Source organism: Pedobacter sp. BMA, assembly GCF_001027745.1.
Taxonomy (GTDB): Bacteria; Bacteroidota; Bacteroidia; order Sphingobacteriales; family Sphingobacteriaceae; genus Pedobacter.
In genome coordinates this window covers 230686-288356 of the sequence record NZ_LECU01000007.1, presented here as the reverse complement: position 1 = coordinate 288356, position 57671 = coordinate 230686, and the positions used below count along the sequence as shown (strand labels likewise).

At 42.8% G+C, this 57671-nt stretch carries 44 protein-coding genes and 2 tRNA genes (2 of these 46 only partly in view); 29 read left to right on the top strand and 17 right to left on the bottom strand.

The genetic code is table 11. The annotated features are described in order from the left end of the window. From kdpA to AB669_RS17635, 9 genes are all read left to right on the top strand, one after another. Positions 1-398, top strand: the 3' end of a protein-coding gene (gene kdpA, locus AB669_RS17675) for a potassium-transporting ATPase subunit KdpA (protein ID WP_047800663.1). It extends 1321 nt beyond the left edge of the window; the window shows 398 of its 1719 coding nt (coding positions 1322-1719); the start codon falls outside the window, past its left edge; it ends in the stop codon at positions 396-398. An 8-nt stretch (positions 399-406) separates the two neighbouring features. Beyond that, positions 407-2434, top strand: a complete 2028-nt coding sequence (gene kdpB / locus AB669_RS17670; protein ID WP_047800662.1) for a potassium-transporting ATPase subunit KdpB — start codon at positions 407-409, stop codon at positions 2432-2434. A gap of 20 nt (positions 2435-2454) precedes the next feature. Continuing rightward, positions 2455-3015 (top strand): potassium-transporting ATPase subunit KdpC, encoded by a 561-nt coding sequence (gene kdpC, locus AB669_RS17665; RefSeq protein WP_047800661.1) that lies wholly within the window; start codon positions 2455-2457, stop codon positions 3013-3015. A gap of 121 nt (positions 3016-3136) precedes the next feature. Then, positions 3137-4207, top strand: a complete 1071-nt coding sequence (locus AB669_RS17660; protein WP_047800660.1) for a porin — start codon at positions 3137-3139, stop codon at positions 4205-4207. A 66-nt stretch (positions 4208-4273) separates the two neighbouring features. Further along, positions 4274-5404, top strand: coding sequence for a sensor protein KdpD (locus AB669_RS17655; protein ID WP_047800772.1), 1131 nt, complete (start codon positions 4274-4276; stop codon positions 5402-5404). A 32-nt stretch (positions 5405-5436) separates the two neighbouring features. After that, on the top strand, positions 5437-7185 hold the full coding sequence (locus AB669_RS17650) for an ATP-binding protein (protein ID WP_047800659.1): 1749 nt from the start codon (positions 5437-5439) through the stop codon (positions 7183-7185). A gap of 241 nt (positions 7186-7426) precedes the next feature. Continuing rightward, positions 7427-7499: transfer RNA gene (locus tag AB669_RS17645), tRNA-Gly, on the top strand. Positions 7500-7566: 67 nt separating this feature from the next. Next, positions 7567-7651 (top strand) — tRNA-Leu (locus AB669_RS17640). 297 nt (positions 7652-7948) lie between these two features. Continuing rightward, positions 7949-9367, top strand: coding sequence for a hypothetical protein (locus AB669_RS17635; RefSeq protein ID WP_197082429.1), 1419 nt, complete (start codon positions 7949-7951; stop codon positions 9365-9367). 57 nt (positions 9368-9424) lie between these two features. Here AB669_RS17635 and AB669_RS17630 read toward each other — a convergent pair whose 3' ends face one another. The 4 genes from AB669_RS17630 to AB669_RS17615 all read right to left on the bottom strand — a co-directional run bounded on the left by AB669_RS17630 (position 9425) and on the right by AB669_RS17615 (position 13708). Beyond that, on the bottom strand, positions 9425-10879 hold the full coding sequence (locus AB669_RS17630) for a TolC family protein (RefSeq protein ID WP_053058461.1): 1455 nt from the start codon (positions 10877-10879) through the stop codon (positions 9425-9427). 15 nt (positions 10880-10894) lie between these two features. Beyond that, a complete protein-coding gene (locus AB669_RS17625) occupies positions 10895-12256 on the bottom strand; it encodes an HlyD family secretion protein (RefSeq protein WP_047800657.1) in 1362 nt (453 codons plus the stop codon). Further along, the gene (locus AB669_RS17620) at positions 12249-13253 is read right to left on the bottom strand and encodes an ABC transporter transmembrane domain-containing protein (protein ID WP_047800656.1); all 1005 of its coding nucleotides are present in this window, start codon (positions 13251-13253) and stop codon (positions 12249-12251) included. The genes AB669_RS17625 and AB669_RS17620 overlap by 8 nt, the downstream gene beginning before the upstream one ends. Positions 13254-13363: 110 nt before the next feature. Continuing rightward, positions 13364-13708 (bottom strand): hypothetical protein, encoded by a 345-nt coding sequence (locus AB669_RS17615; protein WP_156166775.1) that lies wholly within the window; start codon positions 13706-13708, stop codon positions 13364-13366. A 484-nt stretch (positions 13709-14192) separates the two neighbouring features. Between AB669_RS17615 and AB669_RS17610 the strand changes: the two genes are divergently transcribed. The 11 genes from AB669_RS17610 (at position 14193) to AB669_RS17560 (ending at position 31475) form a co-directional block, all read left to right on the top strand. Beyond that, on the top strand, positions 14193-14723 hold the full coding sequence (locus AB669_RS17610) for an RNA polymerase sigma factor (RefSeq protein WP_047800654.1): 531 nt from the start codon (positions 14193-14195) through the stop codon (positions 14721-14723). A 58-nt stretch (positions 14724-14781) separates the two neighbouring features. Then, a complete protein-coding gene (locus AB669_RS17605) occupies positions 14782-15798 on the top strand; it encodes a FecR family protein (RefSeq protein ID WP_047800653.1) in 1017 nt (338 codons plus the stop codon). Positions 15799-15822: 24 nt separating this feature from the next. After that, entirely contained in the window at positions 15823-18813 is a 2991-nt protein-coding gene (locus AB669_RS17600; protein WP_047800652.1) for a SusC/RagA family TonB-linked outer membrane protein, read from the top strand. 20 nt (positions 18814-18833) lie between these two features. Further along, positions 18834-20351, top strand: a complete 1518-nt coding sequence (locus AB669_RS17595; protein WP_047800651.1) for a RagB/SusD family nutrient uptake outer membrane protein — start codon at positions 18834-18836, stop codon at positions 20349-20351. Position 20352: 1 nt separating this feature from the next. After that, a complete protein-coding gene (locus AB669_RS17590; protein ID WP_053058460.1) occupies positions 20353-21357 on the top strand; it encodes a metallophosphoesterase in 1005 nt (334 codons plus the stop codon). A 137-nt stretch (positions 21358-21494) separates the two neighbouring features. Then, positions 21495-22850: an alkaline phosphatase family protein gene (locus tag AB669_RS17585; RefSeq protein ID WP_047800650.1), complete on the top strand. Its 1356-nt coding sequence runs from the start codon at positions 21495-21497 to the stop codon at positions 22848-22850. A gap of 110 nt (positions 22851-22960) precedes the next feature. Next, positions 22961-24565, top strand: a complete 1605-nt coding sequence (locus AB669_RS17580) for a tetratricopeptide repeat protein (RefSeq protein WP_047800649.1) — start codon at positions 22961-22963, stop codon at positions 24563-24565. A gap of 261 nt (positions 24566-24826) precedes the next feature. Next, the gene (locus AB669_RS17575; RefSeq protein WP_047800648.1) at positions 24827-27604 is read left to right on the top strand and encodes a TonB-dependent receptor; all 2778 of its coding nucleotides are present in this window, start codon (positions 24827-24829) and stop codon (positions 27602-27604) included. A 20-nt stretch (positions 27605-27624) separates the two neighbouring features. Next, positions 27625-28887: a hypothetical protein gene (locus AB669_RS17570; protein WP_047800769.1), complete on the top strand. Its 1263-nt coding sequence runs from the start codon at positions 27625-27627 to the stop codon at positions 28885-28887. A gap of 1 nt (position 28888) precedes the next feature. After that, complete coding sequence (locus tag AB669_RS17565) at positions 28889-29950, top strand: phytase (protein WP_047800647.1); 1062 nt, start codon at positions 28889-28891, stop codon at positions 29948-29950. A gap of 148 nt (positions 29951-30098) precedes the next feature. Next, positions 30099-31475: a PAS domain-containing protein gene (locus tag AB669_RS17560; RefSeq protein WP_047800646.1), complete on the top strand. Its 1377-nt coding sequence runs from the start codon at positions 30099-30101 to the stop codon at positions 31473-31475. A gap of 2 nt (positions 31476-31477) precedes the next feature. Here AB669_RS17560 and AB669_RS17555 read toward each other — a convergent pair whose 3' ends face one another. Next, positions 31478-32074, bottom strand: a complete 597-nt coding sequence (locus AB669_RS17555; protein ID WP_047800645.1) for a Crp/Fnr family transcriptional regulator — start codon at positions 32072-32074, stop codon at positions 31478-31480. A 337-nt stretch (positions 32075-32411) separates the two neighbouring features. Between AB669_RS17555 and AB669_RS17550 the strand changes: the two genes are divergently transcribed. From AB669_RS17550 to AB669_RS17540, 3 genes are all read left to right on the top strand, one after another. Then, a complete protein-coding gene (locus AB669_RS17550) occupies positions 32412-32645 on the top strand; it encodes a hypothetical protein (protein ID WP_047800644.1) in 234 nt (77 codons plus the stop codon). Between the two features lie 121 nt (positions 32646-32766). Continuing rightward, positions 32767-33972: an HlyD family secretion protein gene (locus tag AB669_RS17545; RefSeq protein ID WP_047800643.1), complete on the top strand. Its 1206-nt coding sequence runs from the start codon at positions 32767-32769 to the stop codon at positions 33970-33972. Beyond that, a complete protein-coding gene (locus AB669_RS17540) occupies positions 33969-36188 on the top strand; it encodes a peptidase domain-containing ABC transporter (protein ID WP_047800642.1) in 2220 nt (739 codons plus the stop codon). The genes AB669_RS17545 and AB669_RS17540 overlap by 4 nt, the downstream gene beginning before the upstream one ends. 121 nt (positions 36189-36309) lie before the next feature. Here the strand turns inward: AB669_RS17540 and AB669_RS17535 are convergent, their stop codons facing one another. Then, positions 36310-37794 (bottom strand): alpha-amylase, encoded by a 1485-nt coding sequence (locus AB669_RS17535; protein ID WP_047800641.1) that lies wholly within the window; start codon positions 37792-37794, stop codon positions 36310-36312. 256 nt (positions 37795-38050) lie between these two features. Here AB669_RS17535 and AB669_RS17530 point away from each other — a divergent pair, with 256 nt between their 5' ends. Beyond that, complete coding sequence (locus AB669_RS17530; protein WP_047800640.1) at positions 38051-38950, top strand: SDR family oxidoreductase; 900 nt, start codon at positions 38051-38053, stop codon at positions 38948-38950. Positions 38951-39029: 79 nt separating this feature from the next. Here the strand turns inward: AB669_RS17530 and AB669_RS17525 are convergent, their stop codons facing one another. Further along, positions 39030-40763: a glycoside hydrolase family 15 protein gene (locus AB669_RS17525; RefSeq protein WP_047800639.1), complete on the bottom strand. Its 1734-nt coding sequence runs from the start codon at positions 40761-40763 to the stop codon at positions 39030-39032. A 357-nt stretch (positions 40764-41120) separates the two neighbouring features. Here AB669_RS17525 and AB669_RS17520 point away from each other — a divergent pair, with 357 nt between their 5' ends. Beyond that, positions 41121-43313 (top strand): catalase, encoded by a 2193-nt coding sequence (locus AB669_RS17520; RefSeq protein ID WP_047800638.1) that lies wholly within the window; start codon positions 41121-41123, stop codon positions 43311-43313. A 69-nt stretch (positions 43314-43382) separates the two neighbouring features. On the opposite strand, the gene AB669_RS17515 is transcribed toward AB669_RS17520, so the two are convergent. The 4 genes from AB669_RS17515 to AB669_RS17500 form a co-directional block, all read right to left on the bottom strand. Next, a complete protein-coding gene (locus AB669_RS17515; RefSeq protein ID WP_047800637.1) occupies positions 43383-43877 on the bottom strand; it encodes an ankyrin repeat domain-containing protein in 495 nt (164 codons plus the stop codon). Positions 43878-43952: 75 nt separating this feature from the next. Further along, a complete protein-coding gene (locus AB669_RS17510; RefSeq protein WP_047800636.1) occupies positions 43953-45197 on the bottom strand; it encodes a sodium:proton antiporter in 1245 nt (414 codons plus the stop codon). Between the two features lie 7 nt (positions 45198-45204). Then, entirely contained in the window at positions 45205-46989 is a 1785-nt protein-coding gene (locus AB669_RS17505; protein ID WP_047800635.1) for an ABC transporter ATP-binding protein, read from the bottom strand. A 173-nt stretch (positions 46990-47162) separates the two neighbouring features. Continuing rightward, entirely contained in the window at positions 47163-48242 is a 1080-nt protein-coding gene (locus AB669_RS17500) for an NAD(P)-dependent alcohol dehydrogenase (protein WP_047800634.1), read from the bottom strand. 206 nt (positions 48243-48448) lie between these two features. On the opposite strand from AB669_RS17500, the gene AB669_RS17495 reads away from it, so the two are divergent. Continuing rightward, positions 48449-48973 (top strand): sigma-70 family RNA polymerase sigma factor, encoded by a 525-nt coding sequence (locus AB669_RS17495; protein WP_047800633.1) that lies wholly within the window; start codon positions 48449-48451, stop codon positions 48971-48973. Positions 48974-49006: 33 nt separating this feature from the next. Then, positions 49007-49780: a DUF72 domain-containing protein gene (locus AB669_RS17490; protein ID WP_047800632.1), complete on the top strand. Its 774-nt coding sequence runs from the start codon at positions 49007-49009 to the stop codon at positions 49778-49780. On the opposite strand, the gene AB669_RS17485 is transcribed toward AB669_RS17490, so the two are convergent. The 6 genes from AB669_RS17485 to AB669_RS17460 form a co-directional block, all read right to left on the bottom strand. Further along, positions 49767-50744, bottom strand: coding sequence for an MlaD family protein (locus AB669_RS17485; RefSeq protein ID WP_082120721.1), 978 nt, complete (start codon positions 50742-50744; stop codon positions 49767-49769). The genes AB669_RS17490 and AB669_RS17485 overlap by 14 nt on opposite strands. A 2-nt stretch (positions 50745-50746) precedes the next feature. Continuing rightward, the gene (locus tag AB669_RS17480; RefSeq protein ID WP_047800630.1) at positions 50747-51520 is read right to left on the bottom strand and encodes an ABC transporter ATP-binding protein; all 774 of its coding nucleotides are present in this window, start codon (positions 51518-51520) and stop codon (positions 50747-50749) included. Between the two features lie 5 nt (positions 51521-51525). Beyond that, on the bottom strand, positions 51526-52326 hold the full coding sequence (locus AB669_RS17475; RefSeq protein WP_047800629.1) for an ABC transporter permease: 801 nt from the start codon (positions 52324-52326) through the stop codon (positions 51526-51528). A 113-nt stretch (positions 52327-52439) separates the two neighbouring features. Next, entirely contained in the window at positions 52440-52805 is a 366-nt protein-coding gene (locus tag AB669_RS17470; RefSeq protein WP_047800628.1) for a helix-turn-helix domain-containing protein, read from the bottom strand. A gap of 439 nt (positions 52806-53244) precedes the next feature. Continuing rightward, positions 53245-54366, bottom strand: a complete 1122-nt coding sequence (locus AB669_RS17465) for an acyl-CoA desaturase (RefSeq protein WP_047800627.1) — start codon at positions 54364-54366, stop codon at positions 53245-53247. A gap of 227 nt (positions 54367-54593) precedes the next feature. Continuing rightward, a complete protein-coding gene (locus AB669_RS17460) occupies positions 54594-55109 on the bottom strand; it encodes an RNA polymerase sigma factor (protein ID WP_047800626.1) in 516 nt (171 codons plus the stop codon). Positions 55110-55368: 259 nt separating this feature from the next. Here AB669_RS17460 and treZ point away from each other — a divergent pair, with 259 nt between their 5' ends. Continuing rightward, a complete protein-coding gene (gene treZ / locus AB669_RS17455) occupies positions 55369-57225 on the top strand; it encodes a malto-oligosyltrehalose trehalohydrolase (protein ID WP_047800625.1) in 1857 nt (618 codons plus the stop codon). After that, positions 57218-57671: the 5' end (the start) of a malto-oligosyltrehalose synthase gene (gene treY / locus AB669_RS17450; RefSeq protein WP_047800624.1), read on the top strand. 3596 nt of this gene lie beyond the right edge of the window; the window shows 454 of its 4050 coding nt (coding positions 1-454); the start codon lies at positions 57218-57220; its stop codon lies off the right edge, out of view. Before treZ ends, treY begins: the two co-directional genes overlap by 8 nt.

Sequence of the window (57671 nt, the reverse complement as noted above, 5' to 3'; positions counted from 1 at the left end):
TTACGGACCATGGCGCAGCTGAATGGGCAGTTCAGCCTAAAAACTGGCTTAACAATCCCGGCTTTCACGGATTTTCTGAAATGCTTTATGAGGTGACCTCTTCCAATGCCAACAATGGTTCGGGTTTCGAGGGCCTTGGCGACAATAACGTATTCTGGAACGTGCTAACCGGTGTAATTATATTTCTCGGTCGCTTTCTTCCGATTATTGGTCCGGTAGCGATTGCAGGATTACTGGCAGCAAAGAAGTTTATTCCTGAGTCTGCTGGTACCCTTAAAACCGATACCAAAACCTTTGCCCTGATGACTTTTGCCGTTATCCTGGTACTCAATGCACTTTCATATTTCCCCGCCCTCGCCTTAGGTCCGTTGGCGGAATATTTTACCATGCTTAAATAGACATATCAATGAAACCCAATAATAAATTGTTCGAGCCTGCCTTAGTACAGACCGCACTAAAACAGTCATTCATCAAGCTAGATCCAAGGGTGATGGTTCGCAACCCGGTGATGTTCACGGTGGAAATCGGTACCCTGGTAATGGCTTATGTTACCATATATTCGGTGAGCCATACCGGACAAGGTGCTCCAATATACAACTTCTTCATCTTCCTGATCCTGCTGCTTACCGTACTGTTTGCAAACTTCGCCGAAGCAATAGCAGAAGCCCGGGGCAAGGCACAGGCCGATAGTCTGCGTAAAACCAGAGAGGAAACACCGGCTAAAGTACTGCTAACCGGAGGAAAAATCGAAATCCGTTCATCTAACCAGTTGCAGAAAGGCGATGTGTTTGTTTGTGAAGCGGGTGATACGATCCCTACCGATGGTGAGATTATCGAAGGTATTGCCACGATCGATGAATCGGCCATTACAGGAGAATCTGCTCCTGTAATCAGGGAGTCAGGAGGCGATAAATCATCGGTAACGGGCGGTACCAAAGTGTTATCCGATGAGATTAAAGTTCAGGTAAGCACCGCTCCGGGCGAGAGCTTTTTAGACAAAATGATTGCATTGGTGGAAGGTGCTTCACGTCAGAAAACGCCAAATGAGATTGCTTTAACGATACTACTTGCCAGTTTTACATTAGTGTTTATTATCGTTTGCGTCACGCTGAAGCCTTTTGCTGATTACGCCAATACACCGATCACCATTGCTGCATTGATTTCCCTGTTTGTATGCCTGATTCCAACAACCATTGGTGGCTTGCTTTCCGCAATTGGTATTGCTGGTATGGATAGGGCATTACGGGCCAATGTGATCACCAAATCGGGCAAAGCGGTAGAGACTGCAGGCGATATAGATGTGCTTTTACTGGATAAAACCGGTACCATCACCATTGGCAACCGGAAGGCAACCAATTTTTATCCTACAGAAGGTGTGGATCCCAAAACGTTCGCAGATGCCTGTATTTTAAGCTCGCTGGCCGATGAAACGCCTGAGGGGAAATCAATTATCGAACTTGCAGGCGAACAGGGTTTTAAGGTTATGGCCACACCAACAGGGTCGGCCTTTATCAAGTTTACTGCAGAAACGCGGTCGAGCGGACTGGATACGGCCGAGGGCAGACGCATCAGAAAAGGCGCTTTCGATTCTATCCGCAATATGGTAGAGAAGGCTGGAAATATATTTCCATCGGATATCGAAAATCACGTAAAAGCCATCGCTACCAATGGGGGAACGCCGCTGGTGGTTGCTGAAAACGAAAAAGCAATGGGCGTAATTGAACTTCAGGACATCATCAAACCGGGAATTAGTGAACGTTTTGAACGCCTGAGAAAAATGGGCGTAAAAACAGTGATGGTTACCGGAGACAATCCCCTCACCGCAAGATACATTGCGGAGAAAGCTGGTGTTGATGATTTTATTGCTGAAGCTAAACCAGAGGATAAGATGAACTACATCAAAGATGAGCAGGCACTTGGAAAACTGGTGGCGATGATGGGCGATGGTACCAATGACGCGCCTGCATTGGCCCAGGCAGATGTTGGGGTAGCCATGAACAGCGGTACACAGGCTGCAAAAGAAGCAGGGAATATGGTTGATCTCGATAACGACCCAACCAAACTGATTGAAATTGTGGAAATTGGAAAACAGCTACTGATTACGCGTGGTACGTTAACTACCTTTTCAATAGCCAATGATGTGGCAAAATATTTCGCCATTGTTCCGGCCTTATTCATTGCTTCTATCCCGGCGCTTCAAAGCCTGAACATTATGGGACTGAACAGCCCTGAATCTGCAATACTTTCGGCCGTGATATTTAACGCGATTATTATTCCGATCCTGATTCCGCTGGCGCTGAAAGGAGTAGCATACAAGCCAATAGGTGCAACAGCACTTTTGCGTAGAAACCTGTTTATTTACGGAATTGGAGGTGTTGTAGCACCCTTTATCGGCATTAAATTAATTGATTTATTGGTTGGCCTTTTTGTTTAAGGCTTTTAAAAAATATAAAAATGAAAAAGTACATCATTCAATCCATCCGTTTAACAGTAGTACTACTGGTACTGTTATGCATCGTTTACCCCATCAGTGTAGCTTTTATCGGTAAAATGGCTAAAGGCAACGGCGGTGGTGAAAAAATAATCAGAAATGGTAAAACCGTTGGCTATGCACTGCTTGGCCAATCCTTTAGCCGTCCGGAATACTTCTGGGGCAGGCCTTCGGCTGTAGCTTACAATGCCGCAGGTTCGGCAGGGTCTAACAAGGGGCCGTCAAATCCCGATTATCTGAAAGAAGTACAGTCGAGGATTGATACGCTGATTAAATATAATCCGGGGATTAAAACATCGGATATTCCCGCGGATATGGTAACGGCCTCTGGTAGCGGGCTTGATCCAAATATCTCCGAGCAAGGGGCAGCCATTCAGGTGGCCAGGGTAGCAAAAGCCAGAAACGTAGATGAGCAAAAAGTGAAAGACCTGGTAGCCATGAATACGCTGAAACCTTTTCTGGGCCTTTTTGGTCCCTCATCAGTAAATGTACTTAAACTTAACCTGGACCTGGACAAACTTTAAATGCCTTTCAGCTGCCCGTTTATGCGCGTTTGCCACAACAAAGGGACGGGCAGCCACGAGGTGAATAATTAACAACAAACAATGCAAGCAGGCTAAGCCCTGCCTGAATGAAGATTACGATATGAAAAAAATATTATTGTTAGCCGCAGCCTTAACCGCCGGTTTTTTAACAAAAGCACAGGAAGAATCAAAAATCAAAATTTCTGGCTATCTGGAAGCTTATTATGGTTACGACTTTAATCAACCCGCAGATCATAACCGCCCGGCGTTCATTTATTCGCATAACCGCGCAAATGAAATGAACTTGAATTTAGGGATGATCAAGGCGGCATATGATAACGGCAACATCCGTGCAAACCTGGCTGTAATGGCCGGAACCTATGCTAATGCCAATCTTGCCGCAGAACCCGGTGTATTAAAAAATATATTTGAGGCCAATGCCGGAGTAAAACTTTCCAAAACGCAAAACCTTTGGATTGATGCCGGTATTTTTTCCTCTCACATTGGTTTTGAAAGTGCCGTTTCAAAAGACTGCTGGGTACTTACGAGAAACATTTCTTCGGAAAATACCCCGTATTACGAGTCGGGAGCAAAAATTACCTACGGTACAGCAGATGGCAAGTTCACAGTTGCGGGATTTTATCTTAACGGATGGCAGAGAATTACCAGACAGAATGGAAACGACAAACCTGCTGGTGGTGTGCAGCTTACCTGGAAACCTACTTCAGCCATTACCTTAAATTATAGCAATTATATTGGCACGGAAGGTGCCGACTCGGTAAGGGTGAACCGTTTTTACCATAACGTTTATGGCATATTGCAGGTAACAGACCAGTTTGGTGTAACGCTGGGATTTGATTATGGTACCCAACAGGTATCGAAAGGCAGTACTAGCAAAAACAAAGTGCTGTCGCCGGTGGCTATTGTGCAATATAAATTTGCCCCTAAATGGGCGCTTGCCGGACGGTTTGAGTATTATGAAGATCAGAATGGTATTTTCATCGCCACCGGAACTCAAAATGGTTTTAAAACGAAAGGCTATTCGCTCAATATCGACTATTCGCCGGTATCAAATGCAGTTCTACGTTTAGAAGGAAAAACCTACGACAGCGAAGACAAAATATTCATCAGAAATACCGGGGCTGTAAATGCCAACACTACGCTTACTGCCAGTATTGCTGTCTCATTTTAATTAAACACATTACATCGCCCGGGTATTTTATCCCGGGCGTTATTGATTTTAAAGGATGGTATTGCAATGGAAGAAGAAAATAAAGAAACATCCGTCAGGCATTTTCTGGAGCTTATCAAGAAATCGAGAAGGGGTAAGCTGAAGATCTATATCGGTATGAGCGCTGGTGTAGGTAAAACGTACCGTATGTTGCAGGAAAGCCAGGCACTCCTGCGCAACGGCGTAGATATTTGTATTGGTTACGTCGAAACACACAACCGTGCCGAAACACATGCGCTTTTAAATACCATTCCCCTTATTCCAAGGAAAAGTATTTACTACAGGGGTAAAGAGATCGAAGAGATGGACCTCAAAGCGATACTGAACCGCCATCCTGAAGTGGTCATTGTTGACGAACTTGCGCATACGAATGCAGAAGGTAGTAAAAATGGCAAACGCTGGCAGGATGTTTTAGACCTTCTCGAAGCAGGCATCAGTGTCATCTCCGCTGTTAACATCCAGCATCTTGAAAGCATCAATGAAGAGGTACAAGCCATCACAGGTATCGCGGTTACCGAACGCATACCAGACAAGATTTTGGAAGCCGCGGACGAAATTGTCAACATTGACCTTACGGCGGATGAACTGATCACCCGTTTAAAGGAAGGTAAAATTTACGATCAGAGCAAAATTGAAAGGGCATTGGGGAACTTTTTTCAGTCGGATAAAATTCTCCAGCTGCGCGAACTGGCGCTGAAAGAAGTCGTGCATCAGGTGGAACGAAAGATACTGAGTGAGATTCCAAAGTCCATCAAGTTGCGGCCAGAAAAGTTTCTTGCCTGTATTTCATCCAATCCGGAAACAGCGGGGGTGGTAATCCGTAAAACGGCCAGGCTCGCATCGTACTATCGTTCGCCCTGGATGGTGTTGTATGTGCAAAGTGACAGCGAAAGTATGGAACGCATTAAGCTGGATAAACAACGCCATCTCATTAACCACTTCAAGCTCGCCACCGAATTAGGTGCCGAACTTGTTAAGATAAAAAGCAATCACATTACCCAAACCATCATCGATATGGCATCACAAAAGGAAGTCACCACGATTTGCATAGGAAAACCACATCTGAATATTTTTCAGGTGATTTTGAGGACAGCTATTTTTAACGGACTGCTTAAAAACCTCGCTTCAAAAGATATTGATCTGGTGATACTTTCTTAAGTTCGCATACGCGTTTTAAAATAACAGCCAACATGAAAATAAAAACAAAACTGCGCCTTGGCTTCGGCTTCCTTTTCCTGATTGTTCTTTCCTTCGGACTGATCGCCTTGTTCTTTCTTAATGAGCTTTCTGACAAATCAAAAGTGATTCTGAAAGACAATTATGAGAGCCTGAAATATGTAGCAGCCATGCGTTCGGTACTGGATGAAAATAGTATTCCATTAACAAGAACTGCAAAAGATAAGTTTGAAGCAAGCCTGATTCGCGAAGGCGCAAATATTACAGAGCCTGGTGAAGCGGATGCCGTTAAGGAACTGGAGCTTAGCTACAAAAGACTGGCGGAATCGCTCACAGACAGTGATCGGTTATTTTATCTTAAAGGTTTACGGTTGGCTTTGCAAAAAGTTGAAGCGCTCAATATGAAAGCAATTTTCAATAAAAATGAGCGGGCTAACGAAACTTCGGGAAGGGCTAACCTCTACATTGCCCTATCGGCAACAACCTGCTTTTTAATTCTCTTTACCTTTATTATAAACTTTCCGGGTTTTGTAGCCAATCCACTGGCAGAGTTTAGCGCGGCCATCAGACAGATTGCCAATAAAAACTATAAACAGCGGCTTCATTTCGACAACGATGACGAGTTTAGTGCGCTTGCGATATCTTTCAACAGCATGGCTGCCAAGCTTAACGAATGGGAGAACAGTAATCTTTCAAAGTTAAAGAGCGAAAAGCTCCGCATAGAAGCGATCATTGCCCAGATGCAGGATGCGATTATTGGTTTGAATGAAAAAGGTGAGGTGTTGTTCATGAATGCACTTGCCTCTAAACTAATCAATGTGGATGAGAAAAGCGCTATTGGCCAGAATGTAAATGATCTGGTGAAGAAAAGCGAACTCCTTAAACGGATATTGACGCCCGACCCGGACCGTAAACCACTGAAAATTTATGCCGACGACAAAGAGTCCTATTTCCAGCTGGAAAACCGGGAAATTGTGATTCCGAATTTTGAGGTGGGGCAGGAAGATACGCTGATTGAATCTTCAAGATCGGCAGGAAGTGTGTATGTACTGAAAAACATTACTCAATTTAAGGAACTGGATGAGGCCAAGACCCATTTTATTGCAACGGTATCACATGAATTGAAAACACCGCTCTCTTCTATCAAAATGAGTCTTAAACTCCTGGATGATGTTCGGGTGGGTGGAATGAATCCGGAGCAGAAAGAATTGATACATCACATCAGGGAGGATTCTGACAGGTTGCTTAAGATTACAAGTGAACTACTGGATCTTTCGCAGGCGGAGACCGGAAATCTTAAACTTAATTTTGCGCAGGTGAAGCCCTTTGCAATTGTAAATTATGCACTGGACGCAGTGCGCTTTCAGGCGGAGCAAAAAAACATTATGCTGGAAGTCAACTGTGATCAGCAGTTACCTGAAGTAAATGCAGATATCCAGAAAACGGCCTGGGTGTTGGTGAATTTCCTTTCAAATGCGCTTCGTTACAGCTCCGAAAAGTCGAAAGTAGTACTCGATGTGGTGCAGCTGTCGTCATCAATTCAATTTTCGGTGCGCGATTTTGGGAAAGGTATTGATGAGAAATATCAGAAAAGACTCTTCGAAAGGTATTTTCAGGTGCCTACAGATGGTCAGAATAAATCAGGTTCGGGATTGGGATTGGCGATTTCGAAAGATTTTATTGAAGCTGAAAAGGGGAAGATCTGGGTTGAAAGTGCAATAGGAGAGGGAAGTTTGTTTTTGTTTACGCTCCCGCTGGCTTAAGATAATTTGAAAGATTTTGTTGATTCGTGGCTTGTAGAAGCATCAAAACACACGACGCATTGCTTTTTAAACAGGTTTGTATTGCAAATTATAGATTTCCAGCGGGTTATAAACTGTTGGTTTGTGTTTTAATAAGGGCTGGTAAAATCGCTTAAAAATATTTTAAAAATTATTTGCGTAAGAGAAATTTATATTCCTATATTTGCAACCCCGAAGGGAACACAGCGATTGTGTTAATCATGCGAAAGTAGCTCAGTTGGTAGAGCACGACCTTGCCAAGGTCGGGGTCGCGAGTTCGAATCTCGTCTTTCGCTCTAAATGCCTTCCTACCAGGAGGCATTTATTTTTAAGTTTGGCCTCCGGTTTCGGAAATAACCAAATGCTCAGATGGTGGAACTGGTAGACACGCAGGACTTAAAATCCTGTGCCCTTAACAGGCGTGCGGGTTCGATTCCCGCTCTGAGTACGCAAATCGAGTTATAATCCCTTCATTTATGAGGGGATTTTTTTTTGTTATGGATTTTCGCGACACTAATGGTCTTCTATTCACCAGTTATTTATTGTAAAAACATCGGATACAATATCAAAATACGCTAAAGAAAATCAATTATTGGATAATAAATAGGATTTTTATACCTTTTTCGTTAGAATTTTCACCCTTATTTTTCTGCTACAAATTTCAATTTTGAACAATGCGTACTACCGCGCATTATTTTATAATGAAATCAGTCAACCAACTTTAGAAATTAAAAGTATGAAAAACATGAAAAAAAGGACATTAGTAGCTTTGATACCAGCAGCCTTAATTATTTTACCCTATCTCTCATGCAAAAAAGCAACAGTAGTAACAGAAGAACTACCAAAACTACAGGCAAAATCTGAAATTACTTCAAGGACGACATCAAGCTTTGTTACAAATCCTAAAAATCTGAACATTGTAATGTTCGTGCCAACCGATAATCCTGCACTGCCTGATTACAAAACCAGATTAACTTCCCTGTTTGTCCATTTTCAAAGCTGGTTACATACCGAAATGTTACGCTATGGATATGATAAATACCTCGGACTTTCAAAGGTAGATTCAACAGGTTTGGTCAGGTTCGTCGAAATTCCTGCTGCCGGGCCGCAATCCGATTACCCATACGGTTCGGGTAGTAAGATATTAGCTGAAATTAATACTTATAAAGCTGCTCATCCAGCAGAATTTTCAGCTTCTTCACATACGCTGATTTTGCTTCCTGAACGAACTGATGGCGGTGGGCAGCCGTTTTATGGTTCAGGAAAAAACTGCTTTGCACTCGACAACGCAAATATGACAGTTGATAAAATCCCTAACGCCAGTTCCAATTATATCGGTGGAATGCTGCATGAATTGGGCCACGGGTTGAACCTGCCACATAATCATGCTAAATATGCATCTGAAGAACCATCTTTGGGTACGTCATTAATGGGCTCTGGGAATATAAGTTTCAGCAAGGGCCAGCCTACGTTCTTATCCGAAGTTGATGCTGCAATATTAAACCAGAACGAGGTTTTTCAGAACACTATACCGTCTGGTGCGGCCTATGAAAGTGCAACTGCAGGTATCAGTTTGAGCGCCGCTTACAATAGCACTGCTCAAGCCATCAATTTAAGCGGAACCTTTACAAGTAATAAAGATGTTAGCGATATTTTGTTTTACATGGATCCTGATGCAAATGGTGAAGGATTTGGCAGCAATACCAACTATAATGCGGTTGCCTGGCGCTTTAGCCCAGGTGCCGGCAATACGATTTCCGGAACAATCCCTTTAAATGAGCTGTATTACAAAAACAATGAATCTTATGAATTGGAGGCAAAATTATTGTTGAAAAACGGCAGCGTAGTTGTTCAATCCTATCATTTTGATTTTTTGGGAGGAACTCCACAGATTGGTTTAGACAAGTCAGCTAAGTTTTATCAAAATGCAAATTATGGGGGTTACGGGGTCTCACTTCCTCCCGGAGAATATACTACCGCTAACTTGCTGGCTTTAGGAATCCGAGATAATGATGTCTCTTCAGTTTCCTTTGGATTCGGTATTAAAGTAATCATGTATGATGGCGATAACTTTACCGGCAGCAGTACAACGCTCACTGCCGGTAGTTCTTATGTTTCTAAATTCAACGATAAGGCTTCATCAATTAAAGTGATTGAATTGTAGAAAAAAGAGGCTGCTACACGTTTACTATGTAAAGGCGTGGCAGCCTCCTATATCATCCTAACCCCCGAAGCCCTGCCGTGTACCGGCCTTGTAAAACAACTCTGCAAGTGTTTTCTGATAGCTTGCGACCATGCTCTCTTGTTTAATCTTCATGTCTATCAGTTTTGATTCCCTGCTATTGATCAGGAACAGGGTACTTTCCCCCAAACTAAATTTCTGGTTTTCGCCAGTAACAAGTTTCTGCTGGTTTTCTACACTCTTAATCTGCACGGTGAGCTGTGCTGAGTAAGCATTCAAGTCGTTATAAGCAGCCATTACACCATTTCTGATGGTTCTTCCCGATTGCTGCAAATCGAGGTCGTTTTCCAGCTGCTTGATTTTCACTTCGCGGAGTTTTCCCCTTTCGCTACGCAGAAACAAAGGGAATGAAAATTCTACGCCTATCTTGTAATTGCTCCAGTTGAAATCGTAATAGCCGGGAATATCACTGTTAAAACCGGTTCTGCCTGAAATCAGATTTCCCATCAGGTTAAGCTTGGGTTTGAGCATTTCCTGGCGATAGGTTTTTTCTATGGCCAGCTGCGCACCTTTACTGCGGAGTTTTACCAGTTCAGGATGGCGGTCGGCTGCCTGACCGATTAACGTATCCAACAATTGCGGATTGGGTTTTACAAAATCTGTAGGCATGGACTGCGGAACAGCATCTTCAGGAAGCTCTAACGGGTTACCTTCTTCACTCCATAAGTGGTTGGACAGAACCAGCCTTGCATTCTGCAGCTCGATGGCCGTTTTAGCCTTCTGTATCTGCCTTTCCTGAACGGTGATATAAGCCTCTACCGAGTCGATACTGGGTTTGTCTCCCAGTAAGGTTTGACGGCTCAATGCCTCAAACCTGCGCTGCGCGAGATCGAGTCCTTCGGTCACCAGCACATGCTGCCTGTAAGCATAGTACCACGCCCAGTAGTCTTTGGCAATACCGTACCATGCGGTATTGATTTCCTTTAATCTATCAGCTTCAGCATACTGAACCATAATTTTCGACTGGCGTAAAGTATTCCGTCGGGCATCGATAATCAAACCTTGTCCAAGAGGTATACTAATGCCAACAGCCGTTAAGCCCTCGTTGTTGGTACGGCTTTCGGGGTTTACGTAGGTGCCAACGTTACGGTCATAACCGACTTTTAAATCGGCACCGGCCAACCATAATGGGATTTTAAGTTCACTGGTCCACTTGTTGTAATAAGTGGTATTACCAAAAAGTTTCCTGTCGAAACCAGCTTTAAGCGCCGGGTCGAAATAACCCAGCGATTGCAATACAACAGCCCTTGCCGATTCGCTCAGCAATGCAGCCTGTTTAATCATGGGATGGTACTTGAAAACCATCATCTGCAAATCATCGGATGAAAAGATTTTTGCTGTATCTGGTTTTTGCTGTATACTGTTCTGCGCATTAGCCCTCAATACTGCAAATAACATCATCAAGAGGAAAAGCGGCTTTACTTTTATATGCATCTGATTACCTCCCCGTTATATTTTGTCTTTAATTGGTGCAGGTTCTTTGTCTAAACTGGGTGGAAATCCATTTAACTGCCGCCAGATTTCGTACCAAAGTGGAACGGACCTTAATATAATACGCCCGTAAACACCCGATCCCTGACGGAGCTGTGGTGGCCATGGCTCATCGTTTTCGGGAACCGGATTAGTCTGACTGATTAATACACGGTATTTTCCGCCGGTACTACTTACCCGGTCAATAGAGAATACTTTTCCGGCAAATGTACCCACAGCAACCGAGGGCCAACCTGAAAACTGCACTGATGGCCATCCCTCAAACTGCAAACGCACATCGCTGGTATCAAGGATCAATGGCACGTCCATAGCACTAACATACAGCTCGGCAGCAACCAATGGTGTTTTAGGTTGAAGGGTAGCTACTGATTCACCTTCCTTTATGTTTTCTCCAATACCAGCTTTTAAAGTTTTAACCACATATCCGCTTTGCGGTGCCCTTACCACGTACAAACCGCGGCGGACATTCAGATTAGAGATGTCATTGCGTAATTTGGCTATGTCGCCCTGTGCACTGGCGCGACTGGAAACTGCCGTGCTCATGTCTGACTGCGCCTTAGATATCGATTCCTGATACTTGGCTCTGATGTTGTCGAGTTCAATGGTTGCATTGTATAAATTCTGTTGAGAATTATCCAGTTTATTGCGCTGACTAATCACCTTTGCATTGTCTTCCTGTAATTTTAAACGACGTGTTTCAATGTCGGTTAATGAGAATAATCCATTTTTATAACCGGTTTCATAACGTTCCAAACGGGCTTTGGTAGTTTCATAAAACTTCTGTACAGCCAATAAATCAGCGCTATCAATGCTCACATAATTTTTTGCCTGCAGCACTTTGTTTTCTGCCGCTTTCATCTGGTAGTGTAAACCATCGTTCATCGCCCTCATCTGCGCTTTGGTTGCATCGATCTTTTGAACCGCTGCGGTTTCGCTACCGCGTTTTGCATCGAGCTGTTCATTTAAACGTGCGGGAAGTTCGGGATCAAAGTAAGACTGCGTTGTTTCAGAGATAACCAGAATGGTATCGCCTTTTTTCACTTCCTGTCCTTCGCGTACAGCCCAGTGCTCAATGCGCCCGCCGATCTGGTTTTGCACGGTTTGTGGACGGTCTTCAGGACGTAAAGCCGTCACTGTTCCCCGACCCGGAATGGTTTGGCGGTAAGGTAGAAACAGCAGCAGAACAAAAAATCCGAAAATAAAGAGCAGGATTCTACCCAAACGTTTTGGCCCTTGCGCATCTAAAATTTTGCTGCTCGCCCTGGTACCAAGTTCCTCCCAATTTTGGATCGGAGCCGTTACTAAACTTGTTTTACCCATGGTGCTGTTCTCCTTCCTCTAACTCAAGGTCAGTAACAACGGCCAGTTTCTCACTTCCCGTAATCATATCAAACACCGTGTTCAAATTGGTCATTAGCTTCTCAATGGCATAACTGATTTGTACAATAATCACTTCTGCCGCTACAAACTGACCGAAAGTCATTTCGCGTTCCACAACAAAGTAAGAACCCATTAAGAGTAAAGCGCCCATCAGGGTGGTGCGCATGGCAACAGCACTATAAAAAAATCTTTTAAGGATACCAAAGTGATCGTTTCTTGCCTGAATATAATTTGACGTAATGGCATCCGTACGGCTAATGATTTCTTTTCGTTTGCTCTCACTCTGACGGTAAGTATCCAGATCTGCAGCCACATCTTCAAGATAGGCCACAACTTCATATTTATAGCCTGATTCTTCAATACTGGTTTCAATTGCGCGTCGATAGTACAAAACCAGGATCAGAATGATGGCAGCCAACACAAATAGTCCAAAGGCCATGAATACCGGATGATAAAAAGATAAGAGAATCACGCTAAAAAAGATGAGTACAGCAGCTGCCACAATATCAACCAATAATTTGGTTAAGCCTTTTTGAATGGTTAATATATCAAAAAAGCGGTTAACAAGTTCCGCAGGGTTTTCGCCTTCCAAAGCTTTCTTTTTAATGCGGGGCAGCCGGTAGGCAAATTCAATGGCCGCCTTGGCAAATATCTTTTGCTCCAGAAATTCTACCAGTGTAAACTGGCCAATCAGTAAAACTCCGCCCACAACTATACCCACCAGAATAACGGCTATCAGGATGTAAGTGGAACTGTACATTGCACCGTTGGATAGTAAATTGAAAACCGCACTCGTTCCCAGCGGGAGTGAAAGTCCGATTAAACCAATCAATACGGCATATACGTATATGTAATTAATGGTTCCCCGCTCGTAATGAAGCAGGCGTACCAGTCTTTGCCAGGGTGTTAATGCACCGGCAACATGATGATTCTTCATTTGTATTTTTTAATAATAAGAATAGATAAACTAATGGTTTCCGATAGCTAAATCTTTAAGACATCGCGATATCAGACATTTGCAATTGAGGGTATCTGGCCGAAACCGGATTATACTTTCGAAATGGAGTCGGGGGGCGGGGTAGGAACAACCTTAAGGGGTGGGAGGCCAATTCTTAAACGATAGGGAACCATACGTTCAGGCTGATCATTTACTGATAAAGTTTGTTCGAAAACCATCAGGGATGCCTCGTATAAAAGCATCTTCTTCTTGGCTTTCTCAAAAGCTTCTTCTTCTTTATCTTTATTTTCTTCAGCGCTTTTCTCAATCGAATAGGCATTGGCTGATGAAGAAAAACAAGCAATGGAATAAGAGCAGAATTTGATCGCCAATACCGCTAATAGGGCAAAGCCAAAAATACTCCTCAATAACTTGTTTCTCAATAACCTCATCATCCTGTTTACAAATATAGTTTTAACCTTTTCCAGAAAACAGCCTGATCAGGATTTTTTGCTCATACAAAAGTCAAATTCATTGGTAGATTGATTCGTGTAATATCAATGTTATACTAACATTAGAACGGGATTAGAGCGCCCAAAGGTGACGACCTCAAATAATGCCGTTGTGTTAAATCATTCAAAACACTTTTAACAATTTGTGGTTATACTATCAATTGATCTTTCAGTTTAAGAGATTAATTTTTTAGGTGGCGGTAGCTGAGAAACCTTGGTTACCGTTAGAATATGATTCCACCTTGTTTAATCCTGTTCGGCTGAAAGCTTTAAATTCAAAGGATAGTTATGAGAATAGCTATCCTTTTTTATTTACTTGTAACGAGCATCAGATCGATGATCATGTTTCTTCGAAACCAAAGCTTTACATTTTCATAATATTAATTTAAAGTTCCCCGTAGTTAAAGCCGATAATTTTGTCGGCTGAATGGATAAGGAAATAGTACCCGGTATAATGGCTGATGATTTGACGGCATTCAATCATGCTTATTCACTTTATCATAAGCAGATTTACCAGTTTATCTTCAAAAAAACACAATCGGAATACATTGCCACCGAAGTGGTTCAACTTTGTTTTATCAGGTTATGGGAGAAACGCAAAACCTTAAATGAAGATACCGCCCTGAATATTCAGCTTTTTGGCATGGCCCGTCAGGTAATGATTGATGAGCTGAGGAAAGAAACTGCCCGTTTAAAATATAATAATGGCTCCTCCCAGGTGCCCTTTACCGATAATTTAATGGCTATGATCGAAAGCCGCGATATGCTTAAACACTTCGAACGCGAAATTGAATCTATGCCACCCATGCGCAAAATGGTTTTCAACCTCAGTAGGCAAAACGGACTCTCTTATGCAGAGATTGCCGAAATGCTGGGTATTTCTACTAAAACCGTAGAAGGACATATAGGAAAGGTTCTATCGCGCCTTAAAAGTTACATGTTCACTATTTTGATGTAACCACATTAAATAATTGTTAAGCCGTAGGGGCAAGCTTGCTGGCATACGTAATACCTGTATGAAGCCGACAAATGTGCGCCATACCGAATCTGGCAGAAAGAAACTTGTTGAACAGAATTTTAGCGACCGGGAATGGGAGGGTTTCCCTGCCGACGATGATCTGCCCAAAGGGAAAACTGAAGAAATGCGTCAGTTTATTTTCCGGGCCATTGCAGAGAATGATGTTCAAAAACAGTTGCGGAAATTAAAAATCCTGCGCATTACAAAGTATGCCTCGGCAGCAGTCATTGTGCTCGTGGCGGGGATAGTATTCTATTTTGGCAACGCGAAGATCAATACCGTTCCACCTTCGTCGCAACCTCAATTAGCACAATACCATAAAGCTTCAAAATCCATCTGGAAAAAGATAGGTAATGCTGGTCATGAATCCATCAGCTACCAGCTACCGGATTCATCTGTAGTAACCGTTTATCCAAAATCCAGTATCAAATTTGAAAAGGCATTTAACAAAACATTAAGAAACGTGTATTTAAAAGGAAAGGCAACATTCAAAGTAGCACATGATAAAACCCGACCTTTTAGTGTATTTGCAGGCGGGTTAAAAACGACTGCCCTCGGAACATCGTTCACCATCAATACAGGTCTGTTACATAAGCGCGTCTCTGTTAAACTCCACACGGGGCGCATTGTAGTCGCCAACACCAGCCTAAAACGATCGCCAACCTATATTTCAAAAGCCGGTACAACATTGCTTTATAATCCGGCTACAGCGATAGTTAAACTGATCAGCCGGGTTACACCAACACTCGCAAACACAACCTTGCTACAAAGGAACGGTGATATAATCACCATGAAAAATATTCCGCTGGCTAAAGTGATCGGATTGCTACAGGAAACCTACCAGGTACACATCACAGTCGATCAGAAAGAGATCAATAAAATTACCTATACCGGCAAAATTGATGTTAGCAAAGAAAAAGCCGAAGACGTAATCCGTTTAATCTGCCTCATTAACAACATGACGGTTACCAAAATAAATGAAATCGAGTTCAACATCGAAAAAACAAAACAATAAACCAATCAGCATCCCCAAATTATCATGTATTCAAAAAAATCACAAACCTTAAAGCGCTTGTTATGCATAGGCATAATGGCGTGGGTTAGTCCGGTTATGGCACAGGATGTGCCGGTAAAAGGCATTGTCCTCGATGTTTCAGGACAAGGACTTCCCGGTGTTACGGTAAAAGCCGAAAACGAAAGCACCCGGAAATCGGTAGTTACCACCTCATCAGGTGTTGGCTTGTTCAGCTTCTCAAATCTGGCCGCCGGGGGCCCTTATCGTTTCATTTTCAGTTCAATTGGCTATCAAAGCGACACACTTTCTGGTTATACCATTGCCGCAGGCAAGCAGATAGCCTTGAGTTTGAAACTGAAAGAACAAAGCAATAACCTGCAGGAAGTGGTTATAGGTTATGGTAAGAGCACACGGAGCCAGATCACCGGTGCCGTTACTTCGGTAAGACCCGATGAATTCAACACTGGTGTAATTGCCTCTCCCGGCCAATTGCTTCAAGGTAAGGTAGCGGGATTAAATATTACCAGAAGTGGTAACCCTACCGAAAAGCCTGCTGTTATCCTGCGTGGCCCATCAAGTTTCAGGGAAGGTGCACAGGAACCCTTTTATGTAATTGACGGAGTTCCTGGTGCCTCGATCGACCTGGTTGCGCCTGATGATATCACGAGTATGGAAGTTTTAAAGGATGCATCATCTACCGCTATTTACGGTTCGAGAGCAGCCAATGGAGTCATTATGGTCAACACCAAAAATGCCGGTAAAGGGCTGGGCAAGCTATCATATAGTGCTTATGCCGCTGCTGAAACCATTTCGAACAGCGTACCCATGGCCAGTGGTGATGAATTGCGAGCTTACCTTGCTGCCAACAATAAAAAACTCGATGCCATAAGTGATGACGGCAGTAATACCGACTGGTTAAAGGAAGTAACACGCACAGGTATTTCGCATAACCACAACCTGAATTTTAATGGTGGTGGCGAAAATTCATCCTACGGTGCAAGCTTAAACTATTTTGATAACCAGGGGATTATTAAAACCTCCGGTATGGAGCGCTTCATCGCAAGGGCCAATATGGAACAAAGGCTGCTGAATAACCGTTTGAAAATAAACCTCAACCTCACCAACAGCAATACCACAAACGACAGAATTGCCAGTCAGGTGTACAACAATATGTTTACCTATCTGCCAACGGTTGGGGTAAGAAAAGCCGATGGCTCTTTTTCTGAAGACCCTTCACGTACCACAGGAACCGGTGGTTATTATAATCCCGTAGCGCTCTTAGAAAACAATACCTATCAGGGCAAAACAAACCTTTATCTGATAAACGGAAATGTAAAGGCCAATATTTTAAGCGGGCTTGATTTCAACGCAATGGTTTCGGTACAAAATGAGCAGATTACCGAAAACCTGTACAACAACAGAGCTTCGATGCTAAAGCAGGGTTTTAACGGTTATGCAGAACGCTCGTCGGTAAAAAATACGCAAAAGGTATTCGAGGCTTATTTTAATTACGATAAAACCTTTGGCAAGCATGGATTGAAATTACTGGCGGGTTATTCCTTTCAGCAAAACAGAAATGGCGATGGCTTTCAAACCTCGGCACAGAATTTCGTATCTGACGACCTGTTGTGGAACAACCTGGGTTTAAGTAATGGAAACGGATCGACTGTGGTTAATTACGGTGCTACTTATATTTCTACGCTTCGCCTGATTTCCTTTTACGGAAGAGCCATTTATGATTATGATGGAAAATACCTGTTGCAGGCCACCATCCGCCGAGATGGTTCATCGGCCTTTGGTATCAACAACAGGTGGGGAATGTTCCCGTCGGTATCAGCAGGGTGGAACATCGACCGCGAAGATTTTATGGAAAATGTATCTTTCGTAAGTAACCTTAAACTACGTGCCGGTTATGGCGTTTCGGGTAACTCGGTAGGTTTTGACGCTTATACTGCCCGCTTGGTTTATGGTGCGCAAAGCGGGTCATACTTCTACTCAAATGGTAAATGGTTAACCGCGGTTGGGCCCATTCAGAACGATAATCCAAACCTGAAATGGGAACGTACAGCAACGGCTAACATTGGTTTAGACTTCAGCCTGTTCAACAATAAACTTTCAGGATCAATTGATGTGTATAACAAGAAGACAACAGATTTAATTGCACCATACTCCGTATCGACTACACAATACCCTTTCAATGTACTTACTGCAAATGTTGGTGCCATGACCAACAAGGGGATAGAGTTTAGTTTAAATACCACGCCAATTAAAACCGGTCGCTTCAGCTGGAATACAGCTATTAACCTTTCTCATAATAAAAACGAGATTACTTCTATTTCTAACGAACTGTTTCAGGCCAATGAATTTTACACGGCAAACGTTGGAGGAAGAGGACAATCAGGTGCTTTGGGTTATCAGGTAATTAAGGAAGGCTTGCCACTGGGAACTTTCTATACCTTGAGATATGCAGGTAAAGATGCTAACGGCAAATCGATGTTCTATGATAAAAACGGAAATGCCTCAACCGCCAATACGGGTTTCGAAAACTTTACGGTAACCGGGTCGGCCCAGCCAAAATTACTATACGGCTGGAACAATACTTTCAGGTACAAACAGTTCGATTTTAATTTCTTCATCCGTGGTGTTTACGGCAACAAAATACTGAACGCCACCCTTGCCGATATGAATGCACCGATATATGCACTGCAAACTAATATCGCAAAAGAAACACTTACTGAAAATATCAACGATGATAAAGCGCAGTTCGTATCAGACCGTTATCTGGAAAGCGGTTCTTATTTGCGCTTAGATAATGCAACCCTTGGTTATACCTTTAAATTTAAAGGTAAAACCAGCCTGCGTGTATATGCTTCGGGCAACAACCTGTTTATCATTACCGAATATAAAGGTGTCGATCCTGAGATTAATATGTCGGGACAAACACCGGGTATCGATTACCGTAACTTCTATCCTAAAACCCGTTCGGCCATTTTCGGATTAAACTTCAACCTATAATCATCTTAAAAAGATATACAATGAAAAAATATTTAACAGCAGCAGCCCTTGTGGCGTTAACGCTCGGAAGCTGTACCAAACTGGATGTGGATGTAGAATCGCAGCTGACCAGTGAAAACTTCCCAGTTACTCCAGACGCCTTCGTAGCCGCAACAGGAACCGTTTACCAGAAATTCAACTCGGGTTTCGGGGTAGATATCTGGCGGATGTATGAGTTAACCAGCGAAGAAGCCATTATTACCGCGCGAAATGGCGGATATTATGACCAGGGGAGATATCAAACTCTGCACAAACACAACTGGCTGCCCGATCATCCAATTATCCTTTCAGCATGGCAATGGGGATATGCAGGAATAAGCGATTGCAACAGGGTATTGGATATCCTGGATAAATCACCCAACAGCCCTACAAAAACACAGTTCTTAAATGAAATCAGGGCAATGCGGGCACTTTATTATTTCTATATTATGGATATGTTCGGCAATGTACCCATTACTACTTTTGGTACCAATGAAAGTCCGAAGCAATCAACAAGAGCCGAAGTTTTCAGCTACATTGAAAAGGAACTTCTGGCTGTAGCCGATGGTTTATCTGCACCTGCAACCGTAACCACCGAATATTACGGGCGCCCGACCAAGTGGATGGCTTATGCTTTACTGCAGAAATTATACATGAACGCCCAGCAGTACATCGGCAAGGCCATGTATGCCGAATCTATTACCTATGCTGATAAGATTATGGCTTCTTCTATGGCACTGGTAAGCGATTACAATACCTTGTTCTCACCAACCAATGCCGCAAATTCTGAAACCATTTTTGCCGCTATTTACGATGCGAATTACTCGGCCGGAAACGCCATTACCCGTTATACCTTGCACAGTACCTTAAGGGGCAAATACAGTCTTCCTTTTAGTCCGAGTAACGCACAGTGTACCTTAAAGGAATTCTACGATACCTTTAATTTAACCGGCGACGTGCGTAATGCAACCTGGCTGGCTGGTAAACAGTTTTTAGCTGATGGTACCACACCGATTCTGAACGGTTCTGCACAGCTGGATTTTACACCTGAAATTGTGCTGACCAATACGGAAACTATGGACGTTGGTGCTGAGGTTGGTGGTGTATCGAGAGGGGTGCGGTCAATCAAATTTTATCCTGATCCGAATACCAACAGCAGTACACGTTTTCAGAACAACGATATGCCGGTTTTTAGATTGGCAGATGTATATTTGCTGAAAGCAGAAGCTTTATTGAGAACCGGAGGATCAGTAACCGATGCCCTAAGCCTGGTAAACAGGGTGAGGACAAGGGTTAAGGCACCACAGGTAACAACTATAACGCTCGATGGTATTTTAGAAGAACGCGGCAGAGAACTGGCATGGGAAGGCTGGCGCAGAAACGACCTGATCCGCTTTGGCAAATACCAGGGTAAATGGGGCTTTAAAGCGGGCAATGAAGGTGCGTCACGCGATATATTCCCGATACCTGCTACAGAACTGGTACTAAACAAAAACCTGAAACAAAATACAGGCTATTAACATGAAGAGAAGAGACTTTGTAAAAACAACAACCTTTACAGCTTTGGGGGCAAGCGTGCTTGCTCCTTTGCAAAGCCTCGCTGAAACACCGGAAACCCATCTGGATAGCGAGGATATAGCCCCCCGAAGCGAACTTAACGACGATTACTCTACGCATTTTCTGGCGGTAGGCGATTGGGGACGTGTAGGCGCCGATCATCAGTTGCATGTAGCTAAACAGATGGGAAAGTGGGCTACCGAAAACCCAAACGATTTTATACTTTCACTCGGCGATAACTTTTATCCTAAAGGTGTAACCAGTGAGCACGACCCTTTGTGGCATTATTCATTCGAAAATATCTACACCGATTATTCCCTGCAATGGGATTGGTACCCGATCTTAGGTAATCATGATTACATTTCTGACCCCGATGCACAGGTGAGGTACAGTAAAATCAGCAGGCGGTGGAAAATGCCATCTAGATACTACTCAAAGGAAGTATCCCTAAAAAATGGGGATAAAATGCTGATGGTATTCATTGATACCTGCCCGCTTATTCCCGAATTTCACCAGAGTGAGCAATATGCCCCATGGGTAAAAGACCAGCATCCTGAAAAGCAACTTCAATGGCTGGATGAAACCTTGAAGAAGGCAGATGCCAGCGTAAAATGGAAAATGGTCATTGGGCATCACCCTATTTACACCGTAGGGCCAAGGATTAAAAACTACGATACCCTGGCAGTAAGAAAGGTTCTTGCTGATATTTTTGAAAAGAACAAGGTTGATGTTTACCTGTCAGGTCATGATCACTCATTGCAGCACCTCACAACACCGGGTGTTACGCACCAGTTTATATCTGGGGCTGGTTCAGAAGTTACGCCGGTAACTTCTGGTATCGCATACAGTAAATTCGAAGCATCTGAGTACGGATTTATGTACTTTTCTGTCGATAAAAACCGGTTGAACGCCAAGATTATCGATCATACCGGAAAGAATATTTACGAAACCACGCTGCGGAAAGCGTAATTTTTGAAAGGATGGTGTGCGGATTACCGCACACCATTTTTTTGTAACCTATATGTTATGCTCCCCTTACATTTTCTTAATGCCCGCTAAACACAAAAGGCATACAACAGGAATAACTTCGCGACAAATTATTACTAATGATAAAGAAGTTTTGTTTCCTTGCCCTGGCTTGTCTCTTTTTTGGCTATACATCTGCCCAGGAGCAACATGTTGTACTGATCAGCATTGACGGTTTACGTCCTGAGTTTTATTTGGATCCGCAATGGGGAATGGTAAATGTCCGTCAGGGTATGGCGAAAGGGTCTTATGCTGAAGGTGTAAGGGGGAGTTTTCCAACCGTTACCTACCCATCCCATACCACAATAGTAAGTGGTGTACTTCCGGCTAAACATGGTATTTACTACAATACACCCGTTGAGCCTTTAGGGATTTCAGGCAAATGGTTCTGGTATTACAAAGATATTAAAGTGCCAACCATCTGGACAGCAGCGAAAGATGCCGGATTAAAAACTGCGGGCGTAAGCTGGCCGGTAACAGTTGGCGCCCCTATCGATTATAACCTGCCCGAATATGTCATCCTTCCGAAAGACAAGGGCGAAAAAAAGGATGAGATCAAAGCAATGTCGCAGGAATCAAATCCAAAGGAACTGTTTAAAGAAATTGAAGACAATGCTATTGGTAAATTTGGTGAATTCGGCGCTTCAATTGACTTTTATACCAGCGATCAGAATAAATCGAGAATGGCGGCGTATATCCTTAAAAGGTATAAGCCATCTTTTTTGGCCTTACATATTGCACTGCTCGATCATTTTGAACATGAGCAGGGGCGCGACGGCGACAAGGTAAGATCAGCAGTTGTAGGTGCCGATGTTGCGATAAAAACCATTGTCGATGCAGTTGAAGCCGCAGGAATGAGCAAAAATACTACTTTTATCATCACCGGTGATCATGGTTTTGTTGACATCCATACGCAGTTTAAGCCAAATGTAATGCTTGCCCAACTGGGTTTATATGATGATGCCAACAAAGAAAACTGGAAAGCCTATTTTCAGCAAAGCGGTGGCTCATCATTCTTACATCTTAAAGACCCAAAAGATAAAGCAAGCCTTGAAATAGTAAGACAGGGATTGAGTAAGCTTCCCGAGGGTATTCAACGGATGTTCCATGTACTGGATAAAGAAGCGCTGACCAAAGCCCAGGGTGATCCAAATGCATTTATAGCATTGGCTGCCAACCAGGGTTTCAGTTTTGGCGCTGCCGCAACTGGCGAAATGCTTGCTCCGGCAAGCGGAGGTACACATGGTTACCTGCCTACAGATTTTAAAGAAATACAAACCGGTTTTGTGGCTTTTGGTAAAGGAATTAAAACAGGTACGGTTATTCCCCTAATGGGGCAGGAAGATATTGCCCCCCTTATTGCGAAATTGTTAAACCTGAATTTGAAAACCGACGGTGTATTGTACCCCGGCCTCCTGGCACCAGCGAAGAAATAAATTTTATTTATTATATGTGTTTTATTAAGGGCCGTCGGAAGACGGCCTTTTTGTGTTAACATTAACTTAACCTAAAGCTCCTTTCTTTGTCGAAAATTATCAATCATCAAATGATAAAGTATACCATCATATTCCTGCTCCTCATTTTTATTTCGTCAACTGGTTTTGCACAGCATGAAACCCTCGAAAGTTTCAGGGGTGCGGGCTCGGTGAAAGCCATCGAATCATTAACGGAGCTTAAGAAGTTATACGCTAAAGCAATCGAAGAAGGGAATGCACTGCAGGAAGGGCAGTACCTGCAGCAAATGGGAAAAGTTTGTTATAATCAGGGGCATTTCCGGCAATCGCTTGAATTTTATTTAAAGGCAGAAAAGATTTTTAATACCACCAATCAGTCTTTGTTGCTTGCTGCCAATCTGAGTGATATCGGAATATTGTATTACTACATCAAACAACCGGAAAAAGCCATGAAGAATTATCTCCTGGCACTACGCATTTATCAAAAAGAGAAGAACAGGAAAGGTGAGGCGCTTGTTTTCGGGCACTTGGGACAGATTTTTGAAAAACGTCAGCGTTATGACAGTGCCTTTTATTATCAGAATCTGGCCCTAAAAATCAACAATCAAATTAAAGATAAAAGCGGAGCAGCTAAAATCTACGAAAATCTGGGTAGCATTTACGAAGATCTTGAAAAGTATGACCAGGCTTACCTTAATTTCAGGCAATCACTCAATTTATATCAGGAAGATCACAACAATTTGGGGAGCATCGAGGTGATTAATAACCTGGGGGATATTCTTAGGAAAACAGGCAGGTACAAAGAGAGTGTCGCTCAAACAAAAATTGCGATGCAACTCGCCGCTAAAATGGGTAACAGCTACCAGCTTGCTTCGTGTTGCAGAGATCTTGGAAAAGCTTATGAGTTGATGAACCAAATGGACAGCGCCTATCACTATGTACAGTTGGGATACAGACATACGCTTGATCTTTATTCGGAAGACGGGGCCAGACAGGTTGCTTTCCTGCAGGTATTGTACGATATCAACAAAAAGTCAGATGAAATCAACATGCTCCAGAATGATAAAAAGATCAACAGAATCATCGCGGTTTCAGCAACTATTGTACTGATCTTGCTGGTGGTATTAGGCTTCGTGATTTTCAGCAGGCAACGCTTTAAACTAAAAGATCAGCAAATGCTGTCGCGTCAAAAAGAAATCGAACATGATTTAACCAGCCTTGAACTTAAAAACCTCCAGCTGGAAGAACAGCAGCTTAAACAGCAGCTCGAAGTAAAAAGCAGGGAACTATCAACCCATACCCTTAACCTGATTAAACACAATCAATTCCTGGAAAACCTGCGTAACACGTTGCAGGCCATGGTGAAGGACGATAAACGCGACCAGAAAAAGCAGATGAACCAGATTCTTGCCGAAATTAACCAGAGCTTTAACCACGAGCGCAACTGGAAAGAATTTACACAGGCTTTTGAACAGGTTCACCATCAGTTTCTCGAAAATCTGAAGAAGTTTAGCCTCGAACTAACCTCTGCCGACATGCGCTTGATTACACTTCTAAAAATGAATCTCGACTCATCAGATATCGCCACGTTGCTGGGGATTTCGACAGATAGCCTTCGCGTTTCCCGTTACAGGCTGCGTAAAAAACTTAATCTGGAGCAAGGCGATAATCTGACAGCGTTTTTGCAGGCGCTGTAAGCGTTACATTGCTGGTATTTTAGCCCTAATATTGGTGCTTTTTAGCGCTTAACAATTTCTTAATGTAACGGTAATAGAAGCATAACGGCGCTTTTTCATTTAATCATGTTATTGGTAATGAGTAACTTATGTATAGTTGTTGCTTTTTGGTATATGATGCTGGTAACGATGTTGCCTTTATGTAACCCTAAATATTTTCCCGTTTCAACTGATAAAAACACCTTTGCCTGTCGATAAAAACAGATGACATTACCAAACACAATGAACAAACTTTTACAAATGCTATTTCTCCTTTTATTTTGTGCCGGCACAGCCAATGCTACAAAAATTAAAGGACATGTTTACGATAAGCAAACGGGCGAGGCCATCGTTGGTGCAACTGTTGTGCTTGAAAATCCAAAGCGGATTACCAATACTGGTTTGGATGGAACTTTTGAATTTAAAGGGGTAGCAACAGGGCCCGCAAACATCAGCGTAAGCTACATCACTTACAAAACCATCACCAAAAGTATTGTGGTGCTTAAAGAAGACAATGATCACCTGAAGTTTTATATGGAGAGCGATTCAAAAAGCCTCGACGATGTAACCATTAAATCAAACGCCGTGAGTTCTACCGATCAGGGGGCCAGAAGGCTGGAGAAAAATGCAACACAGGTGATGAACATCGTATCAGGAAGGGCTATAGAAATCTCACCTGATCTAACGGTAGCCAATGTGATGCAAAGGGTTTCAGGTGTATCTATTGAACGCAATAGCAATGGAGACGGACAATATGCCATTCTACGCGGTATGGACAAGCGCTATAACTATACGCTGGTAAACGGTGTAAAAATCCCGAGTCCCGATAATAAGTACCGCTATGTTCCCCTTGATCTTTTTCCGTCTGATTTACTCGATCGTTTGGAAGTATATAAAACTTTAACACCAAATTTAGAAGGAGATGCCATAGGCGGTGCAATCAATATGGTCATGAAAAATGCACCAGGCAAATTCCAGGTGAATGCAAACCTTTCTTCGGGATACAGCCAGTTATTTTTCGACCGTAAGTTTGCCAGTTTCAATTCATCAGGCATAAATTATAAATCGCCTTACGAACTCAATGGTAAAACTTATAATGCTACTCAAAACGACTTTACCAAAGGAACACTGGATTATAAATACAAAAATCCGGCACCTAACCTGATTGGCAGTTTATCATTAAGTCAAAGGTTTCTGGATAACAAACTCGGTGTAGTGCTCGCTGGCAGTTATCAGAATACCTATCGTGGTAGCAACAGTAATTTTTACAATACTGCTGTTAACGGAACCGATGCCTATTCGGTAATCACCAGTAAAACCTACCGTGAGTTTTCTGAACAGCAGCAGCGGCTGGGCTTACATGGTAAGATAGACTATATATTTAACAAGAACCATCAGTTAAGTTTATACAATGTCTATGTAAACTTAAAAAATGAGCAGCTCCGCGATGCGGTAACCACTACTTATAACGGGGTATATAATCCGACAGCAGGAAATGCTGAATTGGTTTACAATACCCGAAGTCGCTTAACCGAACAGCAGATTTATAACAGCACTTTACATGGAGATCATAAATTCTTTGATGAAAAATTTAAAGTACAATGGTCGGCGGTATATTCATCAGCTAAAAATGATGTTCCCGAGAATACCAGTATCAGTTTAAATGGTTTGGAGCAAAATTTCCAGAGCCGTCGTACAACGTTGGTGAATACCAATCCGGGTACCCGCAGATGGGAGCGCAATACAGATGAGGACCTTGCCGGATATCTTGATCTTAGCTACAGCATTAAGGCTGGTGATGATAAAATCGATGTAATGGCAGGTGGTTTATACCGCGATAAACAACGTAGCAGTTTCTTCAATAATTATAACCTTGCACCAAATGCAGCAGATGCAGGTAAAGTTTATGGTACAAACTATCAGAACTATACCGATCTGAACCTGGTAGTAAGCAATCCTACCGGAGCGGTAGCTAATTCATTAACCTACGATGCATCGGAGAAAATCGGTGCAGGATATGGTATGTTTAAATATATTTCGAAGAAAATCGAAGTAACCGGAGGAGCAAGGGTTGAGCACACCAATCAGGGTTATAATCTGCTTTTTCCAGCCGGAGAGAGCTATCCCAAAGGTGGGCAGGTCTACACGGATGTGTTACCCAGTTTAACTGCCAAGTATTTTCTCAGTCCGAAATCACAGTTACACGCTTCCTATTATAAAGCGCTGAACCGTCCGGGTTTTTATGAAATCGTACCGGGAAAGGTTGTAAATGAAGAATTTCAGGAACGTGGCAATCCAAATCTTAAACGGGCATTGGCCGATAATTACGATTTACGCTACGAATTTTTTCCAGGTGCTTCAGAACAATTGTTAGTTGGTGCTTTTTATAAAAAGATAAAAGATCCGATCGAATACACTTTTCAGGCTGATGCGACACGCGGACAGGATATTTATTATACTCCAGGGAATTTTGGTACAGCCAATAATTACGGAGCTGAAATTGATTACATCAAATACTTCAGCAAAATAGGAGTGAAGGCCAATTATACCTATACACATTCACGCATTACAACACCAAAAACAACAAGGATTATTAACCCCACTACAGGCGATATCCAGGCTATTACTGTTGATCAGACACGTCCGCTGTATGGCCAGTCTGAGCATATTGCCAATGTATCCTTTTTATTCAAGGACAGCAAAAAAGGCTGGGATGCACAGGTAGCAGGTGCCTATACCGGGCCGCGTATCAATACTGTTTCGCAGTTTTTGAACAATGATTTATGGCAGGAAGGTTTTGTGCAAATGGATGCTTCGGCCGAAAAACGTTTTAAGGGTGGAATTAGTGTTTTTGTAAAAGCCAATAACATATTGAATACACCAACCAAACTTTACATCAAAGGTACCAATGCCCAGAACAATAAAATTGCCGAAGACCTGGTAAAAGACGGCCATACTTTGGTGAGAAGCGACTACTACGGTCAAAGTTACCTATTGGGATTCAGATATAAGTTTAACTAATAATGATAAATAAGAAAGACATGAAAACGAATCAGTTTTTTACAATACTCATCCTTTTTGTACTGACACTTAGCGGATGTGAAAAAGCGAATATCGACGTGGATACAACTGCTGTGGACGGATCGGCGATTGGCGAAGTATCGGGAGTTTGGGCCAGGGGAAGCACCCAGGTAATCAAAGGCGATATTATTATCCCCGAAGGAAAAACATTGACGATTGAAGAAGGCGTAACCGTGTTGATGGATACGCTGGCAAAACCGGAAATTATTGTAAAAGGAAATCTATATTCTTTGGGCACAGCAGATAATCCCGTTAAATTTACCGTGGGCGATCTATATAAAACTACCCTAAAGAAATTCGGTAAATTGTGGGGAGGTATTTTAGCCGGGCCAACCTGCGAAGAGCTGGTGCTTGATTATACCATAATTGAATATGCAGGTTCAACTACTTCTGATGCTTCAACATCGGTAAAAATGGGATTATATAAAGCCGTTGCCGGCGAAAATCTTCCTGCACTGTGGTTTTCAAATGCAAAAGGTAAACTGGTAGTTCAAAACAGCATATTCAGGAACCTTCAGGAAGATTGTACCTACATTGAAGGCGGTAAAATTATTTTTGCAAATAATGTCTTCTATACCACAGGTGTTACCGGTGGTGAAGCCATGAACTTTAAATCAGGATGTTTGGCAGATATCGGCTATAATCTCGTTTACAGCACCAATACCAATGCGCTTAAACTATCAAATACGGGTGACAAAACACCACAAACCTACATTATTGCTTATAATAATACCTTCGTAAATACCGGCTGGAGAAGACCAACTGCCAAAGGCGGATCAGTATGGTTAGAAAGCACGGTGAGGGCAGACTTGTATAATAACCTTTTTGCCAATACACGCTTCGGAATTAAAAGAGATCCTAAAAAACCCGAAGACAGCCGCTCGGCATACAGCAACAACTGGTATTATGGTTTCGATCAGACTACTGTTAATCAGTTTCAACCTGGATCAAACGATGTAATCGGCGGCAAAAATGATGTGATCAGCACTGTTGCAGGGGCAAATGATCCTAAGTTTGTTAATTATCCGGTAAGTACTTCGGTAAACAATGCAGATTTCAATACCAGCTGGGACTTTCACCTCCAGGGTAATTCACCTGCGCTTGGAAAAGGAATTACTACTTTTACGCGTCATCACCAGGCCGGTATTGTAATGAAAAACGGAATAACCTATACATCACCAGCACCAGCAACTTATGTGGGCGCTTATGGTACTAAGAACTAGAATGAAGCACAATAAAATAATCAACATTGCAGCGATTGCAATATTAGGCCTCACCATTTCATGTAATGGGCAGGCGCAAAAAACGGATGCTAAGGCCGTTAAACCCTTGTATATATCCGATCCTGTAGACTTTGATACCGATGATCCGGCCATTTGGGTCAACCCATCCGATCCGGCAAAATCACTGGTAATCGGTACTGATAAAGATGCCAATGGCGGATTGTATGTTTTCGACTTAAAGGGAAAGATTATCGCGACTAAAACTGTCAGGGGATTGAAGAGACCCGACAATGTAGATATCGCGTATGGTATAAACCTCGGCGGTAAAAAAACCGATATTGCCATCACAACTGAGCGCTATACCCATAAACTCAGGATCTATTCACTCCCGGATATGAAGCCTGTCGACAATGGCGGCATCCCCGTTTTTGAAGGCGAAACAGGTGTAGAATACCGCGATTTAATGGGCATCTCCATGTATACCAATCCACAGGGAAAGATTTATGCGATTGTAGGTCGCAAAACAGGACCAAAAGAAGGAAGCTATTTGTGGCAATACGAACTGACTGATAATGGTAAGGGAGCTGTGAAAGCCAATCTGGTAAGGAAGTTTGGAAAGTATAGTGGTAAGAAAGAGATCGAAGCAATCGCTGTTGATAATGAACTCGGTTATGTATACTATTGCGATGAGCAGTTTGGCGTAAGGAAATATTACGCCGATCCGGCAAAAGGGAATGAAGAGCTGGCCTTATTTGGGGAAGGTGATTTTGCGGTCGATAATGAGGGGATTGCCATTTATAAGACTGCCGGAAATAAAGGTTATGTGCTGGTTTCAGACCAGGGTGCACAGCAGCTGAAAGTGTATGGCAGAACAGGAGATAAACACCCGCTAATTGCGACTATAAAATATTCGGCGAACCAAACAGATGGAATTGATGTGGTATCGGTACCACTTAATTCAGATTTTAAACATGGCCTTTTGGTGGCAATGAGCGATGATAAAACCTTTCATTTCTATCGGTGGGAAGATATTGCCGGAAAAATACTCGATGTAAATCCTTAATTTTTAAAGGTATTGGTGTGATAAGCGTTACTGGTTCAAAACCGGTAACGCTTTTTTGTTATCAGGTGTCCGTCAGTGTTAATTTTTGATAAATAAAAACTCATTATGTATAATTTACGTTATATTGTTCGACTATAGTTCATCCCAAATGGAACAACACCAAAACAAAGGCACTTCTGCAGCATATGAGGCTGCAAGATTGAACGCGCTCTATCGCTATAAAATTCTCAATACATTGCCTGAAGAAGCTTTTGACGACCTGGCCAGGCTGGCCTGTCAGATTTTTGATTTGCCTGTCTGCCTCATATCATTCATCGGCGCTGAAGAAGTTTTTTATAAAGCCAATGTTGGCTTGGGGCAGGAACCTGGTGAGCTACGGTCAGAAAGTATCTGTACCAACACTATGATGAATGAAGGGGTAACCATAGTAAAAGATATTCATACCATTCCCCGTTTTAAAGATAATCCTTTTGGGATCCGCTTTTATGCTGGTGCGCCACTCATTACTGCCGATGGTTTCCGTATCGGTGCAATATGTGTGCTCAATCAGGAAACCATTGAATTTGATGAGCAGAAGCAGCAAATCCTTTTGGGGCTTGCTAAGGTGGTACTGGACAGGGTAGAACTCAGACTCATCGCTCTAAATCAGCAGAAGCTGAAGGAAGATCATGCCAGGTTACTCAGCACAACAGATGAAATTGTTGCAGAAAAAGATCATTTGGTCGAATTTAAAGCCCAGGTGACACAGGCAAATTCTGTTCTCGAAAACAGGCAGGAGCACTTTGAAATCCTTTTTGATCAGGCACCTGTTGCCATTGGTATTTGTTCTGTCCCAGATAAAATCATTCAAAGGGCAAATGCTGCTTTAGTTAATATATGGACTGATCATACAGATATTAACGGGCAGCCACTCGAAGATATTATCCCGGATGTAGATGGTCAGACCTTTTTGAAAATGATTGATGAGGTTTATGAATCGGGAAAAGGTTTTCAGGCCAATGAAGTGAAGCTGCAGGTTTGGAATGGAAATCGCATGAAAAGCATTTATGCAAATGTCTCCCTTCAACCTCTGGACGGTTTAGCCGATAAAACCGATCATGTAATCTTCATCCTCGCTGATGTAACTGAACAGGTTGTTGCCAAACAAATGGTTGAGGAAGCGAATATTGTATTAACGAGTGCCATTGATGCCGGTGGTATGGGATATACAGTGGTAGAGTTTTCAACCGGTAAAATGGTTTCCAACAATCAGTTCAAAAACAACTATGGCTATGCTGCAGACGATGAATTCCATTATTCCGACCTCTTCGATGCCATGCTTCCGAAATACAGGCAAAAGATTAAGCAGGCCGTACAGGAAGCCATTGAAAATAATACCGTTTATCAGGCCGAGTATGAAGTGAAATGGGCCGATGGAACAACACACTGGATTCGTGCGTTTGGCAAACCCAGATACGATATCTATGGGAGAGCATCACATATTATCGGACTCAATAAAATTATAAACCCACCGGCAGCGGGTTAAGATTAGAACGTAAGGTTGGTTCTCAGTCGGCTCAGCGTTTCTGTGCGCATCCCAAGATACGATGCCAGGTGCTTCAGGGGGATTCGGTAGTAGAAATCGGGCTGAATTTCGAGCAGCCTTTTCAATCTTTTTTCACCTTTAGCCAGTCTGATCAGCAAGTTGCGTTCTTCAGCTTCATGATAATGTAGCCAGAGTAGCTTTCGTCCAATGATACTCATTTCAGGAAACAGGGCAAACAAAGTTCTGATCAGGGCATTAGGAATCTGGATGGTACGTGTATCTTCAATGGCATCTATCAGTTGCGGTTTATCTTCTTTGAACTGTTTTGGATACACTGTTAACCCTACAATACGTCCTTCGGTACTTAACCAGGTGGTTACTTCTTCATCATCATCCTTCGCAAAGCCACGCACTGCCCCCGATAAAATAAAGTACATATCAGGTAAATCATCCAGAGGGCCGATCAGGTGTTTACGCTTCTTAAAATGCTTTATAGCGGTTTCCTTTATAATCAGGTTCTCCATTTCTATGGGCACGTCGCAGTATTCCGAAAAGTATCTGATAAGTTGTCTTTTCTCGTCTAGCGTTTGTTTGTTCATGACAGGTGTTTGATTAATTATTCTTGGCACAAATGATGCCGGTAAAACCTGAGGTTGTGCGTATGCCTGTCTTCTATGGTAACTTTTCTGATTGATAATCCAACATATAGCTGAATTGTGTACGCACGCGTTAAAACGGTTTAGCAGGCTTCTTAGTATAATTGAGGACACAACTCAAAAGTTTAATTTATTCGTTTGAGTACTCCTTAAAGGACAAAAGTAAAAAACTTAATCGCCCTTAACCTCGTTTCTATAATAACACTGCGCAAGTGGTGGTTAAATAAAAGGAGTAGCCGAAAACCTCAAACAGAGTAGGCATTATTAAAATTAGAACGTTATGAAACTTCAAGAGTTAAATTTAAACGAAATGAAAGAAATCAACGGTGGTGGTTTATTAGGTGGCAATGATTCATCCAATGCAGGTGGATTAGGTGGCTCACTGGGAATTGGTAATTTATTATCATTCTCAAATGAAACCACTGATGGAGATGAATCGAGTAAAACCTCGTTCTCTTTAGGAAATAACATCGGTGGAAGCTTAGAAGGTTTATTTCAAAGCTTAACCAGCTAATTTGAATTTAAAAATTCCGATTATTAAAAAGTCCCGCGAATGCGGGACTTTTTAGTTTAAAACAGTCCTTTTTTGGTTTTTCAAAAACCAAAAAAGTCTGTTTGCGTATATATTTCAAGATATGGACAGCGACAAATACATTTTTCCGAAAGAAGTTATCGAGAATACGGCCGAATATCATTTTCATTCGCATCACTCAGCCACTAAAATCATTTATCAGGTATTGCTGGTGGTGTTAGTAGTCGCATTAGTAGCCATGTTCCTCATCAGGGTAGATGTAAACGTTAAAAGTGCAGGATTGTTCAGGCCAACAGCAGAACGCAATGAGATTAAACCTCTGATTTCCGGGCGCATCGACTCACTTTACATTAAAGAGAATATGCATGTCAAAGCAGGGCAGGTGTTGCTTACCATCAGGAAAGAGAATATTGAAAGTCAGGATGCCCTCAATCAATTTCAGCAAACGGATGTCGCAGATCAGCTTCATGACCTTGGTTTACTGATTAATGCCTACCGCAGAAATGACTGGTCAAAAAAACTGCCGTTAAAATCAGGAGTTTACGGACAACAATATAGTTTTTTTATGCAAAGGGTAACCGAAGCAAAGGCACGTTACCAGCTTGCGCTGAAAAACTATGAGCGATACGCTTATCTTTATAAAAAAAGGGCGGTGTCTGCACTGGAATATGATGAGGTAAAGTTGAAAAAAGACAATGTTTTTAATGAATTGTCGCTCATTGGGGAGGATCAGGGAAGTAAATGGCAAACAGAATTAAACCAGTTGAACATTCAGAATCAACAGCTAAATACTAAGGATAAACAATATAATGAGGAAAAGGAATACTACACCATAAAGGCACCCTTAACAGGTACTGTGCAGGAATTGAAAGGGATACAGCCGGGTAGCTCCATTTCTGCCAACGAAATCCTCGGAGAAATATCACCAGACTCAGGTCTTATTGCCGAAACCTATGTGGCACCAAAAGATATTGGCCTCCTTAAAATCGGCACAAAAGCCCGCTTTCAGATCGATGCCTATAATTATAATGAATGGGGAATGGCCACCGGAAAGATTGTATCCATATCCAGTGACATCTTTATGCAAAGTGGTACACAACCCTTTTTTAAGGTTCGCTGCCTGCTCGATAAAAACAGCCTCCATCTTAAAAATGGCTATGTAGGTAAAATCAAAAAGGGAATGACTTTACAGGCCAGATTTTTTGTTACCCGCAGAACATTGTTTCAATTATTATATGATAAAGCCGACGATTGGCTCAACCCAAATGTGATACGCGGAGCTCAGGAAACTACCATCAGCAAATTATGACAAAGAAGCGCAACTTGTTTAGCCGATTATTTGGAAGACTATCATCTGGCAAAAAGCCTGCAAGAACGTTAGTGAAACAACATGATGTAACCGATTGTGGTGCCGCATGCCTGGCTTCCATCAGTATTCATTATGGACTCGATCTTCCTATTGCCCGGATCAGGCAGTATGCCTCTACCGATAAAAAAGGAACAAATGTGTTGGGCTTGATTGAAGCTGCCTCCCGGCTGGGTTTTTCTGCAAAAGGGGTGAAGGCCGGTTATGAAAATCTGTTCAGCATTCCCCTTCCCGTAATTGCGCATGTGGTGCAAAATAACATTCATCATTATGTAGTTATTTATGGCATCCATTCAGATTATATTGAGATAATGGATCCTGCTTTTGGTGAGATGCTGCGGATATCGCACGACGACTTTCGCCGTCAGTGGAGCGGGGTATTGGTGATGTTATTGCCCGGTGATGATTTTACTGCCGGAACGGAACGAATCTCGCTCGAAAAAAGATTTTTATACCTCCTGATGCCCCACCGCTCTGTGCTGATTCAGGTACTCATTGGTGCAATATTTTATACTATTCTGGGTTTATCAACTTCAATTTTTCTTCAAAAAATTGTAGATAATGTATTGCCTGAAGGAAATACCAATTTGCTTAATCTCATGGGAACAGTGATGATCATCATCATTTTACTGCAGATTTTTATCAATTATGCCAAAACACTACTGACCATAAAAACCGGTCAGCAAATAGATGCCCGGCTGATATTGGGTTACTACAAACACCTGCTCAATCTGCCCCAGCAGTTTTTCGACACCATGAGGGTGGGGGAGATTATTTCCAGGATGAATGACGCTGTTAAAATCAGGGCCTTCATCAACGATGTGCTGATTGGATTTGCGGTAAATGTATTTATCCTTATTTTTTCTTTTGCCCTGATGTTTACCTACTACTGGAAACTCGCCCTGATTATGCTTACTGTTATCCCACTGTATGCCATCATATATTATATATCGAACAGGTTAAACCGTAGTACACAGCGCAAACTGATGGAGAAGACCGCAGATCTGGAAAATCAGCTGGTAGAATCAGTAAACTCAGTGAGTACCATCAAAAGATTCGGGCTGGAAAACTTTGCTAATCTCAAAACAGAGATCCGTTTTATTGAGTTGCTGAAAACCGTTTACACTTCAGGGACCAACTCATTGCTGGTGGGCAATGCCAGTAGTTTTGTATCCAGTATTTTTGCTGTCATTTTGTTGTGGGCAGGTGCCAGCTTTGTGCTGCAAAATTTGATTACTCCAGGTGAACTCCTTTCATTTTACGCCATTATTGGCTATTTTACAGGCCCTGTAATTGGCCTTATCGGCATGAATAAAGTATTCCAGGATGCCCGGATTGCCGCCGACCGCCTCTTTGAAATCATGGATCTGGAGAGAGAAAAAACTGAGAACCGTACGGAGCTCACCCCTGATATGATTGGCGACATTGAATTCAGGAATGTAAATTTCAGATATGGTACACGCGTTACTGTATTTGAAGATTTCAGTTTAAAGGTTCCTAAAGGTAAAATCACAGCCGTTGTTGGAGAAAGTGGCTCCGGAAAAACCACGCTGCTTTCGCTACTGCAAAATATCTATCCATTGCAATCGGGTCACATCATGATCGGGGAATATGATATCAATTACCTCACTAACGTTAGCCTTAGGAAACTGGTGGCAGTAGTGCCGCAAGATGTGCACCTTTTTGCCGGAAATGTAATCGAAAACATCGCCATCGGCGATATGGAACCTGATATGAAAAAAATCATCCGCATCTGCGGACAGCTGCATATTCTCGATTTCATTGAACATCTGCCGCAGGGGTTTGAAACATATCTGGGAGAAAATGCCACAAACCTTTCTGGTGGACAACGTCAGCGCTTGGCTATTGCCAGGGCATTGTACAGGGAACCTGAAATATTAATCCTGGATGAAGCAACATCCTCTCTTGATTCTACTTCCGAAGAGTACATTCATCACGCTGTATCGCTACTGCGCGAAGCGGGCAAAACCATTATCTTAATTGCCCATCGTTTAAGTACGGTGGTGAATGCCGATAATATTGCAGTACTCAAGCGCGGAGAACTTCTTGAGGAAGGTACCCATCAGGCATTGCTAAAAAAGAAAGGTGCTTATATGGAAATGTGGAGAAAGCAATTTCCATTGCTGGAACAGGCTTAGTAGTAAAGCTGTTATGGCTTGTTAATTTTTATCACGTGGTAACAAACCCAGGTAAAACCTAAAGCGGTTGCAAACCTATAAATCATTGGCTGCAACCGCTTTATTTTTTTTAATATCTGCGCTAATCAGCAGTATAGGCCGAAACCCCTCCACCGTTGCAGTGGAATGTTCCCCAGCCATCCTCATTGATAACCACTTCCTGTTCTATATTACCTAGCCTGTCACGAAATACCCGCCCTGCGAATTCTTTTCCCATTTCCATATCTTTAAATCCGGCATCACCGTTGGAGATGATGACCGCAATACCTGAACCCGGTCTGTCAGCATCACCATCTACAGTCCAGCCAATACAATTAGGATGGTCGAAATAATCACGTTGGGTGCCATAAACATTGTTTTTTCTAAGCCCCAGGAGCGTTTGAATTTGTGGAATCGCTTCCAGCGTTACTTCATGTTTTTCACCATCATTCCCCTCATCACTGTATTTTGCCCCATAAAGATCAGGATAAAAAATGCAGGGATATCCTGTAGCCCTCAATAGGATCATGGCGTAGGCCAGGGGACGAAACCATAGGTCGACTGTTTGCTCCAGGGATTGTAAAGGTTGTGTGTCGTGATTTTCTACTAGTGTAACCGCAAGTTCAGGTCTGGCCTCAACCAGCGTCCCTGAAAATATCGTTGCAAGATCAAATTCATTTCCCTGCTTGGAAGCATTCGAGAAGTTCGCCTGAAGGCAGGCATCAAACAAAGACATCCGGCCTTCTGTGGCGTCAATATAACGCAACATATCATCAAGTTTTCCCGGCGACCAATATTCACCAACGGTAAAAAGTTCCTTTCCGGTAACTGATCTCATATGATCAAGCCATTCATTATAAAATGTTGCCGGCATATGTTTAATGGCATCAAGCCTGAAGCCATCGAAACCCACTGTTTCATGAAACCACTCTCCCCAACGTTTAAGCTCTTCCACTACACTGGGGTTCCTGAAGTCTATATCCGATAGCATCAGGTAATCGTAATTTCCGTTTTCCGTATCCAGAACATCCTGCCAGCCTTCACCATACTGATTCTGTATGCTGTATATTGCTGATTCTCCAGTTTTTTCGTCGTAATCAACACCAGTAAAGCACTGAAAATCCCACTGAAAAGGTGAATATTTTCCCTCGCGGCCAGGGAAAGTAAATTTTGTGTAAGCTTCTATCTCAAAGGGTTCGGAGGTAAATTCGTTACGGTTTTCCGGGTTCACCTTTCTTACCGTGATGGTTTCGGTTTCATCACCACCGCCGAGGTGGTTCAGTACAATATCCATATAAACCTGTAAGCCTGCAGCTTGTCCGGCTTTTACTGCGCGCAGCAATTCTTCCCTGGTGCCGTATTTCGTCGCTACACTCCCTTTCTGGTTAAACTCACCAAGGTCGTAATGATCATACACATCATAACCGGTTGATACGCCGCCATCCATGCCTTTGTGTGCTGGAGGTAACCAAAGTGTATCGATTCCAAAAGTCTTAAGTTCTTCAGCCTCCCGTTCCATTTTCTTCCAAAGGCTCCCGTCTGCGGGGTAATACCATTGAAAATATTGAAGCATAGTAAAGTTTTCCATTATTGTGTTTTAAGCCATGTTTAACAGACCATACAACCACAACAGCCAGAAATAGTTTTCGCGTTTCAAAGATGAACAACGATAGCGGTACTTTTTTGCGGTAAAAATTGTTAAAAACGCAAAGGTGTCAGATTTTCTGAACAAATCAGCGTTTAGTGCTGTTGAAATCATACGGGGTAATTTAACCCTGATGTACGGATTGATCACCACGGCCAGGTGATCAGTAGCCGACCTTTGTGGCCATAATTTTATACCTATGATTGAACAACAGCGAAAAACATTAGAAAATCCAAACAAGAAGTATCCCGTTCCCCCTTTTCCACGTCAGCCTCAGAATGTGCCCGGACTGGCTTCTAAAATGGAACCAATCCCCGACCATGGGGAGCAGAGTTATGTCGGTTCAGGCCGTTTACTGGGAAGAAAAGCATTAATAACCGGAGGGGACTCCGGAATAGGAAGAGCTGCGGCAATAGCTTATGCAAGGGAAGGTGCAGACGTGGTAATCAACTATCTGCCCCAGGAACAATCAGATGCCGACGAAGTGCTGGCCTTAATTGAGGCTGCAGGAAGAAAAGGATATGGCATTCCCGGCGACATTACCATCGAATCATTTTGTACATTGCTGGTAGAACAGGCGGCCGAAAAACTTGGGGGTATTGATATTCTGGTCAATAATGCCGGCCATCAGCAGGCGGTTGAATCCCTGCTGGATATCACTACTGAAGATTTTGATACGACATTAAAAACCAATGTCTATGCACCGTTCTGGATTACCAAAGCTGCCTTGCCTTTACTACCTGAAGGTGCGGTAATCATTGCAACCAGCTCAGTACAGGCTTATGATCCGTCTGAAAATTTATTTGATTACGCCCAAACCAAGGCGGCAAATGTGGCTTTCGTGAAGTCGCTGGCTAAACAGCTCGGACCTAAAGGGATCAGGGTGAATGGGGTGGCCCCAGGGCCAGTGTGGACACCTCTGCAAACCAGTGGCGGACAACCTCAGGATGCCATCGAGAAGTTTGGTGCACAAACGCCGCTTGGTCGCCCGGGGCAGCCCGCCGAGCTCGCGTCTATATATGTGCAGCTGGCCGACAGCAATGCCAGTTATGCCACCGGACAGATTTATGGTTCGGCCGGAGGTAGCGGACATCCATAATCGCCAGCTATAAAAACGCCCCTTCATTTGAAGGGGCGTTTTTTATTTACGGGTAAACTGATGGGTAGTCTGAAATCATTTATACCATACTTTCAAAACCGCTTAATGCTTGTTTATAGCCATTTGCCGCGCAAATGAAAGACGAATGCACAAAGGTCTGCGGAAAATTGCCCAGGAGTTGTGTAGTGTTCAAATCAGCTTCTTCCGCAAAGAAGCCCAGGTCATTGCTGAAACCAAGTACGGCATCTAAAATCTGCTTTGACTTTTCCAGATTTCCTGCCAAAGCATAATAGTGTGCCATCCAGCAACTGCCCGCCAGAAACGCACCTTCCTTTGATGAATCGAATTCCAGAAGGTGGCGGCGATAAAGGTTACGCTCACAGTAATCACGTTCTATGCGTGTGATAGTGGCCACCATAGCGACACTTTGTGCCTCATAGATTCCAAAAGGCGCAAATAAGGCGGCTGTGACGTCAACATTCTCTGACCCGGCATGTACGGCATATGCCCCGTCTGCTGTTTTGCAGTATTCTTCTATAAAGGTGCGGATCAAAGCTGCATTATGGAGCCATTCGGCAGCTTTAACCGGATCGGTTTGGTAGGGTGCAATCAATTCAAGTCCGCGTGCGGCAAAGGCCTTACTTGAGGTATAATGTTGTACCTGTTCCTCTTCCCATATACCATTATCTTTCCGTTGCCAGTTTTTGCAGATGAAGTCAGCAATTTTGCTTACAGTGTCCCAGTGCGTCACTTGGTTAAATTTTTTGTAAATCAGTCCACAGGCAATCAGCACGTTTGCCTCGGCATCTAATTGGTATTGTGTGGCTGCACTATTGCCAATCTGCACCGGACGGCTGTCGAAGTAGCCTTTTAGCGGAAGTTTTATGATTTCAGCAGATAGTTTATTCTGGTCAATGCTGTAAAAACAGGAAATATGATCTTCCTCATTTTTTTCCATCGCTCCCGATATGAAACTGATGAATTTCTCTTCCAGCTCGCCCGTAGTGATAATCTGCGTAAGCGATGAGGTAATTAATGCCGCATCCCGCATCCATACGTAACGGTAATCATAATTCCGGGCGCCACCAATTACCTCTGGAAGAGCAGTTGTTGCTGCGGCAACTATTCCGCCGCTGGGTTCGTAAACCATTTGTTGTAAAGCCCGGAGTGAATAACGCACCTCATTTTCATAAGGTCCGTGGTAGTTGACCAATGCCTCAACCTTTTCCCAGTTTTTTAATGTTTCATCAAGGTAAACTGACATATCCTCACCAGTAAAAACTTCGGCAGCACCAAGGTAAGCCCAGCCAGACTCCCCTTTGCAGATCACGAACGAAATTCTGTCATCCACGATGCTTAGCGGATGACTGCAATGTAAATAGAGCCCACTATCGGGAATATGCACTACGTTTTGTCCTGCCGCTTTATATGTAGTTGTTTTGGTTCCGTAATGGGGCGCTATCATGAGTGTGCTTTCGATATCAAAAGGTGCTATTGAAAAACTGCGGCATATTCCGCTGGTTTTCGTATTCAATGGCATGAAATCGGTAAGGGTAAAGCCTTTTCCGTTTATGGAATAGTGGTTTTTTAATACACTGCTCCGGTCCTGATACTGCCGGTCGAGAAAGTTCTTACCTTCGGCACTCACTGTCCAGTAACCTCCTTTTTCAATATCCAGGAGAGTTGACATTATTGCCGCGGCGTCAAAGCGATCGGGGCAATACCAGCAAATTGTACCGTCCTTATCCAGCAAGGCACAACTATGCCGGTCGCTGATTACCGCCAGATCTTTGATTACGTGTTGTTTTAGCATAGACGGTAATCTCCTTTCTTCACATCGGACAGGAAAGCATGGATATGGTTTGTGTGAACGATGTTTTGATATTCACATCTCGGATGTTCAGTTGTAATTTTTATCGGTTTTAATTTCATAGGGAATTTCTGGCGTTTCAAGGTTAACGGCTACTTTTATCTGAACAAGCCTGAAGTCAGTTTGTTCTCATGGGAGTGACAGACATTAAACCTAATTCCTCTAAAGGGTTTGTGTAAAGCTCCATATAAAAATCTCAGGCACTTCCGGAGGGATGGATTCCGGAGAAAATAGATGTAAAAAAACAAAACTTATCCGCACAACAGACGGTTGTACAATTGATAATCTACAAAACATAAAATGGCAAAAAAAACTGCTCAGAAAAATACAGGCCCTGCACAGCAGGAAAATGATAAAACTACAAAACTGGAAAGTTTCGTAGCCGACTCCAGTGGTCAGTCCATGACCACCAACCATGGTGTAAAGATAAACGACGACCAGAATTCACTCAAAGCAGGGGAGCGTGGTGCAACATTACTCGAAGATTTTATCCTGCGGGAGAAAATCACACATTTCGATCATGAACGCATTCCTGAGCGTATTGTACACGCCCGTGGTTCTGCTGCACATGGTGTTTTTAAAGTATATGAGGATTTATCAAAATTAACCCGGGCTGCTTTTCTTTGCGATCCGGGAGCAGAAACCCCTGTATTTGTGCGTTTCTCAACGGTTGCCGGATCCAGAGGCTCTACCGACCTTGCTCGTGATGTAAGGGGTTTTGCCGTGAAGTTTTATACCCAGGAGGGTAATTTTGATCTGGTAGGAAATAATATGCCTGTGTTTTTTATACAGGATGCAATAAAATTCCCTGATCTGATTCATGCCGTTAAACCCGAGCCGGATAATGAAATGCCACAGGCAGCCTCGGCTCACGATACCTTTTGGGATTTTATCTCTCAGTTGCCCGAATCGGCACATATGATTATGTGGGCCATGAGCGACCGCGCCCTACCCAGAAGTTACCGCATGATGGAAGGGTTTGGAGTACATACCTTTCGTTTCGTAAATGCTGAGGGCGTATCAAACTTTGTCAAATTTCACTGGAAGCCGCTTTTGGGTGTGCATGCAGTGGCATGGGATGAGGCACAAAATATTTCAGGGAAAGATCCTGATTTTCACCGTCGCGACTTATGGGATGCGATTGAGGCCGGTGCATTTCCCGAGTGGGAGCTTGGTGTTCAGATTATCCCTGAAGCGGATGAGTTCAAATATGATTTCGATATCCTTGATCCAACTAAACTAATTCCTGAAGAGCTTGTGCCTGTACAACGTATAGGCAAAATGACCCTTAACCGCAATCCGGATAACTTTTTTGCCGAAACGGAGCAGGTAGCTTTTCATGTGGGACATGTGGTACCGGGAATTGATTTTACCAACGACCCACTTTTACAGGGAAGGTTATTTTCTTATACCGATACACAGCTGATCCGTTTGGGAGGGCCTAACTTTCATGAAATTCCGATCAACCGCCCGGTAGTTCCGGTTCATAATAACCAGCGCGACGGGTACATGCGCCAAACCATCAACAGAGGCAAAACAAGCTACGGTCCAAATGCAATTGCTGCGAACGATCCTCAGCAGGTAAGCGCTGCAGACGGTGGATTTGTGAGTTATAATGAACGCATCGATGCCCGTAAAATCAGGGCACGGAGCAGAAGTTTTTTCGACCATTTTTCTCAGGCACGCTTGTTTTTCAATTCACAGAGCGATCCGGAAAAAAATCACATCATCGATGCGCTGAGTTTCGAACTTGGTAAAGTAAAAACCGTTGCTATCCGGGAGCGTATGTTAGCGGTATTGGTACAGATAGACAAAGGCCTTGCAGGTGAAGTTGCTGTAGCCCTTGGACTGCATATCCCCAAGATTGCTCTTGAAGATCTGAATAACAGCATTCCGGCAGATGGGGATCGGGCGGACTATGCTTCGGCTAATCCTCAGGGTAGTTTAGCAAAATCGGAGGCATTAAGTATGGCTGGAAAAGTTAAAGACACGATTGCCACGCGAAAAATTGCAATCCTTGCTGCTGATGGTGTTGACGAGGTTTCTCTTTCAAAGGTTAAAGATTCTCTGGTTAAAGAAGGTGCTATAGTGCATGTCATTGCACCGAAACTTGGACAGATCATATCAAAAGGAGATCAGGTGATCGTTCCTGATGAAAGCTTTTTAACAGCAGCATCCGTATTATATGATGCGGTTTATGTACCCGGTGGAACGAATTCGGTAGCTACTCTGGAAGCAGAAGCCAATGCAGTACATTTTCTGAATGAGGCATTTAAACATTGTAAGGCCATTGCTGCTGATGAAGATGCCATTCAGGTACTGGAAGCTACTTATTTTCATAAAAAACTCCCTGCTGAATATTCGCAGGAAACTGTTATGAGTGAAGGTATTATCGTTTCGGGCGATACTGCTAAGATGGCCCGTACTTTCAAAGATATGATTGCAAATCACCGTTTTTGGGATCGGGAGAACCCAAGAAAAATCCCTGCATAATACCTATGGAAAAGGGGGACAAATCGTCCCCCTTTTTAAATATCTTATTTACAAACCTGATAGGTTTTTTTAAGTAATCGATTGCCTGCCTGCCGTTTCCAGTCGCGCTAAACCGGCCTCGTTACCTTGCATGGCGGCATAATCTAACGCAGTTTGCCCGCGCTGATCCTGCAGGTTGATCTCGGCACCTTTCGCCAATAACAATTCAAGCACCTCATTACGCCCGAACATCGCTGCGAACATCAATGCAGTACCACCATTACCATGTTTTAAATTCAGGTTCGCACCACTTTCAATCAGTAAAGCAGCAATATCTGTATACCCTTTAAAGGCTACACCCATCAATGCAGTATTTCCACCATAGTCGGCCGCATCGATATCGGCACCTGCCTTAATGAGAAGCCTTGCAGCTTCAATATGATTATTGTAGCAGGCAATGATGAGTGGCGTGTAACCTTTCTCATCTCTAAAATTCAAGTCTGCATTTCTGCGGATAAGTTCTTGTAATACCGCTGTCTCCCCTTTACGGGCCGCAGGAATGATGAGTAAGTTGATGTTTTCCATGCCTATTTAAACCATCCTTTTCTTTAAAAGTTTTAATAATTCTTTCGCACTTGCCCTAACTTGAAGGGATATAGTTTATGCCGGCTTGGTCACCAGCCTGTTCACTACAGCATTGAGGCTTAAACCCTGCACTACAATAGAAAATACCACAATACAGAAACAACCGGTTAAAATCAAATCTCTGTACGGAGAGGCGGGGAGGGATAAAGCCATCGCCACAGAGATACCGCCCCTTAAGCCACCCCAGGTGAGTATGGTAATGCTGTTATAATCAAGTTTTAGTGAGCGTCGCACGGTAATTACCGGGAAAACGATGCTCAATGCCCTGGCAAGCAAAAGAATAACAATAGCAGCAAGACCTATCCACAGGAAAATCAGGTCGAACTTCATGATGACCATTTGAAGGCCGATCATCACAAACAAAATTGTATTCAGCAATTCATCCATCAGGCTCCATATTTTCTCAAGATAAACGTTATAATCTGTGGTGCCATGCTTTTCGAGCGAACTGCTACTGAGCAATAACCCGGCAGCAACCACCGCCAGTGGAATAGATACGTGTAAGATACCCGCCACTACTGATATTACCATCACCAGGGTAATGGTAATCAGCAATACGGTTTGAAAGTCGGCTATCCGGCGCATCATTTGAAATGCCAACCAGCCCAACACCAAACCCAACGCAAGGCCGCCGAATACTTCCTGAGCAAATAGCACTGCGGCCTCCGAAAATTCGAAATTTTTATCGGGTGTTGATCCTACCTCCAGGAAACTCACAAAAAGCACCAGTCCGATTCCATCATTAAACAGCGATTCTCCTGAAATAATGGTTTCCAGCCTTGGCGGCATTTTTGACTTTTTAAGCAGGGCTGCCACGGCTACAGCATCGGTAGGGGCAATCAAGGCTCCAAAAACCAGGCAATAAATAAAAGGTATTTCTATCTTGAAAAGTTCAAGTAAATAAAAGAGTCCCCCGGCAAAGAGGAGGGTAGATATGATTACGCCCACAGTGCTTATGACGAGTATACCCCTGATGTTTTCCCGCAATTTTTTGATGTCAAAATGTAATGCACTGGCAAACAACAGAAATCCAAGCATGATATCAAGCAGTGTTTTGGAAAAATCCATGGAATGCGTTAGGTCTTTTACAAATGCCGTGATGCCCGGAAAAAGCCGGCCGGTAAAAATGGTAATCAATGCGGCCGCAATTGCCATGATCATTACGCCAATTACTCCGGGAAGTTTAATGAAACGTGCATTAATAAAACTGAAAATAGCAGATATGGTAAAAAGGGAAGTAATGATAACAAATAAATCCATGCTCCAATTAGTTTAATGCCAGCTCATCAAGTTTATTGAGCTCTTCAACCAGCTTACGTTTCCCTACCTGCTGACGCCACATCGCATAATACAACCCTTTTTGATCGAGCAACATCTCATGGGAACCGCTTTCTACAATCTGTCCGTTTTCCATTACATAAATTCTGTCGGCATGCATAATCGTTGATAAGCGATGTGCGATAATGAGCGTGATGTGATCTTTTAACTGTGCCAGTTTGGTTACGGTTTTGCTGATTTCCTCTTCTGTCAATGAATCCAATGCAGATGTGGCTTCATCAAAAAGCAAAATATTAGGGTTTCTAAGCAGCGCCCTGGCTATCGATAAACGTTGTTTCTCTCCACCGGAAACTTTAACTCCACTTTCTCCGATCAGTGTATCAAGTCCGTCTTCAGCCCGGGCAAGCAAGGTTTGGCAAGCCGCTTTGTTGAGTGCTTCCATACATTCTTCATCCGTGGCATGCGGTCTAACAAACCTCAGATTGTCGCGTATATTCCCTGAAAACAGTTGCGTATCCTGGGTTACAAATCCTATTTTCCTGCGCAATTCATCAAGCTCAATCTCATCAGTATGGGTTCGGTTGTAAAATACATCCCCCTCAAAAGGCTTATATAAACCCACAAGCAATTTAATCAGCGTAGTTTTTCCGGACCCTGACGGACCAACAAATGCAACAGTTTCTCCTTCTTCAGCATGAAATGAGATTCCATCAAGGGCATTGTTGCTGCTGTTTTTATATTTGAAAAATACATTTTTAAATTCAATATGATTAATGCGTTCCACCGGGGTCGGAACCTCCGGCGAAGCTTCCACAGGCATGTCCATGATGCGTTTGAAATTTCCGAATGAAATTTGTGCCTCGCGCCAGGTCAGTGCCATGTGTCCGAATTCCTGCAGCGGCCCGAAAAGAAAATAAGAATAAAGCAGAAAGCTGAAATACTGCCCGGCAGAAAGCTCCCTGTCGAAAATTAACATCAGCATCACAACGATCATTAAACTTCGTACAAAATTTACCGTTGTACCCTGAACGAAGCTCAGCATCCTGAGGATTTTTGTTTTTACGATCTCTAAATTCAGAATTTTATAAGTAGCGGTGTTCAGTCTTTCAATCTCCTGCTCTCCTAATCCATGGCTTTTAACCAGTTCAATATTCCGTAGCGACTCTGTGGAACGTCCGGCCAATACTGAGGTTTTAGAAATGATTGCCCGGTGTACTACCTTTACCCGTTCGGATAGCTTCCAGCTCAGAAATGTTATTATTGGAACTGATGCGATGAAAACAAGTGTTACCTTATAGCTAATCATGATCGAGTATACTGAGACAAAAATAATCCCGAAAAAAGCCATGAAACTCACATTGATGGACGATTTGATAAAGTTCTCAGAATCACTTCTTACTCGTCCGAGCATATCCAATTTGGCGCCGCTTCTTTGGTCTTCAAAGACATAAAAAGGCATGGCCAGAGACCGTTTCATGCCGTCAGCATACATTTCGGCGCCAGTGCGCTGTGCAATGTTAATGGTAAAGAAATCCTGAAAGTTATTGGCGATGCGGGAGATAAGAGCAGCCCCAACACCGATACCGGCCAGGGTGAGTATTCCGGAAAAGTATTCTGATCTCGAAAGAAGTTCACGTTTGTTAATGAAATCGTCGACAAGCTTACCCGCTATCAGTGGTTCTACCAAAGAAAAACCCTGATTGATGGCTGTCATCAGCAAAGCCAGCATCACCATATAGCGGTGTTTCTTTAAATAACTTAAGAGTATTTTCATGGATTTCCGTTAAAAAATAAATAGCGGCTCAAAAACGATCAAAATACCTGGTTACTTTGTAAAACAAATGGGTTGTGGAGCTAAAAATTTAAGTCCACAACCAATTTAACAACATAAAAGTAATTCCTTTGTTTTATGAAATTGAAAATGAAAATTCTGCTGAATGAAATCCGCTATTCTCCTTTAAGTGTAGACATATCGATTACGTACCGGAATCTCACTTCTTCATCCTTCACTTTTTCAAACGCATCGTTAATTTCAGCAATATCAATGAGTTGCACATCAGGTGAAATGCCGTGAGCAGCACAGAAATCAAGTACTTCCTGTGTTTCAACTGTACCACCAATAAGCGATCCGCCAACGGTGGTGGAAAGTTTAGCAACTTCCATATTATTAGTAGGTGCTTTATATGGACCTAATAAACCAACAGTTACAATCGCACCTCTTCTTCTTAGCAAAGGGATATAGTCATTAACATCGAAAGGGTACGGAATGGTTGCCAGCAGAAAATCGAATGCCGCAGCAGCAGTTTCCATTTCATCTTTATTTTCTGATATGATTACCTGATCCGCGCCGAGCTCAAGCGCAGCGTTTCTTTTTTCTTCTTTAGTGGTAATCGCGGTTACGGATGCACCCATGGCTTTGGCAATTTTGATTGCCATATGGCCTAGTCCGCCGATTCCAATCACACCTACCTGATGTCCTGGTTTCACTCCAAAATGTTTCAGAGGTGAATATGTAGTCACGCCTGCGCACAGGATAGGAGCTGCGGATTTAATATCAAGGCTTTCGGGGATGCGCATCACGAACTTTTCCTGCGCCACTATATTATTCGAATAACCACCAAAGGTATTAAATTCCGGATCTGGCTTCCAATAGCCATTATAGGTCATGGTTTGACCGTGGGGTCCCTCGCAAAACTGTTCTTCACCGTCGTTGCAAGCGGCACAGGTTTTGCATGAATCGATCATACAGCCAACGCCTACAATGTCGCCAACTTTAAAATTAGATACTGCAGCACCCGTGCTACTGATTTTACCAATAATTTCATGGCCGGGTACACAGGGATATATCGTGTTTTTCCAGTCATTATTCACCTGATGAAGATCAGAATGACATACGCCACAGTAAAGCACTTCAATCAGTACTTCGTCTGGCTTAGGCTCATTCCTTTCAAACTGCATTAACTCTAATGTTTTTCCTCCAATCAGGGAACCGCTGGCACCATAGCCTTTCGATAGTATTTTTTCCATAGTAGATTTTTGTTGTTAAATAAGCAACATGGCTGATCGATAATAGTTTTATGGATTGACACTACTTTATGGAATGAGGATTTGGTTGTTACACATACAAGCTTTAATAGCCGTTATTTACGCGTGTTTTTCCGGAATAGCCTGAATTTACAAACTTATAGCGGGTTTTCGATGTATTAATAGTAACCTATAAGCAAATTTCACCTATGAAAACACAGGAATTTAGTGCACTGATTTACAATAATACTGATGCCCTGCATCGCCATGCCATGCGTTTTACGGCAGATAGTGACGATGCAAACGACCTCATTCAGGATACCCTGATTAAAGCATTACGCTTTTCCCATCAGTTTGAAAAGGGTTCTGACCTAAAGGCCTGGCTTTTTGTGATCATGAAAAATACCTTCATTAATGATTACCGCAAAAAAACCAAAAGGGCAAGTATCATTACGAGTGAAGATAACATTAGTTCCAGCCACCTGATGCAAAGTGCAACCAGAAATGCGGGTGAACACCAGTTTTTGATGCGCGATATTCAACTGGCTTTATCGAAACTTCCGGAAGCTTACCGAATACCTTTTATCCGGTATTTTGAAGGTTTTAAATATGAAGAAATCGCTACAGAATTAAATATACCACTGGGAACTGTAAAAACACATATTCATCAGGCCAGACATTTATTAAAAAAGCAATTAAAGAATTACAAGGATGATGCTTTTCGCAGCAAGTAAAAACCTGCCTCCTGCATCCACAGCTATACAGTGATGCTTAAAACCTTAAAAAACTACTATTCAGGAACCAGCGGATTAATGCTGCCGGTTCCAAACAAAAGTCACTACCCGGAGGCATATCAGGACAAATCCCGGCTTAACTATTATGCCTCGTTAAGCAACAGCATAGAAATCAACAGCAGCTTCTATAAGATCCCGAGAGCTGTTACCCTACAAAAATGGGCATCGGAAGTTCCTGATGATTTTGCATTTACATTTAAGTTATTCAAAGGCATCACCCACAACGCTAATCTATCTTTTAGCCACAATGAGTTAGAATTGTTTCTTGAAAATATCAATGCAGTAGGGGCTAAAAAGGCTTGTTTGCTGATCCAGCTACCGCCCAGTATTACTATCAATAGACTCCCTGCTATTGCGCATTTACTGTCAACCATCAAATCCAGCGAACAATCTTTGGGGTGGGAGCTGGCTTTAGAGTGCCGGCATGCCTCACTTTATGATGATGGACTTAAAGAATTACTGGAGGATTTAAAGGTAACCATGGTTGTACACGACCGCACAGGCCTGAACACTCCGTTGGATTGGGATACCAGCCCAGCGGCTTATCTTCGGTTTCACGGGCCTCAGGGCAACTATCGTGATAGTTACACTGAGGATTTTTTAACCGAATATGCCAGCTACATCAACGAATGGCTCGGTGAGGGAAAAAAAGTATATGTTTATTTCAATAACACCATGGGCAATGCCCATGGTAATATGACGACATTAATGAGGATGGTTGAAGAAGCTGCTGTTACTGGCCTTTAAGTTTCAATGAATCTTTAGCTCTTTTTTTGAAGAAACCACGGAGTAAAAAGTTGCTTTGTAAAGCTTCCAGATCCTCATCCAGTTTCTTGCTGCTTTTATCGAGGTTGAGCATAATGGAACGAACCTGTTTAGCCGTGGCCTCATCATTCAGTAGTAAACCAGCCGCATTGTCGCTGGTTTTGAGTTTTGCAGATGCAGCTTCCAGGTTTGCGGCCATAGCGCTAGCTGATTGTGTAGTTTGCTGTAAACTGCCAACCGAACGCTCTAGTCGTGCAAACACAGCCGTATCGGTAAGCAACTTATCCATCAGTCCGTTTTTGGTATTAACCGTTTTACTAAAGGTGCCTAACTGCACAGCAGCCTGCGAGGTAATGGCTGCAGTTTTATTCAGGTTGGCTACCATAGATTTAAAATTCTGGGCCAGTTGCTCATCACTCAACAAAGCTCCTGCAGCGCCTTTACCATCGATCAGGTTGCGTGAAAGAACTTTGAAGTCTGAAGTCACATCCACCAGGTTTTTATTATTAACCTGCAATGTTTTCATGATATCATCAGTAGAAAGTGATGTATTTACTTTCAGCATATCGCCGTCTTCAACGAAGGGAAATTTAGGCGTTCCCCCTGTAAGTACAACAATTTTGTTTCCAATCAAACCGTCGGCACCGATACTCGCCCCGGCATCTTTATGAATGTATTTATGTACATCTTCCTCAATGCTCAGTAATACTTTCACCTGGGAGGTACCATAAAAGTCGATTTTTTTGATCGTTCCGATCTTCACGCCTGAAAACCAAACGTTATTTCCCTTTTTCAGACCCTGTATATCATTGAAAACCACACTGAGGTTGAAACTTTTGACAAAGGTTTTTTTCTGGCCACCCAGGGTAAATATGGCTACCAGGAAGATGAGTATACCTATGGCAATAAATATGCCTACTGTAATTTTTTTTCTGTTATCGTTCATGGTTATCGTATAAAATTGTAATCATAAAATGGTTGAGCCTGCTGATCACCGGCGTTAAAAATATTATCGAAACTACCTTGCCTGTCGAAACGCCTTTCTACCAGCATGGCTACGCGGTTTCCAACTTCCTTGGCGCAGGTTAAATCGTGGGTAATGATGATGGCACTGGTATGATAGCGTTCCTGTACATCGTTAATGAGTTTATTAATTTCTTTAGAGGTAATCGGATCGAGACCAGCAGTAGGCTCGTCGTAAAGCATAATTTCGGGCTTCAGGATTAATGTACGGGCAATACCAATTCTTTTACGCTGTCCACCAGAAAGCTCTGAAGGCATCTGGTTAATGGTTTGCGATAACCCAACGGCGTCGAGCATTTCCTCTACCAGGTCGTTTACTGCAGCCCTGGTCATGTTGCGCTGGTTTCGCACTAAAGGAAATTCCAGATTTTCCCTCACAGTCATACTGTCGTAAAGCGCACTATTCTGAAAAGAAAAACCGATGCGCAACCTGAGATCAAGCAATTCCTGGTAAGAGATTTCATCAATATGGTGGCCAAGTACGTTTACAGTACCGCTATCAGGTAGCAGCAATCCGACAATAATTTTGATGAGTACTGATTTACCGGTACCGCTTTTGCCCAGTACGACAAGATTTTCACCTTTGTACAAATCAAGAGAAGCATTTTCCAGTACCTTATAATCTCCGAACGCTTTGCACAGGTTGTTGATCTCAATCACTTTCTCAGTTTGCAGATCAGTTAATGGTTTTGATATCATGCTGATTAAGTGTTAAATAAACTGAAAAACTGAACGCAAACAACTTCTTCTATAAAAATAAGAAACATGGCCGTAACTACGGCCGAATTAGCCGCTTTACCTACGCCTTCAGTTCCTTTCGAAGAATGGTAGCCCTGATAACAACCCACAATGGCAATTGTAAAGCCGAATATAATGGCCTTAATTGTAGAAGCGATAATATCCAGGAATGTGATGTTTTCCAGTGCGCTTTGAAAAAAGGTGGTAGCACTTGTTCCTTCGTTCACTGACACATTTAACAGGGCGCCAAGCATACCAATCATTGCGGTATAAAAGGTAAGTATAGGCATGGTTATGGTTGCCGCCAATACACGTGTAACCACCAGAAATTTAAAAGGGTTGGTTGCACTCACTTCCATGGCGTCAATCTGTTCACTTACCTTCATTGATCCCAGTTCAGCACCAATACTGGAGCCTACCTTACCAGCGGCGATAAGACCAGTTAATAAAGGAGCAAGGGTACGAAGCAAAGCAATGCCCACCAAAGAGGGCAGCCAGGATGTAGCACCGAATTCAGATAGGGATGGACGTGACTGTTTGGTAAAAACCAAACCTGTAATGAAACCAGTGGTGGATATGAGTAAGGCGGAACGATATCCAATTTCATAGCACTGACGCATGAGCTCCTTGAACTCATACGGTGGAATAAAAACCTCTTTAAAAAACCGGCCAATAAAACCAAATACCTCATATAATGTGATAAACGAGCGGCCAAATGCCCCTACGGGTTTAGGTTCATTGTTATTGTTCTCTTTTTCTATGGCCATATTACCGCATTTTTTTTCTCATGTTAACTATACACAAGAATCAGGAAATTGTTTGCGGCCAGGTCAGTTATTGAATGAACTGTTTAGCTGTAGGTATGGCGAAGCGTTAGGACTTAGTAAAGTTGGCCTTTTTCCAGAATGGAAATGGTATTGGAAAGGTTCTGGATGGTCTTTTCTTTTAAATCAAGTGCTTTGTTCTTTTCGGCAAGTAATACTTTGAGTCGCCTGATTTCTTCGGAAGATTTTCTTTTTTCTTCATGGGACAGGTCGCGGAATACCTTTCCCGTTTCATAATATGCTAAAAAGTTGTGTTTTAATGCCTCACTGATACTCACCAGCAATTCGATATCTAAACTTTTGCTATTTATGATGTCTTGTATTTTTGATTTACTGATGGCAAGTTGCTCTGACAGGGTGACGATGGTCATTCCTTTCTGTTTCATTTCTTTCCAAATCATCAGTCCGATATGTACGCTCATGCCTGCTTTTTCATTAAATTTTTTGAATTTACTGAAATGTTTTGCGCTTTGCGGAATCTAGTTGTTAATAATAAACAGTCTAATTACAGTATAGAACAGATAAAAAATCAGAACTGCCTGATTGGCAGGTTAACAGGGAGTTACCAGGGGATTAACAGGGGGTTAGTAGGGAGTTAGTAGGGAGAATTCCCTGCCAACCTACTGCCAAACTACTATTAAGCCCCTGTTGATTAGTAACTGGTGTGTTGGTGAAGACCCTCAAAAAAAACACCACTTCTCATCCGAAAAGTGGTGTGCTATTGTCCCCGTGTTAATGAAGACTGCTAAAATAATTTAAACCAGGTCATCTGTATATAGCCCTTTATCACCATGTCTTTTCAGTCTGGTTTCAGGCAGCAACTCATATTTTATCAGGGATCTGGATAATCCATCCGACTGCTTACTTTAACGGTAGTAAGGTGGCTTTGTTCACGATCAAAGTTTTCACTGGTGCACCCATGGCTTTAAGAATCCGGAAATGGGATTGCAGGGCTGACATAAAGGTTGGATTTTCATTGTAGGCTAGATCAAAATCTTTTGCAGTCTGACGAACAATCTGCGCAATATGCCGGTAATGTATATGACAAATTTTAGGAAATAAATGGTGTTCGATCTGCATGTTGAGCCCCCCGAGGAAAAACGATGCCAGTGAGCTGTTGGTAGAGAAATTGGCTGTTGTACGCATCTGGTGTTCCGCCCATGCCTCTTCCATATTTCCATTCGCATCTGGTAGTGGAAATGCCGTAAGTTCCACCACATGTGCAAGCTGAAATACAAGTCCCATCGTAATACCCTGACCAAGGTGAAGTAATATAAACCCGATTACGACCTGCCACCAGGCAACATTCATCAGCATCAGAGGGAGCGCAATCAGTAGAAAATAATATAGGGCCTTGAAGAAAAACAAATTAAAATATTCGATTCCGGGGTGAAGGTTCTCGCGGGCTCCAATTCTTTTCTGAAAGAACTTTTTATAATCTTTTCTAAAAACCCATGATAGTGAGGCAAGACCATACAGCGGAAAAGCATACCATTGCTGAAAACGCTGGTGAGCGTGAAGCGGTTCTTCATTACAAATCCGTATAAGCCCGGGGGCAATATCAATGTCTTCATCATGACCTGAGATATTGGTGTAGGTATGGTGTACGATATTGTGTGTGATATTCCATACATATGGATTAGCTCCAACCAGATGAAAGATCATACTTAAAGCAGTATTTACTTTTTTGCTGGAAGAAAAAGAACCGTGGATGGCGTCGTGGCAGATGTTGAAGCCAATGAATGCGCATACAATTCCTAAAACAATGGCCAGTAAAGCCAAAGTCAGCAGGTTTAAGTTTCCAAAGATGATGATGAAATAGATTGCAAAGAAGAGAGACAGAAATAGTGTGGCCTTGAACCACATTTTCGGATTAGCATTCATGCTTATTCCTCTGTCGGTAAAATCCTGGTTTACGCGCTTTCGTAGTTCCGCATAGAAATTCCCCGCCTGTGGCGAAGGAAATTTTGTTTTTATTTTCATGTTCCCGTTTCTCCCTTATGTACAAGGGCGATACTCCGAGTTCATCAAGCTTTTATGCTGTAAATTATTGTGTTACAAATATATACTTAACGTATACACTTTTCTTAAATTGTTAAGGTTAAATGAAAAACATTTAATGCCCGTCGGTGACTGCTCCAGCTAATGCCCTCAAATGCAAAAAGACGAGGTTTTCTCGTCTTTTTGCATCATTCGTATGATTAAATGTACTAGTTGAATTTCTGTTTGTAAACCTGTAACTGTTTTTTCAACAGTTCTCTTGCCTGGTGGATTCTGGTTTTTACAGTTCCAAGCGGAATACTTAATTCAGCGGCGATTTCTTCATATTTATAACCTTCGACATATCTGATGAAAGGTACTGAATAAGCTGTAGGCAATTTATCCAAAGCTTTCTTAATATCAGCCATTGCAAAAGCACCTTCTGCCTGGTTACGTGTAGAACTGCTCATTAACTGGCTGGAAGAAATTTCTTCCTCTTGTGAAACCACAGCCTGAACCTTTACGGTTTTGCGATAGTTATTGATGAAAGTGTTCTTCATGATTACAAATAACCAACCCTTAAAATTAGTGCCTTGTTCGAATTTGTCGTAATAACGAATGGCCTTCATCATTGTATCCTGTACCAAATCGTCAGCATCATCTAGATTGTTTGTGAATTTGTATGCGTAGCTTTTCAAGGCTGATGCATGTGCGTAAACTTGTAGGTTGAACTGATCTGTAGTCATAGGTTTCTAAATTTAAATAGACACCATGGACAAAGCAATTTAAGTACCAAAGTTTACCAAACAGGGTAAGTAAGGTGTTTTTACGGGAATAAAACGCAAAATCAATAGTTTATGTGTGCTAAATGCATCGGTTTGGGTTTTTTGATTACATGAAGATGGGTTTTCTAATCCACTTTCCTATACATTGGCCTTGCACATGTAAATTAAAACACCTAAAACTGTTGCGCTTTCTTTGTGTTGTCAACAAAGATAAGTTGAAATGGACATTAATATACAGGAAAGACAAATCGGCCTGGTTTTTAAAACCGGGCACGCGGAGATCAGAGTTTGGGCTCCGTATGCGTTGCAGGTTTCGGTGATATTACCTGATTCGGAAATCGCGATGCGGAAAGAAGATATGGGATATTGGTTTGTAAGGACCACCAGGATCAGCGTTGGCGATGATTACCGTTTTAGGATAGAGGCAGACCCGCAACAGAAAGATACCGCGTTACTGGAACGGCCAGACCCTGCCTCACTTTTTCAGCCTGATGGCGTTAGTGCCGCATCGCGGGCTGTCGATTTGCAATACCCCTGGAGTGACCATCATTGGCGTTGTCCGGCTCTGGATCATTTTATCATTTATGAATTGCATACCGGAACCTTCACCAACCTGGGGAATTTCGAGGGTATGGCAGATAAGCTTGATCACCTGATCTCACTTGGCATCACTGCGATTGAACTGATGCCTGTAGGCCAGTTTTCGGGCAATAGGAACTGGGGCTACGACGGCGTACACCCCTTCGCTGTTCAACATAGCTATGGCGGGCCAAAGGCTTTGCAAAAGCTGGTTGACCTGTGCCATTCCAAAGGAATTGCGGTAATATTAGATGTGGTATACAATCACTTTGGCCCTGAAGGCAACCACTTTGATGATTTTGGTCCCTATTTTACAGATAAGTACCAAACGCCATGGGGAAAAGCAATTAATTTTGATGATGCTGATAGCGATGCGGTGAGGGCATTTTTCATTGAAAACTGCCTGATGTGGTTTCGTGATTTTCACATCGACGCATTGCGTCTGGATGCTGTGCATGCCATCAAAGACTTCGGAGCTGTCCACCTCTTGTCGGAACTGAGACATTATACAGATCAGCTTTCCAATAGTTTAAATAAACCTTTTTTCCTGATTGCCGAGCTCGACCTTAATGATCCACGCTACATCAGCGATGCCGGGAGTTTTGGGTATGGCATGCATGCACAGTGGATCGATGAGTTTCATCATGCACTCCGGGTTTCAGCCGGAGGCGAAAAGGAAGGTTATTATTCGGATTTCAACGGCGTTGAGCATCTGGCCAAATCATTCCGGGATGCTTACGTGTATGACGGACAATATTCACCGCACCGGCAGAAAACCTTCGGACGGCCGGCATACGGGCATGCGGGGTCTCAGTTTACCGTATTCTCCCAGAACCATGATCAGGTAGGTAACCGAATGCTAGGCGAGCGAAGCAGCCAGTTATTTAGTTTTGAGATGATTAAACTGATGGCAGGTGCTGTATTTTGCAGCCCTTTTATTCCTTTGATATTTATGGGAGAGGAGTGGGCGGAAAGCAACCCTTTTCAGTTTTTTACAAGCCACAGTGATCCCGATCTGATCGAAGCAGTTAGAAAAGGCAGGAAGGCAGAGTTTGCTTCCTTTCATGCCGAAGGTGAGGCTCCTGATCCTCAGGATCTCAATACCTTCAATAGCTCAAAACCCGACTGGCGCAAAGTTGGTGAAGGGCATCATCAGATTATGCTCGGCTTTTATAAAGCCCTCATATCCATCAGGAAGAATAATGCCGTCTTAGCTAACCTCGACCGCAGGCACGTATCGGCAGAGGCATTTCCGGAACAAAACTGTGTGTTGTTAAGCAGATGGAATTATGCCGAAAGGGTAGTCTGCTTACTCAATTTTTCAAACTTAACACAGGAATTGCAAGTTCCGGACTGGGCCGTAAATTGGTATACCCTCCTTGATTCAGCAATGGATAAATGGGGTGGGCCAAATACAGCCGTCAGGACTATATCAGCAAATCATACTATACAAATCTCAGCAGAATCTATTATTATTTTAACCAGCAGCGATGTTTAAGCCTAAATCAACCTACCGTATCCAGTTTCATAAAGATTTTAATTTTGAGGCACTTAAAGAGATAATACCTTACTTGACAGACCTGGGCATTGATACGCTTTATGCTTCACCTATTTTTGAAGCGGTACCAGGAAGTACCCATGGTTACGATACGGTGAATCCTTTAAGGATCAATCCGGAAATCGGAACCGAAGCGGAGCTAATCGCCATATCAAAGCAACTGAAAGCTGCAGGCATTAACTGGCTCCAGGATATCGTGCCTAACCACATGGCATTTCATCCGCAAAACAGCTGGCTGATGGACGTTTTAAAGAAGGGTGCAGATTCTGATTTCGCCGGATTTTTCGACATTGATCTTCAGAAAGAGGACGGGAGACTCATGGTACCTTTTCTGGGGGAAGACCTTGATGCAGCGATTGAGAACGGGGCGGTGGTGATCAAAAAAA

What these genes read in the sequence shown, in the direction of transcription:
- AB669_RS17590 (WP_053058460.1), top strand. Translation starts at nt 20,353, where the DNA reads ATGAAGAGAAGAGACTTTGTAAAAACAACAACCTTTACAGCTTTGGGG.
- AB669_RS17520 (WP_047800638.1), top strand. Translation starts at nt 41,121, where the DNA reads ATGGCAAAAAAAACTGCTCAGAAAAATACAGGCCCTGCACAGCAGGAA.
- AB669_RS17550 (WP_047800644.1), top strand. Translation starts at nt 32,412, where the DNA reads ATGAAACTTCAAGAGTTAAATTTAAACGAAATGAAAGAAATCAACGGT.
- AB669_RS17615 (WP_156166775.1), bottom strand. Translation starts at nt 13,708, where the DNA reads ATGATGAGGTTATTGAGAAACAAGTTATTGAGGAGTATTTTTGGCTTT.
- AB669_RS17570 (WP_047800769.1), top strand. Translation starts at nt 27,625, where the DNA reads ATGAAAACGAATCAGTTTTTTACAATACTCATCCTTTTTGTACTGACA.
- AB669_RS17595 (WP_047800651.1), top strand. Translation starts at nt 18,834, where the DNA reads ATGAAAAAATATTTAACAGCAGCAGCCCTTGTGGCGTTAACGCTCGGA.
- AB669_RS17630 (WP_053058461.1), bottom strand. Translation starts at nt 10,879, where the DNA reads ATGCATATAAAAGTAAAGCCGCTTTTCCTCTTGATGATGTTATTTGCA.
- AB669_RS17585 (WP_047800650.1), top strand. Translation starts at nt 21,495, where the DNA reads ATGATAAAGAAGTTTTGTTTCCTTGCCCTGGCTTGTCTCTTTTTTGGC.
- AB669_RS17610 (WP_047800654.1), top strand. Translation starts at nt 14,193, where the DNA reads ATGGATAAGGAAATAGTACCCGGTATAATGGCTGATGATTTGACGGCA.
- kdpB (WP_047800662.1), top strand. Translation starts at nt 407, where the DNA reads ATGAAACCCAATAATAAATTGTTCGAGCCTGCCTTAGTACAGACCGCA.
- AB669_RS17565 (WP_047800647.1), top strand. Translation starts at nt 28,889, where the DNA reads ATGAAGCACAATAAAATAATCAACATTGCAGCGATTGCAATATTAGGC.
- AB669_RS17535 (WP_047800641.1), bottom strand. Translation starts at nt 37,794, where the DNA reads ATGGAAAACTTTACTATGCTTCAATATTTTCAATGGTATTACCCCGCA.
- AB669_RS17505 (WP_047800635.1), bottom strand. Translation starts at nt 46,989, where the DNA reads ATGAAAATACTCTTAAGTTATTTAAAGAAACACCGCTATATGGTGATG.
- AB669_RS17525 (WP_047800639.1), bottom strand. Translation starts at nt 40,763, where the DNA reads ATGCTAAAACAACACGTAATCAAAGATCTGGCGGTAATCAGCGACCGG.
- AB669_RS17575 (WP_047800648.1), top strand. Translation starts at nt 24,827, where the DNA reads ATGAACAAACTTTTACAAATGCTATTTCTCCTTTTATTTTGTGCCGGC.
- AB669_RS17625 (WP_047800657.1), bottom strand. Translation starts at nt 12,256, where the DNA reads ATGGGTAAAACAAGTTTAGTAACGGCTCCGATCCAAAATTGGGAGGAA.
- AB669_RS17660 (WP_047800660.1), top strand. Translation starts at nt 3,137, where the DNA reads ATGAAAAAAATATTATTGTTAGCCGCAGCCTTAACCGCCGGTTTTTTA.
- AB669_RS17555 (WP_047800645.1), bottom strand. Translation starts at nt 32,074, where the DNA reads ATGAACAAACAAACGCTAGACGAGAAAAGACAACTTATCAGATACTTT.
- AB669_RS17510 (WP_047800636.1), bottom strand. Translation starts at nt 45,197, where the DNA reads ATGGATTTATTTGTTATCATTACTTCCCTTTTTACCATATCTGCTATT.
- AB669_RS17545 (WP_047800643.1), top strand. Translation starts at nt 32,767, where the DNA reads ATGGACAGCGACAAATACATTTTTCCGAAAGAAGTTATCGAGAATACG.
- kdpC (WP_047800661.1), top strand. Translation starts at nt 2,455, where the DNA reads ATGAAAAAGTACATCATTCAATCCATCCGTTTAACAGTAGTACTACTG.
- AB669_RS17530 (WP_047800640.1), top strand. Translation starts at nt 38,051, where the DNA reads ATGATTGAACAACAGCGAAAAACATTAGAAAATCCAAACAAGAAGTAT.
- AB669_RS17495 (WP_047800633.1), top strand. Translation starts at nt 48,449, where the DNA reads ATGAAAACACAGGAATTTAGTGCACTGATTTACAATAATACTGATGCC.
- AB669_RS17475 (WP_047800629.1), bottom strand. Translation starts at nt 52,326, where the DNA reads ATGGCCATAGAAAAAGAGAACAATAACAATGAACCTAAACCCGTAGGG.
- AB669_RS17635 (WP_197082429.1), top strand. Translation starts at nt 7,949, where the DNA reads ATGAAAAAAAGGACATTAGTAGCTTTGATACCAGCAGCCTTAATTATT.
- AB669_RS17655 (WP_047800772.1), top strand. Translation starts at nt 4,274, where the DNA reads ATGGAAGAAGAAAATAAAGAAACATCCGTCAGGCATTTTCTGGAGCTT.
- AB669_RS17560 (WP_047800646.1), top strand. Translation starts at nt 30,099, where the DNA reads ATGGAACAACACCAAAACAAAGGCACTTCTGCAGCATATGAGGCTGCA.
- AB669_RS17500 (WP_047800634.1), bottom strand. Translation starts at nt 48,242, where the DNA reads ATGGAAAAAATACTATCGAAAGGCTATGGTGCCAGCGGTTCCCTGATT.
- AB669_RS17485 (WP_082120721.1), bottom strand. Translation starts at nt 50,744, where the DNA reads ATGAACGATAACAGAAAAAAAATTACAGTAGGCATATTTATTGCCATA.
- AB669_RS17515 (WP_047800637.1), bottom strand. Translation starts at nt 43,877, where the DNA reads ATGGAAAACATCAACTTACTCATCATTCCTGCGGCCCGTAAAGGGGAG.
- AB669_RS17580 (WP_047800649.1), top strand. Translation starts at nt 22,961, where the DNA reads ATGATAAAGTATACCATCATATTCCTGCTCCTCATTTTTATTTCGTCA.
- AB669_RS17470 (WP_047800628.1), bottom strand. Translation starts at nt 52,805, where the DNA reads ATGAGCGTACATATCGGACTGATGATTTGGAAAGAAATGAAACAGAAA.
- AB669_RS17605 (WP_047800653.1), top strand. Translation starts at nt 14,782, where the DNA reads ATGAAGCCGACAAATGTGCGCCATACCGAATCTGGCAGAAAGAAACTT.
- AB669_RS17490 (WP_047800632.1), top strand. Translation starts at nt 49,007, where the DNA reads ATGCTTAAAACCTTAAAAAACTACTATTCAGGAACCAGCGGATTAATG.
- treZ (WP_047800625.1), top strand. Translation starts at nt 55,369, where the DNA reads ATGGACATTAATATACAGGAAAGACAAATCGGCCTGGTTTTTAAAACC.
- AB669_RS17620 (WP_047800656.1), bottom strand. Translation starts at nt 13,253, where the DNA reads ATGAAGAATCATCATGTTGCCGGTGCATTAACACCCTGGCAAAGACTG.
- AB669_RS17600 (WP_047800652.1), top strand. Translation starts at nt 15,823, where the DNA reads ATGTATTCAAAAAAATCACAAACCTTAAAGCGCTTGTTATGCATAGGC.
- AB669_RS17465 (WP_047800627.1), bottom strand. Translation starts at nt 54,366, where the DNA reads ATGAAAATAAAAACAAAATTTCCTTCGCCACAGGCGGGGAATTTCTAT.
- AB669_RS17540 (WP_047800642.1), top strand. Translation starts at nt 33,969, where the DNA reads ATGACAAAGAAGCGCAACTTGTTTAGCCGATTATTTGGAAGACTATCA.
- AB669_RS17460 (WP_047800626.1), bottom strand. Translation starts at nt 55,109, where the DNA reads ATGACTACAGATCAGTTCAACCTACAAGTTTACGCACATGCATCAGCC.
- AB669_RS17480 (WP_047800630.1), bottom strand. Translation starts at nt 51,520, where the DNA reads ATGATATCAAAACCATTAACTGATCTGCAAACTGAGAAAGTGATTGAG.
- AB669_RS17650 (WP_047800659.1), top strand. Translation starts at nt 5,437, where the DNA reads ATGAAAATAAAAACAAAACTGCGCCTTGGCTTCGGCTTCCTTTTCCTG.